Source organism: Streptomyces sp. NPDC029014 (assembly GCF_055564695.1).
This window is the reverse complement of the sequence record NZ_JBVHVT010000039.1, coordinates 1-56,291: the sequence shown is the minus strand read 5'-3', so window position 1 is coordinate 56,291 and position 56,291 is coordinate 1. Positions and strand designations below refer to the sequence as shown.

Here is a 56,291-nt window from a genome sequence, read left to right as displayed (position 1 = left end):
CTGGCCCTCGCTCCGCAGCGCCGACGCCCGTTGGACGGGCAGGCCCAGCTGCTCCGCCTCGCGCCGGGCCCGCCGCGCCCACTGCTCGGCGTCTGCCAGATCGCCGGTGACCACGGCCGCGGTGACCAGGACCTCCAGGAACAGCGGCCGCATCGACGGCTGCAGCCCCGCCAGGTCCGGGCCGCCCGCCCGCAGGATCGCCGACCGGGCGCGCGGCGCGTCCCCGGCGTGCAGGGCGGCGTAGCTCATCACGCACCACGCCAGGGACGCCCACCAGCTGGTCCGCGGTCCGAGCGCGGCGACCGCCTCCTCGGCGACGGCCAGTGCCACGCCGTCGCCGGGCGGCTGCGCGGCGATCAGCACCTGGGCCTTGTTCGCCAGGACCAGCGCCACCAACTCGTCGCTGCCGATGCCGCGGGCGATGCTCTCGGCCTCGTCCACCAGCTCCAGGGCCGGGCCCAACCGGCAGGAGTGCATGTGGACGATCGCCTTGCACAGCAGCAGGTGGGGCAGCAGGTGCAGCGGCCCGCCCCGCCGGGCGATGGCCACGCCCCGGTCGGCGTGCCGTTCGGCGTCCTCGTACCGCTCCAGGTAGAACTCGGCCCAGCCGAGCCGGGCCAGCGGCTCGCACGAGTCCGCGAGGTCGCGGTCGGTGAGGGCGTCCACGCAGGCCCCGGCGCGGTCGGTGTACTCCCGGGCCGCGGGCAGGTTCCCGTCGTACGCCTCCCCGAGCGCCGAGATCGCCAGCGCGCCCGCGGCGGCCGGCTCGTCGCCGAGGGTCCGGGCCAGCTCGTACGTGCGCAGCAGCTCCGCCCGGACGTCCCGGTACGCCGAGGCGTGCGGTGCGGAGGAGCCCAGTTCCAGGCCGAGGGCGACCGCCTCGGCGGGCCCGGGGGCGGGCCGCCTGGACAACTCCCGGCGCAGGAGGGCAACCGAGGCCCGGTACTGGCCGAGGTGTCGCTCCATCGACGCGCACAGGGTGACCGCGGCCGCCCGCATCACGGCGCCTTCCCCGCCTTCCCCGCCTTCCCCGCCTTCCCCGCCTTCCCCGTCGTCCCCGCCGGCGGATCCGGCCCCGGCGCCGCCGCCGTCCGCCGGTATCGCGGCGATCACCTCGTGCAGCAGGTCCCGGCTCTCGCGCAGGTTCCCGCACACGCTCAGCGCCCGCGCCCGCTTCAGCAGCAGTTCCCGCCGGCGCGCGGTGTACGGGGGCGTGTCGGGCATGGCCCGCAGCACCACCCCCAGCCAGTGCGCGCTGCTCGCGGGGGCGGTGGTCTCGGACTGCCCGGCCGCCTCCAGCAGGACGTCGGCCAGGTCCGGGTCCCAGCCGGTCAGCGCCCGCTCCACGTGGTGCGCCCGTACGGACGCGGCCGCGCCGGCGCCGGCCAGCGCGGCGGCGGCCCGCCGGTGCATCCCGGCGCGCCTGTGGTGTTCGGTGTTCTCGTGGACCACGGCCCGCAGCACCGGATGCCGCAGCGACCACATCCCGTCCGGCCCGGGGCGCAGCAGGTCCCGGCGGGCCAGCGCGCTCAGGTCCGCGTGGAGCCCGGCGAGGTCGGGGGCCGCCGTGGTCAGGGCCAGCAGCGGCGGCGTGCTGTGGTCGCCGAGGACGGCGACCGCCTCGGCGGTGCGGCGCTGCGCGGCGGTCAGCGGGGTCAGCTCGTCGAGGAGCAGGGTGGCGAGTCCGCCGGCCGGGACCGCGCTGGCGGACTGTCCCTGGAGCAGGGTCAGGAAGTACAGCGGGTTGCCCTCGCTGGCCGCGTACAGCCGGGCGGCCCGGTCGGGCGGCAGCCCGGCGGCGAGGTGCTCCAGGCAGGTGTCCTCGGCGAGGGGGCCGAGGTCCAGGCGCAGCACGGCCCCGGCGTCGATGCCCCGGGTGAGCGCGGCCGTGAGGGAGGGCGAGGTCTGCCGGTCCCGCCGGGCCACGATGATCACGACGGGCGCGCGCAGCGGATGCCGTACGAGGTGGTCGAGGAGCTCCAGCGAGGCCGGGTCGGCCCAGTGCAGGTCGTCGAGGGCGATGAGCAGGCCGGTCCCGCCGCGCCCGGCCAGCTCGGCGAGCAGCCGGGCGGTGGCGCGGTGCGCGGCGAACCGGTCCGCGGGCCCGGTCCCGACCGCTCCGGCCGCCCCGACAGCCCCACCCCCCGTCCCGCCCGTCCCGCCCGTCCCGCCCGTCCCGCCCGTCCCGACCCCGTACAGGACCGGAGCCGCCGGAGACTGCGGGTCCAGGCCGTGCAGCAGCTCCGGGTCCAGGTCGGCGAAGGCGTCGGTGAACAGCCGGAACGGAATGTGCCGTTCGTACTCGGTGGCCCGGCCGCGCAGCACCGCCGTCCCGCGGTCGGCGGCCCGTTCGCACAACTCGGTCAGCAGCCGGCTCTTGCCGATCCCCGCCGCACCCGTCAGGTCGACGACCCCCGGCCGGCCTCCGCGCCCGTCGAGCACCGCCTCCAGCCGCTCCAGTTCGGCCCCCCGGCCGACCAGTGGAAACCTGTCCGTCATGGTGACCCTCCCCCCAGGACTTCCGGTACCCGCAACGGACGGGCGGGATACGTAAGCGGTTCTACGGATGCCGCTGCGCAGGGCCGGGTGCCAGCATCGGAAGGACACCGGCTGCGCCTGACGAGGAGGCCGCATTGCGCCGAATCCGTGTGCTCGTCGTTCCCTTACTGGCCGTCCCTGCGCTCGCGCTCGCGGGGTGCGCGGGCTCGGGGGCCTCCAGGACCTCCCTGTCCGATCCGTTCGCTTCCAGGCCCCCGTCGTCGTCCCCGCCGGCCGCCCTGCCGACGCCGACGCCCACGTCCCCGCCGGCCCCGACCCCGTCGTGCGTGCCCACGGCGAGCATGGGCGAGACGGAACGGCGCGACTACCTCAAGCACCTGAAGAACCGCGAACCCGGGCTGCCCATGGCCGTGTTCGCCACCGACAGCGGCGTGCACCTCTTCGCGGAGGCGGCCCGGCGGCCCTGCGCGCCGGTCCCGGTGCGGCTGGGCCACTTCCGGGTGGACGTGAAGCGCGCCACCTCGGGCTCGGCCCAGTACTCGTTCAGGTACGCGCCGATCGCCACGCTCACCGTGAACGTGGGCCCGCAGGACGGCACGGCCCCCGACAGCCGGCCGCCCGGCGCACAGAACTGCTCCGGCACGCTGTCCGTCGTGTACGTCGGCACGGACATCACCGCCGACGAGCTGCCGGACGAGCTCAGCTTCCGCAGTGGCTCGACCTCGCTGAAGTGGACCTCGGTCGACTTCGCCGACGAGCGGGTCCTGGACACCGTGTTCGTCCCGCCGCCGGACGCCAAGTCCTGCTGACCGGCCCCCGGCCGGGGCGGGGGCTGCCAGCCGGGGGTCCGGGCGGGCGGTGCGCCGTGGGGGTGCGCACCGCCCGCCGTATCCGGCCCGGCGCCGCGCGGGACCGGCTTCCTACGCCGGGTCCTCGCGCGGCGGTTCGTCGTCATCGCCCCGGCGGAAGGTGTGCAGCCCGCGCTGCGGGGTCCAGGTGCGGATCACCAGCTCGTCGCCCTCGACGCCGATGTGGACGACCTCCGTCAGGTCGGTGTGGAACAGGTGGAACGGGTGCGGGGTCTGCGTCTCCTCGGCGTACCGGTGCAGCTCGGGCGGGTCCAGCTGCTCGATCGCGCGCCCGGAGATCCGCACGTCCCCGTCGGGCATGGCCTCGCCCTCGCCCGGGTTGCTGTGCAGGGCGAACCGCGGGTCGCGCTGGAGGTCGCGGGCCTTCATGGAGCCCTGCATCATGCCGAGCCACAGCTCCCCGCCGCGGATGTCGACGTTCAGACCGGTCAGCCGCGGGGAGCCGTCCTTGCGCAGGGTGCCGAGGACGTGGTGGGGGTACTGCGCGAAGCGGGCCCGGACGGTGGCCGCGAATTCCGGTTCCTGTTTTTCGAACGCTGCCCAGTTGTTCGTCGTCATACGTCCATCAAAGCGCGCGGCACGGGCCGTCGCAGGTCAGGCGCGCACGATACCCGCCGCCCGGGCCGCCGCCAGCCAGGCCGGGAACTCGCCGACGAGCCGGTCGTACAGCTCCCGGTCCGGGACCGCACGGGGGTCGGGGCCGGCGTGGAAGTAGCCCGCGTTGTCGACCACCCGACGGGCCGGCACGGGCAGTTCGTCGAGGCGGCGCAGGAAGTCGAACTGCTTGCTGTGGGTGTCGCCGAAGCCCACGAACTGCCAGAAGAGCGGCATCCCGGCCGCCTTGCAGAGGTACTTCTCGGCGGCGAGCCGGCTGACGGGGCCGCCGTCCGTCTGGAAGACGACCAGGGCGGGATGCGTCGATCCCGAGTCCAGGTAGTGGTCGATGACCGCGTCCATCGCCGCGTCGTACGAGGTCTTGCCCATGTGGCCGAGGCGGGAGGCGATCTCGGCGACGCGGCCGGCGTGTCCGGCGAGCGGGATCTCCTCGACGGCGTCGACGCCGGTGGAGAAGAACACCACGGGGACGCGGCCGTCGTCGTCCAGGTGCGCCGACAGGCCGAGCACCCGGTCGGCGAGCGCCTGCACGGTGCCGTCGCGGTAGTACGGGCGCATCGATCCCGAGTAGTCGAGGACCAGGTAGACGGAGGCGCGGCGGCCCTCCAGCCCGTGCTCGCGCAGTGCGGTCCCGGCGCTCTTGTAGAGGCTCACCAGGGCCGGGGCGGTCTCTTCGATCTTGCGGAGGTCGATCGCGCTGGCCGTCATGGGCCGAGGGTACGGCAGGGGGGTGGCGCCGCGGTGCCGGTACCGGCGACCCGCCGAGCCCCGTGCCCGTGCTCCCGGGCCCGTGCTCCCGGGCCCGTGCTCCCGTGCTCGTGAGGGCGGGACGCAGGCATGATGTGTGCATGTCGATGTGGTCGATGTTGCTGCGCACCCTGGTCCTCCTGGCGGTGGAGTACGGTGCCGTGCTGCTGCTGCGCGGGTCGGCGCCGTGGATCCCGGTGCTGCTGGCCGTCTTCGTCGTCGGCTCGGGCGTACTGCACGGCACCGACGCCGAGTTCACCCCGCGCTTCGCGGTCGCGCTCGCCGCCGTGGGCGTCGTCGAGCTCGCCTCCCGGGCCCCGGGGCTGCCGGACCCGCCGGCGATCGCGGCCGGGCTGGCGGCCGCGGCGCTGCTCCTCGTCCAGGTCGCCACCCTGCGCCGGTACGTGCGCAGGCCGCGCCCGCGGCGGCGGCGCGCCTGAGGCCACCGGCCCGCCGGCTCCGGCTGGCGGGCGGCCCGGGAGATCGAAAAGAATGCCCGCATGACGCCCACCCCCGAGCCCGCGCCCGGCTCCGAGGCCACCCCCGGATCCACCTCCGGATCCACCCCCGGGTCGGACCCCACCCCCACCCCCACCCCCGGCCCCGGCGGCGGGCCCGCCCCCGAGCTGCACCCGCGGGCGCGGGCCCGGTCCTTCGACCGTGCCGCCCCGCTGTACGCCGCGCACCGGCCCGGCTACCCCGCCGGGCTGTTCGACGCCGTCGAGGAACTCGCCGGGCGGCCGCTGCGCGGGGCCCGGGTGGCCGACATCGGCGCGGGGACCGGCATCTCCACCGCCCTGCTGCACGCCCGCGGCGCGCGCGTCCTCGCCGTCGAGCCGGGCGACGGCATGGCCGCCGAGTTCCGGCGGGCCCACCCGCACCTCCCCCTCGTCCGCGGCGACGGCAACCGCCTGCCCCTCGCCGGCTCCGCGTTCGACCTGCTCACCTACGCCCAGGCCTGGCACTGGACCGACCCCGTCCGGGCCGTCCCCGAGGCCCGGCGCGTGCTCCGCCCCGGCGGCGCGCTCGCGCTGTGGTGGAACGACCCGGACACCGCCGTCGACTGGATCGCCGAACAGGAGGCCCGGATCCGCGGCTTCTTCCGCGTGGACGTCACCCCGCCCCGGCTGCTGCCCGCCGAGCCGGCGTTCACCACCCGCGCCGTGCGGTGGTCGCGCCGGATCCCCCTCGACGCGCACCTCGCCAACCTGGCCAGCCATTCGGCGTTCCTCGTCCTCGGCCCCGACCGCACCCGCGGGTTCCTGGACGCCGAACGGGACCTGCTGGGCCCGCTCTTCCCGGACGGCACGGTCGAGGAGTGCTACGTCACCACCGTCGCCGTGGCCCGCGTATGAGACCGATACCGATGCCCGGCCCGACACCGCTGCTCACCCGCGTCACCCGCCTCACCCGTGTCGCGCGTGCCGCGCGTGCCGCCGCCCTGCCCGTGCTGTGCTGCGCCGCCCTGGCCGCGTGCGCGCCCTTCGGCGGCGCCTCCGCCGGGGCCGACGTCCGCTACGCCGAGGACTTCGACCGCCACGCCCCGCTGCGGGTGGAGGGCTATCCGTCCGCTGGATCGCTGCGCCTCGTCCAGCAGGTCGTCTGGCGGATCGCCGACGGCTCCCCGGACCGGCTGGAGGCCCTCGCCACCGGCGACGCTCCGCCGCAGCAACGGGCGGACACGGCGCGCCGCTGGATCGCCGAGTTCGGCGGGGAAGCCGCGGGGAAGGCCACGGCGGTCTTCTGCGACCCCGGCGACGCCCGCCAGACGGTGGTGCTCCGCTTCCCCGGCACGGGCCGGACCAAGGTGCTCCACGTCCGCCTCGACGGCGCCGGCGGCGAGGACGGCTGGCGCGTACGGATGAACGAACCCGCGGGCGCGCCGCCGGAGCCGCTGCCGCCCTGCGCCGAACTCTGACCCGGAGGGCGGGCAGGGCCCCGTGAGCCGCCGGGCCGGTGTCACGGGCGTGCCCTAACCTCGGCCCCGGAAGGCTCCCACCCCACCCGGGAAGGCAGACGCGACGATGGCCTCGGCACCCCAGAAGATCACCACGTTCCTGATGTTCGAGGGCAGGGCGGAGGAGGCCATGGCCTTCTACACCTCGCTCTTCGACGACGCCGAGGTCCTCGACATCACCCGCTACGGCGCCGGGGGCCCCGGCCCGGAGGGCAGCGTGCAGTACGCCACGTTCTCGCTCGCCGGGCAGCAGTTCATGTGCATCGACAGCTACGTCAAACACCAGTTCGGCTTCACGCCGGCGGTCTCGCTCTTCGTCCAGTGCGACTCCGAGGACGAACTCGACCGCCTCTACGAGGCCCTCGCCGAGCAGGGCGCCGAGCTGATGCCCGTGGGCGACTACGGGTTCAGCGCCCGCTTCGGCTGGGTCAACGACCGGTTCGGCGTCTCCTGGCAGCTGAACCTGGCCGCCTGACCGGGCGCCCGAGCCACGAGCGCCGCCCGGCAGTCCTGCGGGGTGCCCCACGCGTCCCGCAGGGGGCGGGCCTTGCGCAGCCACAGCGAGAGGTCCAGCTCCTCGGTGTAGCCGACGGCGCCGTGCAGCTGCAGCGCGGCCCGGGCCGCGGCGTACGCCGCCTCCCCGGCCATGAGCTTCGCCGCGGCGACGTCGTCGACCGCACTCCGGCCGGCCCCCGCCCCGCCGCCGCCCGCGCCCGTCCCGCGGGGCGTGTCGTCCGCCAGGGCCAGGGCGCCCGCCCAGAGCACCGGCTCGGCGAACTCCAGACGGATCAGTACGTCCGCCAGCCGGTGCTTCACCGCCTGGAAGCCACCGATCGGCGTGCCGAACTGGCTGCGCTGCTTCGCGTACTCCACCGTCCGCGCCAGCAGCGCCCCGCCCAGCCCGACGCACTGTGCGGCCGTCAGCAGCCGCGCCCAGCGCAGCGCGGTGGCCGCCGCCGCGAGCACCGCGGGCCCGGAAGCCAGCAGTTCGCCGCCCGGCGGCAGCGCGGCCAGCCGTCGCGCCGGGTCCGTGGAGACCCGTACCGCCCCGGCATCCGGTGCCGCGGCCAGCCGGAGCTCCCCGTCGGCCGAGACTGTGAAACGGAGGTCCGCGGTGTCCGCGTCCAGCGCGTACGGTCCGCCGCCCGGCAGCACGACCGTGGCCCGGGCGGCGCCCGCGGCCAGGGCCGGGAGGAAGCGCTTCGACACCTCGGCCGCCCCGGTCGCCTCCGCCGCATCAGCGGCCCCGCCCGTCCCCTGCGCGCCCAGCGCCGCGAGCAGCACCGACGCGGTCGCCGTCTCCACCAGCGGCCCCGGCACGCAGGCCCGGCCCAGTTCCACGAAGCCCGCGGCCAGTTCCACCGGGAGCGGGCCCAGCCCGTCGTACGCCTCGGGGACGGGCAGCGCGAACAGCCCCGTGCCGGCCAGCTTCCGCCACACCCCCAGGCCCGGCCCGGTGTCACCGGCCTGCCAGGCGCGGACCGCCGCCGGCAGGTCCGAGGCGCCGAGCAGCCGGCGCAGCGTACGGGCGAACTCCGACTGTTCCCCGGTCGGCAGGAAGCGCATCAGCGGCGGCCCTTCGGGAGGCCGAGCAGCCGCTCGGCGATGATGTCGCGCTGGATCTCGTTGGTGCCCGCGTAGAGGGGGCCGGCCAGGGAGAACACCCACGGCTCGGCCCACTCCCCGTCGGCCAGTTCGCCGTCCGGGCCGAGCAGGTCCAGCGCCGTCTCGTGCAGGGCGATGTCGTACTCGCTCCAGAACACCTTGTTGAGGCTGGACTCGGCGCCGATCGCCTCGCCCGCCGCGAACCGCGAGGCGTTCTTCCAGGTGAACAGCTCGTAGGCGCGGGCCCCGGCCAGGGCGTCCGCCACCCGGTCCGCCAGCGCGGCGCCCCCCGGCCCGCCACCGGCCGCCCGCCACAGCGCGGCCAGCCGGTCCGCCGCGGCCAGGAACCGTCCGGGGGAGCGCAGGGTCAGCCCCCGCTCGTTCCCGGTGGTGGACATCGCGATCCGCCAGCCCTGCCCGGGCTCCCCGATCACGTCCTCGTCCGGTACGAAGACCCCGTCGAGGAAGAGCTCGGCGAAGGCGGGCTTGCCGTCGAGGCGCCCGATCGGCCGGACCGTCACGCCCGGCGCCCGCAGGTCGAACATCAGGTACGTCAGGCCGTGGTGCGGTCGGGCCGCCTCCGGGTCGGAACGGAAGATCCCGAAGGCCCGGTCGGCGAACGCGGCCCGCGAGGACCAGGTCTTCTGGCCGGACAGCAGCCAGCCGCCGTCCGTCCGCACCGCCTTCGAGGTCAGCGCGGCCAGGTCGGAGCCGGCCTCCGGCTCGGACCACGCCTGCGCCCAGACCACCTCCCCACCCGCCATGGACGGCAGCACCCGGGCCCGCTGCTCCTCGGTCCCGTGGTCGAAGAGGGTGGGCGCGAGCAGGCTGATGCCGTTCTGCGAGACCCGGCCGGGCGCGCCCGCGGCCCAGTACTCCTCCTCGAAGACCAGCCACCGCTCGATGTCCGCGCCCCGGCCCCCGTACTCCTCGGGCCAGGACACCACCGACCAGCGGTCCGCGTGCAGCCGCGCCTCCCAGGCGCGGTGGGCGGCGAAGCCCTCCGCGGTCTCCAGGGAGGGCAGCGGGGAGGCGGGGACGTGGCGGGCGAGCCAGTCCCGGGCCTCGGCCCGGAAGGCCTCCACCTCCGGCGGATGGGTCAGGTCCATCAGGCGCTCGCCTCCCCGCTTCCCTAACAAGTGTTTGGTAGGTTAGCGTGGGGGTGTGACCGGAGTCGAGGGCGCCGCCACCGGAACCGCAGCCGGCCGTACGGACGCGGACCCCGGCGCGGGCGCAGGCGCAGGCGCCGAGGAGGCACCGACGTGAACACCCCCGCACCGCCAGGGCCAACGCCCCCCGCCGCGCCCGTCCCCGTGCCCGGGCACGGGCTGCTCGACGGCCGCAGCGCCGTCGTCACCGCCGCCGCCGGAGCCGGCATCGGCGGGGCCACCGCCCGCCGCTTCCTCCAGGAAGGCGCCCGCGTCGTCCTCGGCGACGCCCACGCCCGCCGCCTGAAGGAGACCGAGGAGGCGCTCGCCGCCGAGTTCGGACCGGACCGGGTCACCGCCCTGCCCTGCGACGTCACCGACGAGGCCCAGGTCCAGGCCCTCTTCGCACACGCCGAACGCACCCACGGCCACCTCGACGTCGTCGTCAACAACGCCGGCCTCGGCGGCACCGCCGCCCTCGTCGACATGACCGACGACCAGTGGGGCCGCGTCCTCGACGTCACCCTGAACGGCACCTTCCGCTGCACCCGCGCCGCCCTGCGCTCCTTCAGGGCCGCCGCCGAGGCCCGCACCGCCCCGCCCCCGCACGGCGGCGGCACCATCGTCAACAACGCCTCCGTCATCGGCTGGCGCGCCCAGGCCGGCCAGGCCCACTACGCCGCCGCCAAGGCCGGGGTGATGGCCCTGACCCGCTGCGCCGCCCTGGAGGCGGCCGCGTTCGGCGTACGGGTCAACGCCGTCGCCCCCAGCCTCGCCATGCACCCGCACCTGGCCAAGGTCACCAGCGAGGAACTGCTGCGCGAGCTGACGGCCCGCGAGGCCTTCGGCAGGTACGCCGAGCCCTGGGAGGTCGCCAACGTCATCGTGTTCCTGGCCAGCGGCTACTCCTCGTACATGACCGGCGAGACCGTGTCGGTCAGCAGCCAGCGGGCCTAGCCGCAGCAGCACTGGGCCGAGAATGGGCGCGTGCCAACGAACGAGACGACGAACAAGAAGAAGGCCCAGGTGGCCGCGACTCCCGAGCGCCGCCGCGAACTCCTCGACACCGCCGCCGAGGTGTTCGCCGCCCAGGGCTACAACGCCACCACCGTCCGCAAGATCGCCGATGCCGCCGGCATGCTCGCCGGCAGCCTCTACTACCACTTCGATTCCAAGGAATCGATGCTCGACGAGATCCTCTCCACCTTCCTGAACGAGCTGTGGGAGGGCTACGACGCCGTCCTCGCCGCCCGGCTCGGCCCCCGGGAGACCATCGAGGCCCTCGTCACCGAGTCCTTCCGCGAGATCGACCGGCACCGCGCCGCCGTCGCGATCTACCAGAAGGAGGCGCGCCACCTCACCGACCAGCCCCGCTTCCACTACCTCGCCGCATCGCAGGCCAAGTTCGAGAAGGCCTGGCTGGGGACGCTGGAACGCGGGGTCGCCGCCCGCGTCTTCCGGGCCGACCTCGACGTCCGCCTCACCTACCGCTTCGTCCGCGACACGGTGTGGGTGGCGGCGTCCTGGTACCGGCCGGGAGGACAGCACAGCCCCGAGGAGATCGCCCGCCAGTACCTGTCGATGGTCCTGGACGGCATCTCCCAGCGCAGCTGACCCGCGACCCGCGCGGGCCACGACCCGAGGAGCCGCCATGCCCGAGGCCTACGTCATCGACGCCGTACGCACCCCCGTGGGGCGGCGCGGGGGAGGGCTCAGCGCGATCCACCCGGCCGACCTGGGCGCCCACGTCCTCACCGCCCTCGTCGAGCGCACCGGGATCGACCCGGCCGCCGTGGACGACGTCGTCTTCGGCTGCCTGGACACCGTCGGGCCGCAGGCCGGCGACATCGCCCGGACGGCCTGGCTCGCGGCCGGACTGCCCCAGGAGGTGCCGGGCGTCACCGTGGACCGCCAGTGCGGGTCCTCGCAGCAGGCCGTCCACTTCGCGGCCCAGGGCGTGCTCTCCGGGACGCAGGACCTGGTGGTCGCCGGCGGCACCCAGAACATGTCGATGATCCCCATCGCCTTCGCCTCCCGGCAGGCGGCCGAACCGCTCGGCCTGACCGAGGGCCCGTACGCGGGCAGCGCCGGCTGGCGGGCCCGCTACGGCGACGCGCCCGTCAACCAGTTCCACGGCGCCGAGCTGATCGCCCGCAGGTGGGGGATCACCCGCCGGGACATGGAGGAGTACGCGCTCCGCTCCCACCGGCGGGCGGTCCGCGCGATCGACGAGGGCCGCTTCGACCGCGAGACCGTCCCCCACGGCGACGTCGTGCACGACGAGGGCCCCCGCCGCGACACCGGTCTGGAGCGGATGGCCGCCCTGAAGCCCGTCGTCGAGGGCGGCACGATCACCGCGGCCGTCTCCTCCCAGGTCTCCGACGGGGCCGCGGCCCTGCTCATCGCCTCCGAACGGGCCGTCGCCGAGCACGGCCTGCGGCCGCGGGCCCGCATCCACCACCTGTCGGTCCGCGGCGAGGACCCCATCCGCATGCTGTCCGCGCCCATCCCGGCCACCGCCCACGCCCTGAAGAAGACCGGCATGTCCCTCGACGACATCGACCTCGTGGAGATCAACGAGGCCTTCGCCCCCGTCGTCCTGGCCTGGCTGAAGGAGACCGGCGCCGACCCCGAGCGGGTCAACGTCAACGGCGGCGCGATCGCCCTGGGCCATCCGCTGGGCGCGACCGGAGCGAAGCTGATGACCACGCTCCTGCACGAACTGGAGCGCACCGGCGGCCGCTTCGGCCTCCAGACGATGTGCGAGGGCGGAGGTCAGGCCAACGTCACCATCATCGAGCGCCTGTGACGGGCGGGCCCGGCGGCCGCTCCGGATCCGGTTCCGGTCGAGACTCCGCTCCGGCGCCGGGGATGTGTGCTAGCTTAGGGGGCGTTGCAGTTGTGGTACCCATGAACTTTATGCGCGCCTGACGGGACATCTCTCCTCAGGCGCTTTTATTGTTTTCTCGCCGGAATCGCCGGATGGGGCCCTTGCCGCCTGATCAGGGAGATTCAACATGGCACTCGGCACCGTGAAGTGGTTCAACTCGGAAAAGGGCTTCGGCTTCATCGAGCAGGACGGCGGCGGCCCGGACGTCTTCGCCCACTACTCGAACATCGCCACCCAGGGCTACCGTGAGCTCACCGAGGGTCAGCGCGTGTCCTTCGACGTCACCCAGGGCCAGAAGGGCCCGCAGGCCGAGAACATCCTGCCTGCCTGACGCGTTCCACACGCCGGGGCCCGCACCGAGAGGTGCGGGCCCCGGCTTGCGTGCTCTCTCGACCTCTGTTGCACCTGCCGGTTTCAGGAAGGGCTTTCCCGCATGACCAGCTCCAGCTCCGCACGTCCCAGCCGCCGCCCCAGCCGGGGTCGAGATGCGGCCCAGGGACGTCCGAAGACTGGCGCGGGACGGCAGAAGTCTGCGCCCGTCGTCCCCAGGCCCCAGGAATTCACCATGCCCGAGCCGGTCGTGCCCGCCCTCCCGCCGGCCGCCGCCTTCGAGGACATGGACCTGCCCGAGGCGCTGCTGAAGACCCTCGCCGCCCAGGGCGTCACCGAGCCCTTCCCGATCCAGGCCGCCACCCTCCCGAACTCCCTCGCCGGCCGTGACCTGCTCGGCCGCGGCCGCACCGGCTCCGGCAAGACCCTCGCCTTCGGCCTGGCCCTGCTCGCCCGCACCGCCGGCCGCCGGGCGCAGCCCAAGGCGCCGCTCGCGCTGGTCCTCGTACCGACCCGCGAGCTCGCCCAGCAGGTCACCGACGCCCTCGCCCCGTACGCCACGTCCCTGAACCTGCGCCTCGCGACCGTCGTCGGCGGCATGTCCATCAACCGGCAGGCGGGCGCCCTGCGCCGCGGCGCCGAGGTGCTCGTCGCCACGCCCGGCCGCCTGAAGGACCTGATAGACCGCGGCGACGCCGTCCTCGACCAGGTCTCGATCACCGTCCTCGACGAGGCCGACCAGATGACCGACATGGGCTTCATGCCCCAGGTCACGGCCCTGCTGAAGCTCGTCGAGCCCGACGGCCAGCGGCTGCTGTTCTCGGCCACGCTCGACAAGAACATCGACAAGCTCGTCAAGATGTTCCTGAACGACCCGGTCGGCCACTCCGTCGACCCGTCGGCGGGCGCGGTCACCACCATGGAGCACCACGTCCTGTACGTCATGGACGAGACCGACAAGCGGGCCGTGGCGACCCGCATCGCCGCCCGCGACGGCCGCGTGATCATGTTCGTGGACACCAAGCGGGGCGTCGACCGGATGGTCAAGCGGCTCCTCGCCGAGGGCGTCCGCGCCTCCGGACTGCACGGCGGCCGCTCGCAGCCGCAGCGCAACCGGACCCTCGACTGGTTCAAGACCGGTGAGGTCACCGCGCTGATCGCGACCAACGTGGCCGCCCGAGGCATCCACATCGACGACCTCGACCTCGTCGTCAACGTGGACCCGCCCACCGACCACAAGGACTACCTGCACCGCGGCGGCCGCACCGCCCGCGCCGGCGAGTCCGGCAGCGTCGTGACGCTGGTGCTGCCCGACCAGAAGCGGGACATGTCCCGCCTGATGTCGGACGCCGGGATCTCCCCGCGCACCGCCCAGATCAAGTCCTCCGACGAGGAACTGACCCGGCTGACCGGCGCCCAGGTGCCCTCCGGCGTCCCCGTCGTCCTGGAAGTGCCGCAGCCCACCCCGCCGAAGCCGCGGAGCGGCAGCCGCTCCGGGTCGGGCTCCGGCTCCGGTTCGGGTTCCGGTACGGGCGGCGGCCGGCGCCGCTCCGGCCGCGGCCGCAGCGGCGGACAGGGCGGCGCCCAGGGCGCTCCCGCCACCGCAGCCGCCGCAGGCACGGGCGGCGAGGGCCGGCCGCGCCGCCCCCGCACCGGCGCGGGCCGCACCGGCGCGCCCCAGGGCGGCGGACGCTCCGGCGGTGCCCGCTCCGGCGGGGGTCGCGCGGGCGGGGCCGGCGGCGGCCGCCGCTCCGGCGCCGGGTCCTAAGGTCCAGCGGGTCTAGCGGACCAGTCGGGACTGGAGTTTCGCCAGCGTGCGCAGGTCCAGTCCCAGTCCGTCCGTCAGATAGCCGTAGAAGCCGCCGTAGTCCGCCTCCAGCTGGGTGTTCGCCGCGTCCAGGTAGCCGCCGCGGACCTCCTGGAGCGGGATCAGCAGATCCGGGTTCTGCATCCGACCCGACTGCTTGAGCGCCTCGCGCAGCCGGGCGTCGTACGCGGCCCGGAAGGTGTTCGACGCCAGGTAGTCCCGCTCCGCGGACTCCTCCGGCACCGCGAGGGCGCGCAGCAGCACGTAGCTCAGCCACCCCGTCCGGTCCTTGCCCGACGTGCAGTGGAACAGCAGCGGCCCGCTGCCCTCCGCCAGCTCCCGCAGGGTCGCCCCGAACTGCGCCCGGTTCTCCGGGGAGGTCACGAACGTGCGGTACACCTCCCGCATGTAGGCCTCGGCGCGGCCACCGCCCAGGACCTCCTCCTGCCGGGCCGGGTCGCCGCTGCCGATCACGCCGACGAGCGTGGCGAACAGGCCGAGGTCGCTGACCGGGCGGGAGACCGGCGTCGGACCGGCGGGCAACCGGTCGGCGCCGTCGTACTGCACCTCCAGCGGGATGCGGAAGTCCACGACCCTCGCCAGACCCAGCCCGGAGACGGTGCCGACGTCCGAGGGGGTCAACCGGTTCAGCGCGTCGGAGCGGTAGACCAGGCCCTGGCGGACCTGGCCACCCGTCCAGGTGCGGTAGCCGCCCAGGTCGCGGACGTTGACCGCGCCCTGCAGGGGGATCTGACGGATCGTCTCCGCAGCGGCCCCGGCGCCGGCCGCAGCCACCTGCGACTGCTGCTGCGCGACTGCGGGCACGGCCGCCGCAGTAAGGGCGGCGACGCAGGCGAGCGCCGCGGCAGCGGCCACGGTCGCGGTCGCGGGGCGGGTTCGGGCACGGCTCATCGGTGTCGACTCCTGTGGCACAGAAGGGGGATCACCCTGCCGGCGGCAGGGTGTCGGAGACGTGCAGCTGCTCCAGCCGGGCCAGCACGGACTCCGCCTCGGCCATGACCCGGCCGACGAGCTCCGCACACGACGGCAGGTCCTCGATCACGCCGGCGACCTGGCCCGACGCCATGACGCCGAGGTCCGTACGGCCCTCGACCATGGACGCCCTGAGGAGCATGGGGGTGTTCGCGGCGAGCAGCACCTGGCTCCAGGACAGGTCCTTGCCGTGCCTCATCGCCAGCCCGTCGCGCACCATCCGCGACCAGGACAGGCCCGACAGCCTCCGGAACCCGGCCGCGTGCCGCACGGCCCGCAGCAGCGCCCCGGCCCGGCCCGACCGCTCCAGGGCGGCGACCAGCTCGGTGCGCAGCATCCGGTGCGGCAGCCCGTCGACGGCCGTGGTGACGGTGATGTCCTTGACCCCGGCCGCCAGGTAGCGGGCCTTGACCGGGTCCGGCACCGTCGAGTCGGACGTCAGCAGGAAGCGGGTGCCCATCGCGATGCCCGCCGCCCCGTACGACAGCGCCGCGACCAGGCCGCGGCCGTCGCGGAAGCCGCCCGCCGCGACCACCGGGATGTCCACGGCGTCGACCACCTGCGGCAGCAGCACCGTCGTCGCCACCTCCCCGGTGTGCCCGCCGCCCTCGCCGCCCTGCACGATCACCGCGTCGGCCCCCCAGGACGCGACCTTCTCGGCGTGCCGGCGGGCCCCGACCGACGGGATCACCACCACGCCCGCGTCCTTCAGTCGGGAGACGAGCTCCTTCGACGGCGCGAGCGCGAACGACGCGACCCGCACGCCCTCCTCGACGATCAGCCGCACCCGTTCGGCCGCGTCCCCCGCGTCCGCCCGCAGATTGACCCCGAACGGGGCGTCCGTACGGGACCTGACCTCGCGCACCGCCGCCCGCAGCTGCTCCGGCGTCATCGTCGCCGACGCCAGGATGCCCAACGCTCCGGCCCGCGCCGCCGCCGACACCAGCCGGGGCCCCGCCACCCAGCCCATGCCCGTCTGCACGATCGGGTGGCGCACCCCGACCAGCCTGGTCAGCGCCGTCTCCACGGCCCTCAGCCCCGCACTTCCCGCTCGCGCAGGCCCTGTGGATCGAGGACGTCGCGGATCAGCCGCAGCTCCTCCCCGGTGGGGCGGCGCGTGTACGGGACCTCCTCGGGCACGGCCAGCGCGAAGCCGGTGGCGGCCCGGACCTCCTCGACGGTCACGCCCGGGTGCAGGGAGGCCAGCCGCATGGACCGGTCCGGCGTCTCGAAGTCGAACACCCCGAGGTCGCTGACCACCCGCGGGATCCGGTGGAAGCGGGCCACCCCGGCCGCCGCGGCCCGGTCGTAGCCGACGCCGCTGACCATGTCGACCCGCTCGACGAACACCCGCAGCGAATGCCGGGGCACCCAGTAGCTCACCGGATTGTTGACGGTGTTGACGGGCGCGCCCCGCACCCCGAGGAGCTGCCGGGCCGGCCGCTCCCAGTCGCCGATGCAGGAGATGTTCTGGTTGCCGTACCGGTCGAGCTGGCTCGCGCCCATCATCACGTGCCGCCGCCCGCCGGTGACCATCGTGAGGTGGCGGCGGTACGGGAGCCAGCCCTCGACGTCCCCGTCCGGCCCGACGAGCAGGGCTTCGCCGTCGGTCAGCAGCAGGTCGGGGGAGAAGGTCCGGCGGGCCAGGCGGGCCCCCAGCGAGGGGATCAGGCCCATCGGGCTGGCGAGCACCTCGCCGTCGCCCCGCCACGCCTCGGCGCAGGCGATCACGCAGGACTCGGCGCGACTCGGCGCGGGCCCGGACGCCGGCCCCGCGGCGGAGGCGGGGGAGGGGGAGGCCGGTGTGGTCATTGCTGCTCCTCGTGCCAGGCCCGGACCGCGCTCTGGTAGGCGTGCTCGTCCGGCCCGGACAGGAAGCGGGCGGCGAACTCGGGCCAGGGCGTGGTCGCGTACAGCTTCTGGAAGGCCTCGTCGCGCCCGTGGTCGGGAACGCAGGAGGTGAAGTGCGCGCCGTTCGGGGTCTCCACGACCCCGGTGACGCTGTGCCGGCTGACCAGCAGGGACTGCGGGGGCCCGGCCTTGGCGAGGTCGGCCGTCCCGACGAGCTGCTCGCAGGAGACGTACGCGGTGTCGGCCGCCTCGCAGAACAGGTCGTCGAAGTACGGGTCCGGGCCCAGGTACTGGCCGTTGCCGAACCGGTCGGCGCGGTTCAGGTGGACGAGCGCGGCGTCCATCCGCAGCGCGGGCACGGCGACGAGCTCCTCGCCGTCCGCATAGGGCGAGGTCACCGTCCGCAGGTGCGGGTTGACCCGCATGACGTCGGAGCCGAGGCCGGCGCGCACGGGCAGGAACGGCAGCCGGTTGGCGGCGGCGTGCAGGCCCCACATGAACATGGCCTCGTCGAGCTCGGTCAGGGTGAGGGCGCCGCCCTCGCGGGCGGCACGGAAGTGCGGCTCCAGCGGGATGGAGTCGAGCGTGGCGAACGGGGCCACGAGGTGGCGGATCCGGCCGGCGGCCGCGAGGAGGCCGACGTCGGGGCCGCCGTACGAGACCACGGTGAGATCGGTGATCCCGGAGCGGAGCAGCGCCCGCACCAGGGCCATGGGCTTGCGCCGCGACCCCCAGCCGCCGATCCCGAGCGTCATCCCGCTGCGCAGCCGCCCCACGACCTCCTCGGGGGACATCACCTTGCCGCCGTCGGCCGTCATGCGCTTCCCGCCTTCCCGAACGTGTCGCGGACCCGGTCGGCCACCCCGCTGAGGTTGGCCTCGAACGTGAACCCCTGCTCGAAGCGGTAGCTGCGGCGCACGTCCACCGGGTCGATGCCGTTGATCGCCGCCTTGGCCAGCCGGATCAGGTACCCGTCCTTCCGGGCGATCTCGGCCGCCAGCGCCAGCGCCGCCTCCCGCAGCCGCTCCCGCGGGACCACCTCCCACACCGACCCGTGCCCGTGCAGCTGTGCCGCGGTCGCGGTGCGCGAGGTGTAGTACAGGGCGCGCATCAGGTGCTGCGGGACCAGCCGGGCCAGGTGGGTCGCGGCACCGAGCGCACCCCGGTCGAGCTCGGGCAGGCCGAACGTGGCGTCGTCGGAGGCGACGATCGCGTCCGCGTTGCCGACGAGCCCGATGCCGCCGCCCAGGCAGAACCCGTGCACGGCCGCGACCACCGGCACCTCGCACTCGTACACCGCCGCGAACGCCTCGTAGCAGCCCCGGTTGGCGCCGATCAGACGGTCGTGCCCGGGGTCCCGCTGCATCTCCTTGATGTCGACCCCGGCGTTGAAGCCGCGTCCCTCGGCGGCCAGCACCACGCACCGGTGGTCCGGGTCGCGGCCCGCCGCGCGCACGGCGTCGGCGAGCTCGTACCAGCCGCGGACGGGCAGCGCGTTGACGGGCGGGTAGTCGACGGTGACCAGTGCGATGCCCTTGCCGGGGCGTGAGGTGGAGACACCCATGAGCGCATCAGCTACCTTTCCACCAAACGTTTGTTAGGCGAGGAAGGTAGCAGCCCATGGAGCTCGACGGGAGGGTCGCCGTCATCACCGGCGGCACCCGCGGCGTCGGCGCCGGCATCGCCCGGTCGTTCCTCGAAGCCGGGGCGGACGTCGTCGTCTGCGCCCGCCGCCCACCCGACCGACCGGTCACCGCAGCCGGCCGCACGGCCGCCCACGCCCCGCTCGACCTGCGCCGACCCGGCGCCGTACAGGACTTCTTCGACGCCCTCGCCCGCTCCCACGGACGCCTCGACTGCCTGGTCAACAACGCCGGCGGCACCCCGTACCGGCCGCTGGCCGACGGCGGCGCCGACCGGCACGCCCGCGTGCTCGAACTGAACCTGCTCGCCCCGATGACCGCCTCGCTCGCCGCCTACCCGCTGCTGCGCGCCGCGCGCGGCTCGGTGCTGATGGTCGGCAGCGTCAGCGGTTCGCGGCCCTCGCCGGGGACGGCGGCGTACGGGGCCGCCAAGGCGGGCCTGGAGCACCTGGCGCGCTCCATGGCGGTCGAGTGGGCGCCCGAAGTACGGGTGAACACGCTGGTCCTGGGCATGGTGCGGACCGAACTGGCGCACCTGCACTACGGGGACGCCGCCGGGGTCGCGGCGGTGGCGGCCACGGTCCCGCTGGGCCGGCTGGCCGAGCCGGCCGACGTGGGCGCGGCGGCGGTGTTCCTGGCCTCGGACCGGGCGGGGTACGTGAGCGGGGCGAGCCTGCTGGTGCACGGGGGCGGCGAGCGCCCCGCGTTCCTGGACGCGGCAACGGCCAACAAGGAGGACTGACATGGCGGACGGCACGGCATTCGACACGGCGGGCGGCAGGGCCGGCGGCGCGGGCGGCGCGGCCGGCGGCATGGCGCGGGGGCGGGTCGTCGCGGTGACCGGCGCGGGCCGGGGGCTGGGCCGGTCCCATGCGCTGGCGTTCGCGGCGGAGGGCGCGAGGGTCGTCGTCAACGACCTGGACGTGGGCCGGGAGGGAGAGCCCGGCGGCGCGGGCTGCGCGGGCGGCGCCGGGTTCGGCGCGGAGGGCTCCGGCGGCCCGGCGGCGCAGGTCGTCGCCGAGATCCGGGCGCGCGGCGGGGAGGCGGTGGCGCACGGCGGGGACATCGCCACGTCGCAGGGCGCGGCCTCGCTGGTGGACTGCGCGCTGGACGTGTTCGGCCGGCTGGACACCCTGGTCAACAACGCGGGCTTCCTGCGCGACCGGATGCTCGTCAACCTGGCGGAGGAGGACTGGGACGCGGTGGTGCGGGTGCACCTGAAGGGGCACTTCCTGCCGCTGAAGCACGCGGCGGCGTACTGGCGCGCGGAGGCCAAGGCGGGCCGCCGGGTCGCGGCGCGGGTGGTGAACACCTCGTCGGGCGCCGGACTGGCCGGCTCGGTCGGACAGGGCTGCTACAGCGCGGCCAAGGCGGGCGTCCTCGGCCTGACGCTGGTCGCCGCGGCGGAGCTGGACCGGTACGGGGTGCAGGTCAACGCCATCGCCCCGGCCGCGCGGACCCGGATGACGGAGGAGGTCTTCGCGCGCACCATGGCGGCGCCGGGGGAGGGGAAGTTCGACGCGATGGCCCCGGAGAACGTCTCCCCGCTGGTGGTGTGGCTCGGCAGCGACGCCTCGGCGGGGGTCACGGGCCGCGTCTTCGAGGCCGAGGGCGGCCGGATCACGGTGATGGAGGGCTGGCACCCCGGCCCCAGCGCCGACCGCGGCGCCCGCTGGACCCCGGCGGAGGCAGGCGAGGCCGCCACGGGCCTCCTGGCCTCGGCCCGGCCGCCGCACCCGGTGTACGGGGCGGAGCCGGCGCCCTGACACCGGGGCGGTTCGGCGGGCGAACCGGCTGGGCGGCCGGTGGGGCGGCCGCGCGGCGACCCGACCCGGACACGGATCGGCCCCGGCCCCCTGGCGAGGGGTCGGGACCGGACCGGCACTCGTGCGATGGGGTATCACTACCCACTGCACCCCCTCCCCCAACCGCGTCCGGGCCGACAAGTTGTGCGGTGCATCCGCCGGACGCGAGTGTTCCGCCCCACCGGGCCGGGCAGTCCGGCTGCATGGACTGGCCGCATGTCTTGCTGTGGATCTGTCTGGCGTACGTCGCCCTCCGGATCGCCGTCCTGGAGATCCGCTCCCACCACCGGCCGCGCGGCACCGGGGAGGACGACGACGACCGCGTCCCCGACGAGGTCTGAGCGCCCCCGGGGCGGGAGGGGCGGCCCCGGCCGGGCGCCGTGGTCCGCCGGCTACGTGTCGCAGTCCAGGACCGTTCGGCACAACCCGCAGCGGGCCCGCAGCCGCCCCGCCACCGGCAGCCGGAGCCGCTGCCCGCACACCGGACAGTCGAAGGTCACCCGCAGACCGCCGCCGACCCGTTCGAAGCGGTACCCGGGAGCGGCGGCGCGGCCCGCCCAGGACCTGCTCGCCGCCGGACCGCTGGCGCCCGGACCGCCCGCGCCCGGACCGCCCGCCTCCGCCCGGGCGCGGCGCTCGCGCGCGTACCGGCGGCGCTCCGCCGCGTCCGCCGCCGCTAGGGGAGCCCGGCGCAGGTCCCGGTCGGCGAGCGCGCGTCCGCGTACGTGGGCCTCGTACGCCTGCGGGCTGGTGAACCGGGTGGAGAGGTCCTCGCCCACCAGCAGCTCCCGCTTGGCGAGGACGTACCCGAACTCCTCCGGCGTCAGGTAGCCGAGCTTCTGGTGGCCGAGCGCGTCCTCCCGGTAGGCGTCGAGGAGCAGCCAGCCCACGCCCAGCAGGGCGGCCGCGGTGTCGGTGAGGACCTCGTCGTCCGCGGTGGTGGGGAAGCGCAGGCCGAGCCGGTGCAGCAGGACGTGGGTGGCCTCGTGGGCCAGGGCCGCGGCCAGGTCGCGGCGGTGGGTGCGGAAGCGGTCGTTGACCTCGACGAAGTACTCGGGGCCGGCGGCCAGTTCGACGGTGGCCGCCTCCTGCATCGGGCGGAACGCGACCACCATCCGGGCGTCCGGCAGCCCCAGCGCGGCGACGACCGCGGAGGCCACGCGGTGCGCCCCGAGGTGGAGCTCGTCGGCGTCGGTGAAGGCGGCGTCGGCGGGGGAGAGGCCCACGGCGTACGGCCGGATCCCGTCATCCGGCAGCCGCCGCAGCAGGGCGGTGATCGCCGCGCGCACGGTGGCGAGGTGGGGAAAGCCGTGCTCGACGGGGCTGCCGCGGCCGCGGTGGGCGCTCATGCCGCACCTCCCGAACGTCGGTGTCCGAAAACGGGTCCTTGAAGCCCGCACAGCCCCGGGTGTGACATGTACGTGTCATTCACCCGATGACGCGCACGGCCCAACCCCCCACGAAAGGCAGTGTGTTGACTGTGTCCACGACCCTCGGCACCCTCCTCAAGCGCACCCTCGCCGTCGGCGCCGTCGCCCTCGCCGCCGCCAGCCTCCAGCCCGGCACCGCCACCGCGTCCCCGAACCCCGTCGTCGGCGGCACCCGCGCCGCCCAGGGCGAGTTCCCCTTCATGGTGCGCCTCTCCATGGGCTGCGGCGGAGCCCTCTACACCCAGCAGATCGTGCTGACCGCCGCCCACTGCGTGAACGGCTCCGGCAACAACACCTCCATCACCGCCACCGCCGGGGTCGTCGACCTCAACAGCAGCAGCGCCATCAAGGTCAAGTCCACCAAGGTCCTCCAGGCCCCCGGCTACAACGGCCAGGGCAAGGACTGGGCCCTGATCAAGCTCGCCAAGCCGATCAACCTGCCCACCCTCAAGATCGCCGAGACCAAGCAGTACGACACCGGCACCTTCACCGTCGCCGGCTGGGGCGCCGCCCGCGAAGGCGGCGGCCAGCAGCGCTACCTGCTCAAGGCCGGCGTCCCCTTCGTCTCCGACGCCTCCTGCAAGAGCTCCTACGGCAGCTCCCTCGTCCCCGCCGAGGAGATCTGCGCCGGCTACGCCCAGGGCGGCGTCGACACCTGCCAGGGCGACTCCGGCGGCCCCATGTTCCGCCGCGACGACGCCAACAACTGGATCCAGGTCGGCATCGTCAGCTGGGGCCAGGGCTGCGCCCGACCCAACTACCCCGGCGTCTACACCGAGGTCTCGACCTTCGCCGCCGCGATCAAGGCGGCGGCCGCGAACCTCTGACCGGCCCCGGCCCGGCGGGCGCCCCGCACCGGGGCACCCGCCGGGCACCCACCCCGCGAACCGCCGGGACAGCCCGTGCACCGTGATCGCCACCACCCCTCGGCCTCGGCGAGTTCACCCCCGCGCACCTCCACGGTGGACCACCCGCCCACGCACCCACCGGAGAGACGCACATCCCGCCCCCGGGGTTGACAAGCCCCCAGCCCGACCGCGCACCACCCCGGCCCCGCCGCAGCGACCAGCCCCCCGCCCCCGCACCTCCTGCGCCCCCGGCCTCCAACCCCCGTACCGGCCCCGGTCGCGGCCCGGCCCCGGTCCCCGCGCCGGCCGCCGTACCAGCCACGGCCCGGCCCCAGTCGCCGTACCAGCCACGGCCCGGCCCCAGTCGCCGTGCCGTCCACGGCCCGGCCCCCGAACTCCCGCACCAGCTGTGGCCCCGGCCCCCCGGACGCGCGTCGGCTACCGCCCCAGCTCCCGATCGCCGTGGCGGCTGCGCCCCGGCCCCGGCCCCGTATCCGCTACGGCCCCAGCCCCCGACCGCCGCACCGGCCGGGCCCCCGGCCTACGGGCCCGTACGGCTACGGCCCCGGCTTCCCCCGACCGCCGTACCGGATACGCCTCCGCCCGGGCCCCCACAGCGGCAGCGAACCGGTAGCGGAACCGGCACCCCCGCCCCCCCGTGGCGGCAGCGGAACGGCAGCGAACCGGCAGCTCGGGGTCGTACCGTCTCACCGATCGGCCGGCCGACCCCCCGCCCCCCGGCCGCCACGTATTCTCGGTGACCATGAACAACAGCCACCCCGACGCGCCCGACGCCGACGTCACCGCAGAGCTGGCCCGTCTGCGCGACAGCATCGACAACATCGACGCCGCCGTGGTCCACATGCTCGCCGAACGCTTCAAATGCACCCAGCAGGTCGGCCACCTCAAGGCCCGCCACCAGCTGCCCCCCGCCGACCCGCAGCGCGAGGCCAACCAGATCGCCCGCCTGCGCCAGCTCGCCGAGAACGCCAAGCTCGACCCGGCCTTCGCCGAGAAGCTCCTGAACTTCATCATCGCCGAAGTGATCCGGCACCACGAGACGATCGCTGCGCGCGAAGACTAGGCGGCCCGGGCCCACCCTTCGGGCAGCATGGGCCCCATGTCCGCACTGACGCGCAGCGAAGCGCAAGCCCGAGCCCGGCTCCTCGACGTCCACCACTACGCCGTCGCCCTCGACCTCACCGGCGGCGAGGACACCTTCGACTCCACGACCGTCATCCGCTTCACCGCCCGCACCGCCGGCGACACCTTCGTGGAGCTCAAGCCGGACGAGCTGCGCTCCGCCGCACTCGACGGCCACCCCCTGGACCCGGCCACCCTCAGCGGCAACCGCCTGCCCCTCACCGGCCTCGCCGAGGGCCCCCACGAACTGCGCCTCGACGCCCGCATGCGCTACTCCCGCACCGGCGAGGGCCTGCACCGCTTCACCGACCCCGCGGACGGCGAGACCTACGTCTACACCCAGCTGTTCCTCGACGACGTCCAGCGCGTCTACCCGGCCTTCGACCAGCCCGACCTCAAGGCCGTCTTCGAGTTCACCGTCACCGCCCCCGCCCACTGGACCGTCCTCGCCAACGGCATCACCACCCGCACCGGCGACCGCGACACCGACGGCGCCGGCATCTGGACCTCGGCCCCCACCCCCGTCATCTCCACCTACCTCGCCGCCGTCGCCGCAGGCCCCTGGCACAGCATCCGCACCGAACACGCCGGCCTGCCCTTCGGCATCCACTGCCGCCGCTCCCTCGCCCCCCACCTCGACGCCGACGCCGACGAGATCCTCGCCGTCACCACCGCCTGCTACGACCGCTACCACGAGAAGTTCACCGAGCCCTACCCCTTCGACTCCTACGACCAGGCCTTCGTCCCCGAGTTCAACGCCGGCGCCATGGAGAACCCCGGCCTCGTCACCTTCCGCGACCAGTACGTCTTCCGCTCCGCCGTCACCGACGCCGAACGCCAGCGCCGCGCCATGGTCATCGCCCACGAGATGGCCCACATGTGGTTCGGCGACCTCGTCACCCTCCGCTGGTGGGACGACATCTGGCTCAACGAGTCCTTCGCCGAGTACATGGGCTACCAGACCCTCACCGAAGCCACCCGCTTCACCGGCACCTGGACCGAATTCGGCATGGAACGCAAGCCCTGGGGCTACGACGCCGACCAGCGGCCCTCCACCCACGCCGTCGCCCCCGACGCCGCCGCCGTCCCCGACACCGACTCCGCCCTCCTCAACTTCGACGGCATCTCCTACGCCAAGGGCGCCTCCGCCCTGCGCCAACTCGTCGCCTGGATGGGCGAGAAGGACTTCCTCGCCGGCATCAACACCCACTTCGCCCGCCACAAGTTCGCCAACGCCTCACTCGCCGACTTCGTCGACTCCCTCGCCGCCCACACCGACCGCGACGTCCACGCCTGGGCCGACACCTGGCTGCGCACCACCGGCATCGACACCCTCACCCCCCGCATCGAAGAGGGCCACGGCGGCTGGACCCTCACCGTCGACCACCACGGCACCCGCCCCCACCACATCGCCGTCGGCCTCTACGACCGCGAACCCGACAACACCCTCGAAGCCCGCGAACCCCTCACCCTCGACGTCCCCACCGACGAGGTCGTCTCCGCCGACGGGCCCCGCCCCGCACTCCTCCTCCTCAACGACACCGACCTCAGCTACGCCAAGGTCCGCCTCGACGGAACCTCCCTCGGCACCGCCCTGCGCAGCCTGTCCGCCCTCCCCGACCCGCTCACCCGCACCGTGGTGTGGAACGCCCTGCGCGACATGGTCCGCGACGGCGAACTCGCCCCCGCCTCCTACCTCACCACCGCCGAGACCCACCTCCCCCACGAAGCCGACCTCGCCATCGTCCAGGGCGTCCTCACCTTCACCCGCACCGAGATCGCCGACCACTACCTCACCCCCGAACACCGCCCCGCAGCCCTCGCCGCGATCACCTCCATCGCCCGCGCCCTGCTGCGCCGCACCGAGGACGGCACCGACCCCGGCCTGCGCCTGGCCGCCGTACGCGTCCTCATCGACAGCGCCGCCCAGCCCGACACCCTCACCGCCTGGCTCGACGACGACACCGTCCCCGGCGGCCCCGCCCTCGACCCCGAACTGCGCTGGCGCATCCTCGCCCGGCTCAGCGTCCTCGGCGCCGTCGACGACGCCGCCATCGACGCCGCCCTCGCCGCAGACCCCAGCGCCACCGGCGAGGAGGGAGCCGCCCGCTGCCGCGCATCCCTGCCCACCGCCGAGGCCAAGGCCACCGCCTGGAACCGCCTCTTCCACGACGACAGCCTGTCCAACTACCTCTTCACCGCCACCGCCCGCGGCTTCTGGCAGCCCGAACAGGCCGACCTCGTCCACGCCTACGTCCCCCGCTACTACCCCGACGCCATCGCCCTGGCCACCCGCCGCGGCCCCGCCATCGCCGCGGCCGCCGCCCACCACGCCTTCCCCGCCCACGCCGTCGACGCCGAGCACCTCACGACCGGCCAGGCCGCCCTCACCGACCCCGACGTCGTCCCCCGCCTGCACCGCGGCCTCACCGACCAGCTCGACGACCTCGCCCGCGCCCTGCGCATCCGCCAGGCCTGACCCGCACCACCACCGCCCCCGGCAACACCATGCGGCCGCCGCCCGATCTCACCGGGGCGGCGGCCGCACCGCGTCCCCACCCCCGGGCGGTTACCCCATTCGGGTCTGGTCGTTGTACCCGGCGGGTGCCCGGGCCGCCACCGCCGCAGCACCTGCGCCAAGCCCCCGCACCACAGGGCCGGCCGCCCCCCACCCGACCCGCTCCCGAGGACACCACCGATGACCGCACCCCTCGATACACCCCTCGACCTCGTCGGAATCGGCATCGGCCCCAACAACCTCTCCCTCGCCGCCCTCGCCCACGGCCTCCCCGCCCAAGGAACCGGCGAACTCGCCACCGCCTTCTACGAACGACACCGCGACTTCCACTGGCACCCCGGGCTCCTCCTCGACGGCACCACCCTCCAAGTCCCCTTCCTCGCCGACCTCGTCACCCTCGCCGACCCCACCAGCCCCTGGACCTACCTCAACTACCTCAAGCACAAGGACCGGCTCCACCCCTTCTACTTCGCCCAGCAGCTCCACATCCCCCGCGCCGACTACGACGCCTACTGCCGCTGGGTCGCCGGCCGCCTCCCCGGACTCCACTTCGGCCACCAGGTCGACGCCGTCCGCTGGAACCCCGAACGCAGCCTCTTCGAAGTCGACCACACCCGCATCGGCGCCGACGGCGAAGCCGAAGCCGAAGCCCTCGGCCGCACCCACACCCGCCACCTCGCCCTCGGCATCGGCACCGCCCCCCACGTCCCCGACCCCCTGCGCCCCCTCGCCGACGCCCCCACCGTCCCCGTCATCCACGCCGCCGACTACCTGGACCACCGCACCCGCATCCTCGCCGCCGACCACGTCACCGTCATCGGATCAGGCCAGTCCGGCGCCGAGATCTTCCTCGACCTCCTGCGCGCCCGCCCCGCCGGCCGCGAACGCCTCACCTGGCTCACCCGCACCCCCTCCTTCGCCCCCAGGGAACACACCAAGCTCGGCCTCGAACACTTCACCCCCGACTACACCCGCTACTTCCACGCCCTCCCCGAACCCGTCCGCGACCGGCTCCTGCCCACCCAATGGCAGCTCCACAAGGGCGTCGACCCCGCCACCCTCGCCGCCATCCACCACGAGCTCTACACCCGCACCCTCCACGGCGGCTGGCCCGACACCGTCCTCACCCCCGGAGTCACCGTCCGCACCGCCGGCCGCGTCGCCACCACCAAGGTCGAACTCCACCTCGAACACACCCAGCAGGGCACCCGCTCCCGCCTCACCACCGACGCCGTCGTCCTCGCCACCGGCTACCAGGAACGACCCCTCTCCCCACTCCTCGCAGGACTCGACCCCTACCTGCGCCGGGACTCCTCCGGACGCCCCCGCATCGACGAACACCACCGCATGGTCCTCGCCCCCACCATCACCGGCAGCATCTTCGTCCAGAACGGCGAACGCCACACCCACGGCATCGCAGCCCCCGACCTCGGCCTCACCGCCCGACGCAGCGCCACCATCCTCAACACCCTCACCGGCAAAAACCCCTACCCCGAACCCACCCGCACCACCTTCACCACCTTCGGCCTCGAACAGCGGGAGCAGCCCCGCCCCACACCCACGATCGAACTGCTCCCACTGGCCGAATGCCCCTGACACCCCGCAGGGATCAGGACCCGATCAGGACCGGGATCAGAAGACGGGAACGCCGGCCCGCGTCAGACGCCAGTCCACCGACGCGAACTGCGACGGATCGATCGTCCCCTTCGCCTTCACCCACGAAATGATCGTGTTGCGGATCTCGTCGGAATTCGCCCACACCTGCTTCGCCTGCGGCACGTGGGGGAACGCCCCACCACCCGACGCCCGGTAGTTGTTCACCGCCAACACGAACCGCGCCTGCGGATCCACCGGCTTGCCCTGGAACGACAGCCCCGAAATCCGCGAACCCTTCGGCTGCGCGATGTCGATGTCGTACACCAGCCCGTACACCGCGTCGTAGTTGTAGTCCGGGACGCCCTCCGCGTTCGTCAGCTTCGCCGGATCCACCACCGCATCCGGAGCCGTCTGCACGAAGTACCGGGCCGAATACTCCAGATAGTCCTTCACCTGCGCACCCGTCAGCACCCGCGCCTCGAGCGTGTTCTCGAACGGGTACAACCCCGCCGCATCCCGCAACGTCACCTTCCCCTCCGGGATCACTGCCGTCCGCGAGAAGCACGACGCCTGCGACAGCACCGGCAGCGACGCCCACTCCGTACCGGCCAGGGCCCCCTTCACCGTCTCCGCCTGCACGTGGTTGATCAGATCGATGATCGGCACGTCCCTGACCGGACCGTCCGCCGACGACATCCCCTGCGTCGACGTACCGATCACCTGGTTGACGTACTGCACCACCTTCCGGTGCTCGTCCGACAACATCCGGACGATCTTCGGGTCCTCCTCGACCTCGTTCGAGTTCAGCACCCGCGCCGACACCTTCGCCACCGACCACGAGCCCTTCGCCCACGTCAGCTCGAAGTCGAACAACGTCAGCCGCTGCCCCCACTTCAACGGCTCCGACAGCACCACGTCCTTGCCGGTCGCCTTGTTCTTCACCCGGTACTCCGGGATCTCCGTGTGCGCGTGCCCCACCAGGATCGCGTCGATCCCCGGCACCTGCTCCGCCACCAGACCCGCCGCGTTCTCGATGTACGGCAGCTGGTCACCGTACGAAGACGTACCGCTCGACCCCGAATGCGCCGACACGATCACCACGTCCGCACCCATCGACCGCAGCTTCGGCACGTACTTCGCCGCCTGCTCCTCCAGCCCCGGGAACGTCATCTTCCCCTGCACATTGGCCTTGTCCCAGATCGCGATACCCGGATTCGTCAGACCCAGCACCGCCACCTTCACGTCCCGCCCCTGCGGAGTCCGCAACCGGTGCATGCTGTACGGGGGGAACGCCGGCCGCAGCGACTTCGCATCCAGCGCGTTCGCCCCCAGCAGCGGAAAATCACACTGCTCCTGGAACTTCCGCAGCACCGGAATGCCGTAGTTGAACTCGTGGTTGCCCAGCGCCGCCGCGTCATAGCCGATCGTGTTCATCGCCTGCGCCATCGGGTGCACCGGACCACGGCGCGCCGTGATCGGATCCACCTTCGCGTAGTAGTACGACAGCTGCGTGCCCTGGATGGTGTCGCCCGCGTCGATGAGCAGCGTGTTGCAACGCCCCTTCTCCGCCCGCACCCGGTTCACCAGCGTCGAGATCTTCGCCAGACCCACGTCGTTGTGCGCCTTGTCGTCGAACTCCTTGTCCGTGAAGTAGTCCCAGTTGAAGACGTTCCCGTGCAGATCGGTCGTCCCCATCACCGTGAACGCATACGTCCGCGGCTGCCGCGAACCCGGATCCGCCGAGGTCGCCGCGGCAGCCGGGCTGCCCGCGGCCCCCGTCAGCGCCACGGCCGCACCCGTAGCGGCCGACGTCCCCAGAAACGTCCTGCGGTCCAACGCCATGTCATCTCCCCTGTTCAGGCGTCGTCTTGAAGTGGCTGACAACGCGCGTAGATTCTGACCCATCGGTAACAACCGAACCACCCCCCTCCGCATCTCGATCCGGTGACCTCCGACCGCCGGCAGTGCCACAGTGAAACCATGACCACCACCCACGACGCACCCCACCCGCCCTACGGCACCCCGGACACCCCCCGCGTCGCCGTCCGCGGCGAAGCCCTCCTCGAAGTCGACCCCGAAATCGCCCGCATCGGCATCACCGTCAGCGCCCGCGGCACCGACCGACGCACCGCCCTCGAAGACCTCACCCGCCGCAACAACGCAGCCCTCGAACTCATCAAGACCTACGGCGAAGCCGTCGAAAAAACCGAAACCGGCGCCTTCTCCATCACCCCCGAACTCACCCGCCACGGCCGCGGCGAACGCATCCGCGCCTACCACGGCCGCGTCCACATCACCGCCGAACTCACCGACTTCACCGCCCTCGGCGAACTCACCACCCGCCTCGCCGACCTCGACCTCACCCAGGTCGACGGCCCCTGGTGGTCCCTGCGCCCCACCTCACCCGCCCACGGCGAAGCCCGCCGCCAAGCCGTCCTCGAAGCCGTCCAACGCGCCCGCGAATACGCCGCCGCCCTCGGCGCCGACCTCACCGCCCTCGTCGAACTCGCCGACGAAGGCGCCGAGAACGCCATGCCCTTCGCCGCCGCCCCCGCCGGCGCCGTCCGCTCCATGGCCTTCACCGACGCCGAAACCGCCGCCCCGCCGCTCGACCTCGAACCCCAGCGCCAAACCGTCCGCGCCCAGGTCAACGCACGCTTCACCATGACCCCGCCACGGCTCTGAGAACCGCCCGTGGGGGTGCTCATCAGAGCACCCCCACGCACATTCAACAATTGTCAACAACCCTTCAACCAAAGGTTGTTGAGCGGACACCCGGACCCCATTACCTACCCCCCGGTAGGGCATACGCTCCCCCCATGCGCCGAGCAAAAATCGTATGCACCCTGGGCCCCGCCACCGGCTCCTACGAGCGGATCAAAACCCTGGTCGAAGCCGGAATGGACATCGCCCGCCTCAACCTCAGCCACGGCACCTACGCCGAACACGAGGAGCGCTACCTCCGCGTACGCAAGGCCTCCGACGAAACCGGCCGCAGCGTCGGCATCCTCGTCGACCTTCAAGGCCCGAAGATCCGACTCGGACGCTTCGCCGAAGGACCCGTACTCCTTGAACGCGGCGACACCTTCACCATCACCACCGAACACACCCCCGGCGACCGCCACACCTGCAGCACCACCTACCAAGGCCTCGCCACCGACGTCACCCCCGGCGAACGCATCCTCGTCGACGACGGCCGCGTCACCCTCGAAGTCACCGCCATCGACGGCCCCCGCATCCACACCCACGTCATCGAAGGCGGCATGGTCTCCGACCACAAGGGACTCAACCTCCCCGGAGTCGCCGTCTCCGTCCCCGCCCTCTCCGACAAGGACACCGAAGACCTCCGCTGGGCCCTGCGCACCGGCGCCGACGTCATCGCCCTCTCCTTCGTCCGCAACGGCCGCGACATCGAAGACGTCCACCGCATCATGGACGAGGAAGGCCGACGCCTCCCCGTCATCGCCAAAATCGAAAAACCCCAAGCTGTCGACAACATCGACGACATCGTCGCCGCCTTCGACGGCATCATGGTCGCCCGCGGCGACCTCGGCGTCGAAATGCCACTCGAACAAGTCCCCCTCGTCCAGAAGCGCGCCATCAAACTCGCCAAGCGCAACGCCAAACCGGTCATCGTCGCCACCCAGATGCTCGAATCGATGATCGAGAACTCACGGCCCACCCGCGCCGAAGCCTCCGACGTCGCCAACGCCGTCATCGACGGCACCGACGCCGTCATGCTCTCCGGCGAAACCAGCGTCGGCAAACACCCCGTCGAAACCGTCACCACCATGGCCCGCATCGTCGAAGCCGCCGAACAGGACATCCTCGCCAAGGGCCTCCCCCCACTCACCGAACGCAACAAACCCCGCACCCAGGCCGGAGCCGTCGCCCGCGCAGCCGCCGAGATCGGCGACTTCCTCGGCGCCAAATTCCTCGTCGCCTTCACCCAGAGCGGCGACACCGTCCGCCGACTCTCCCGCTACCGCTCACCCATCCCCCTCCTCGCCTTCACCCCCGACCCCGCCACCCGCTCCCAGCTCAACCTCACCTGGGGCACCGAAACCTTCCTCGGCCCCCACGTCGACTCCACCGACGCCATGGTCGCCCAGGTCGAAGAAGAACTCCTGCGCATCGGCCGCTGCGTACCCGGCGACACCGTCGTCATCACCGCCGGCTCACCCCCCGGCGTCACCGGCACCACCAACCTGGTCCGCGTCCACCACATCGGCGACGCCGTCCGCTGACCCGAGACCCGCCGACCCGCGCACGCGCCCTGCACGCCCCCGCCCCACGAAGGCGGGGGCGTTCCTGCGTACCGAACCGACCACACTCCACCGGAATGCCTGCGTCACCACCCCCGCACCCGGCACAATCCCGGACGTCCCCCCACCCTTGGAGCAGCCGGTGTCGCAACAGGAAATCCCCATCACCCTCACACCCCAGCAGGCCGCCGCCGGCGTCGTCATCACCCTCCCCCTCCAGAACGGCACCACCGCCGACCTCCGCGTCCCACCCGCCCGCGACGGCGAACTCGTCCGCGGCCAACTCGGCACCACCGAGGTCCTCCTCCGCGTCCGCGTGGCCGGCGCCCCCGCACCGAAGAAGTCCAACCCCCTCGGCTGCCTCCTGGGCCTCCTCATCGCCGCAGGCCTGATCGCAGGCATAGCCGCCCTGGCCAACGACGAGGACACCGGCAGCCGCCCCACCTCCAGCGCCCCGACCCCGTCCTGGTCACCGCCCGCCCTCCCCACCCTCAACCTCCCGGGCGCGCCGTCCCCCATCCCCTCGACCCCCGACCCCAGCCCCTACGACGAGGGCACCTGCCTCAACGGAACCCTCCCCGACTCCACCACCGCCACCCGCGTCAACAACGTCGACGAGGTGTCCTGCTCGGCGTCGGACGCCCACTACCGCGTCATCCAGCGCTTCTCCTTCACCTCCGACATGAGCCGCTGCGACGCCAACCCCAAGACCCAGTACGCGTTCTCCCACCGCTACACCCGCAACGGCGTCCCCATCAACGAATACGTCTACTGCCTGGTCGGCATCGGCTCCTACGCCCGCCAGTAGCTAGTGCTTCGGCCCGACGTGCAGATCCATGAGCGCCACGGACTCCTTACGGGCGACGGAGACGTTGAACGGCTCGCCGCCGCGCGCAAGGACGGTCCACTGCACGCCGAGCCGGGTGAGCGTGTCCGTGAGGAGCTTCCGAATGTCGTCCGACTTGTTGGCGAAGAGGTACCGGGGGTACTCGTAGCGCTTGCGCTCGCCACCGACCGTGCGGGTGGTCCAGTTGGTTATCCGGCAGCCGTCCGAATGTATGAGACCCCGGACGAAATCCCATGGGTGGGCGTCGACGATCGCCTGCTGCCAGTCTTCGAGGACGATCGACCGCTCGTGCTTCCTGCCCGGCCCGTGCTGCGGGAACAGGCACGGCAGGTGATTCGAGTACACCTTGACGTTGCGGCAGCCGATCTTGCGTACGCGGCAGACCGAGTTCTGTGGGAACAGGCGGCGCAGGGCTTCTTCCGCCAGGTCCATCAGACCGGGCCAGTGCTCATCGCACGTGATCATCAGGTTGGGGACCCGGTGCCCGGAGTATCGGCTGATGTGCCCGTCGCCCAAATAGAGGCCGAGGGTGTAGGCATAGGCCTCTTCGTCGAGGGGCGTGCCGTCGCACCGCGGGCAGGCCGGGTCGTGCCGCCCCGGGCATTCGCCGCGCTTCGCCCGGTCGAGATGCTTCCAGTAGCCGATGGTGCCCGGCGGAACGCGGAGACGCCGGGCCGCTTCGGCGTTCGGCGTGCCGCTGCGTAACAGGGCCAGTGCTGTCTCTCGCACAGGGAGGTCGTATGCGCTCATGTTGCTACCCTGCGTCACGACTCCTGTCTTTGGGTAGCAAAAAGCCGAACGTTCATCCGAAGGGGAGCGTCCGCTTTGAGTGCCCAGGGTGAGGGCTTCGGTGGAGGTGTTCCTGGTCGCTCGGCGTGGCGTGCGTGCGACGGTGGCTCAGAAGGGCGCCACGGATGGCGCAATATGGCGGCTTTTCCTGGAAAGCGCGATGGTCGCGCGTTATCGCGTGACCATGGAAATTAAGGAAAAAGTGCCCCAGGTGGGATTCGAACCCACACTGTCGGTGGTTTGAGCACCGTCTCTCTAACCGTTGGAGTACTGGGGCCTAAGAAACGAAGGCTGCGGCGAGCCCTGCGCGTCTCCACCTTACAGGAGCTCGGTAGGCTCAGGGGAGCTTGATATGCCCGCAAGGAGGAGCCCCGTGACCGCCGAGCACGAGTCGACGCCCACGCCCGACGCCGACCAGTCGCACGTTCCGCCGCTGACGACCCGCGTCGTCATCGCCGAGGACGAGGCGCTCATCCGTCTCGACCTCAAAGAGATGCTGGAGGAAGAGGGCTACTCGGTGGTCGGCGAGGCCGGCGACGGCCAGAGCGCCGTCGAGCTGGCCCGTGAGCACCGGCCCGACCTCGTCATCCTCGACGTGAAGATGCCCGTCCTGGACGGGATCTCCGCCGCGGAGAAGATCGCGCAGGAGTCCATCGCACCGGTCCTGATGTTGACGGCGTTCTCGCAGCGCGACCTCGTCGAGCGGGCCCGGGACGCCGGGGCCATGGCGTATCTGGTGAAGCCGTTCAGCAAGAGCGACGTGGTGCCGGCCATCGAGATGGCCGTCTCCCGCTTCGCGGAGCTGCGCGCGCTGGAGCAGGAGGTCGCGGACCTCTCCCAGCGGCTGGAGACCCGGAAGCTGGTGGACCGGGCCAAGAGCATCCTGCAGACGCAGTACGGGCTGACGGAGCCGGCGGCGTTCCGGTGGATCCAGAAGACGTCGATGGACCGGCGCATGTCGATGCAGCAGGTCGCGGAGGCGGTCATCGAGGACGCCGAGGAGAAGAAGAACGCCTCCAAGGGGTAGTTCCCGTACGCCGAACGCCGCGTGCGCGCGGCAACGCGTGAGGCCCGCCACCGGGTTGCGGTGGCGGGCCTCACGCGTCGTGCGGGGTGTGGCGGGGTCAGTCCTCGCCGAGGTAGGCCTTGCGGACGTCCTCGTTGTGGAGCAGCTCCTGGCCGGTGCCCGAGAGCACGATCTTGCCGATCTCCATCACGTGGGCCTGGTCGGCCAGCGAGAGCGCGGCCTGGGCGTTCTGCTCGACGAGCAGGATGGTGGTGCCCGTGGACTTGAGCTCGGCGATGGTGGCCATGATCTTGTGCATCATCAGCGGGGAGAGGCCCATGGAGGGCTCGTCCAGCATGAGGAGCTTGGGGCGGGACATGAGGGCCCGTCCCATGGCGAGCATCTGCTGCTCACCGCCCGAGAGGGTGCCGGCGGCCTGCTTGCGGCGTTCGCCCAGGATGGGGAACATCTCGTAGGCGCGCTGGATGTCCTTCTCGATGCCGTCCTTGTCGCTGCGGAGGAAGGCTCCGAGCTGGAGGTTCTCGGCGATCGTCAGCCGGGGGAAGATGTGGCGTCCCTCGGGGGAGTGGGCGAGGCCCAGGGAGACGATCTTGTGGGCGGGGACGGTGCCCAGGGGCTGGCCGTCGAAGGTGATGCTGCCGGAGCGGGGCTTGATGAGTCCCGACAGGGTGCGCAGGGTGGTGGTCTTGCCGGCGCCGTTGGTGCCGACGAGGCAGACGATCTGGCCCTGCTCGACAGTGAAGGAGATGCCCTTGACGGCTTCGATCTTGCCGTAGGCCACCTTGAGGTCGTTGACCTCGAGGAGTGCGGTCACTTGGCTTCTCCGTCCTTGCTGGTGGTGCTGTCCGCGGCTGCCGCCTCGGTGGTGGGGGCGGGGGCGTCCGTGGTGTCGGCCTCCGTCTCCGTCGCCTCGGTCGTGTCGGCGTCCGTGGTGTCGGCGGCTTCCGTCGCCTCGGGGGTTTCGGTCGCCTCCGCGTCGGTCGCCTCGGCTTCCGTCGCCTCGGCGTCGGCCGCGGGGGCTTCGGTCTCCTCGGACTCGGCCTCGGTGGACTCGGCCTCAGCCTCAGCGGCCTCGGTCTCCGTGGCCTCGGTCTCCGTAGCCTCAGCGGCCTCGGACTCCTCGGCCGCGGCCTCGGCGGCCGGGGGCTCGAAGGGTTCGCCGAGGTAGGCGGCGATGACGCGCTCGTCGCCCTGGACCTCGGAGGCGGTGCCCTCGATGAGCTTCTCGCCCTGGACGAGGCAGGCGACGCGGTCGCAGAGGTTGAAGATGAACCGCATGTCGTGCTCGATGACGAGGACGGCGATGCCCATGTCGCGGATGGCGAAGATGAGCTCTTCCGCGGCGCGGGTCTCCTGCGGGTTCATGCCGGCCGTGGGCTCGTCGAGGAGCAGGAGGCCGGGGTCGCTGGCGAGGGCGCGGGCGATTTCGAGCTTGCGCTGCTCGCCGTAGGGGAGGTTCTTCGCCAGGTGCTGGGCCTTGTGCTCCAGGCCGATGAACTCGAGGAGTTCCATGGCGCGGGCCTCGGAGGCGGCTTCGGCCTTCTTGAAGCCGGGGCCGCGCAGGAGGGCCGACCAGAGGCCTTCCTTGGTCCGGGTGTGGCGTCCGACGAGGACGTTCTCCAGGACCGTCATGTTGTGGAAGAGCCGGATGTTCTGGAAGGTGCGGGCGATGCCGGCCTTGGTGACCAGGTGCGGCTTGGGCGGCAGGACGGTGCCCTTGTAGCTGACGGTGCCCTCGGTGGGGACGTACAGGCCGGTGAGGCAGTTGAAGAAGGTGGTCTTGCCGGCGCCGTTGGGGCCGATGAGACCGACGATCTCGCCGGCGTTGACGTGGAGGTCGACGCCCTTGACGGCGGTGAGGCCGCCGAAGCGCATGGTGACGCCGCTGGCCTGGAGGACCGTCTCGCCGGCCGGGGCGGCGGCGGGCTTGGTGGTGGTGTCGGTGGTGGTCGTCATGGTGTTCACGCACCCGCCTTGGCCGTGGCCAGGTCGGTGGGAGCCTGGTCGGCGGTGTCGTCGTGGAACTCGAGCTGTGCGCGCTTGTTGGCGATGAGGCCTTCGGGGCGCAGGCGCATGAGCAGGATGAGGGCGATGCCGAATCCGAGGAGCTGGTAGTCCTGGAGGAACTGGAGCTTCGCGGGGATCAGGAAGAGGAGTGCGGAGCCGAGGATGGGGCCGCGGATGGTTCCCATGCCGCCGAGGATGACGGCGGCGAGGAGGAACGCGGAGTTGGGGGGTACGGGTCCGGCGAAGACGTAGTTCTCGGGGACGACCGTGGTGTTGACGTGGGCCTGGACGGTGCCGGCGAGGCCGGCGAGGGTGGCGCCGAGGGCGAAGGCGATGAGCTTGACGCGGAAGCCGTTGATGCCCATGGCTTCGGCGGCGGTCTCGTCCTCGCGGATGGCGACCCAGGCGCGTCCGATGCGGCTGTTGCCGGCGCGGGCGAAGACCAGGATGACCAGGGCCATGACCAGCAGCATCAGGAGGTAGTAGTTGGCGTAGGCGCCGAGGGTGATGCCAAGGACGTTGTGGGATTCGCCGAAGTTCCACCCGAAGAGTTCGAGGTGGGGGATGTTCGGGATGCCGTTGGGGCCGTTGGTGACCTGGGGGCCGGAGGTGCCGTCGAGGTTGCCCATGGCGATGCGGAAGATTTCTCCGAAGCCGAGGGTGACGATGGCGAGGTAGTCGCCGCGCAGGCGGAGGGTCGGGGCGCCGATGACGACGCCGAAGACCAGGGAGGCGAGCGCGCCGACGATGACCGCGGCCCAGAAGGGGAGGTGGAGGCCGAAGGCGGAGGCGGTGCTTCCGGAGACCAGGGCGGCGGTGTAGGCGCCGACGCCGAGGAAGGCGACGTAGCCGAGGTCGAGGAGGCCGGCGAGGCCGACGACGACGTTGAGGCCGAGCGCGACGGTCGCGAAGATCAGGATGTTGACCGCGATGAGGGTGTAGGTGTCGCCGCTCTGCTGGATGAGGGGGAAGGCGATGAAGGCGGCCGCGGTCGCGATGACGGCGACCTGGCGGTGGTTCGCGGTGATCTCGGCGAAGCGGTCGGTGACGCCGGACTTGAGGAGGCCGGTGGCGGCGAGGCTGACCGTGATCAGGTACGCGACGAAGAGCTGCGGTTCCTTGTCATCGGTGTCGATGCCGAAGGTGATCACGAAGAGGGCGAGGGCGTAGACGCCGACGATGATCAGGATCTCGGCCCAGGAGGGCAGCTTCGTGGTGGTGGCGGCGGCCTTGCGGGTGTCGTCGGTGAGCTTGAACGCGGCGATGGCCGGGATCAGGGAGGCGACGAGGGCGAGGTAGGCGCCGGGTTCGAGGTTGACGACGCCGCCGAGTTCGACCGAGATGGCGATCGCGGTGAACCAGGTGGTGGCGGCGGCGCCGAGGGCGAGGAACCGCAGGGGCTGGGTGGTGCCCTTGGGGGCGAGCCAGCCGAGGCCCTTGGTGCCCAGGGCGGAGAGGGCGTAGAGGGCGGTCAGCAGGGCGCCGATGAGCGTGAGGAGCTGCAGGGGCGCCGGGTTGCCGTAGATGGTGAGGTCGCCGGGGAAGGCGGCGGTCCAGGTCCAGGCGGTGAAGGCGCTGATGACGGTGAGGAGGGAGCCGCCGGCGATGGCGTACAGCAGGGTGGTGCTGTTGTCGGTCTCCTCGACCACGGCGGGGCTGAGGGTGGCTTCGTTGGTGGTCATGGTTCTCACGCCCGATCCGTGACGCGCTGGCCGAGCAGGCCTTGGGGCCGCACGAGGAGGACGACGATGAGGAGCACGAAGGCCCAGACGTTGGACCAGGCGCCGCCGCCGAGCTGCTGCATGCCCGGGATGTCCTCGATGTAGGCGATCGAGAGCGATTCGGCGAGGCCGAGGACGACGCCGCCGACCATGGCGCCGTAGATGTTGCCGATGCCGCCGAGGACGGCTGCGGTGAAGGCCTTGAGTCCGAGGATGAAGCCCATCTCGAAGTTGATCTGGCCCTTGTCGACGCCGTAGGCGACGGCGGCGACGGCGGCGAACGCGGCACCGATGGCGAAGGCCATGACGATGATGCGGTCGGTGTTGATGCCCATGAGCTTGGCGGTGTCGGGGTCCTGGGCGGTGGCCTGCATGGCGCGGCCGCTGCGGCTCTTGGAGACGAAGACGCCGAGGGCGAGCATGCAGAGCGGGGCCAGGGCCAGGACGAAGGCGTCGGAGCGCTGGATCGCCAGGTTGTCGGTGATCTGGAACGCCTTGCCGGTGAACTCGGGGAAGGTCACTGCCTTCTTGGCGTCCGGGTAGAACTGCCAGACGAGCTGCTGGAGCGCGATCGAGAGGCCGATGGCGGTGATGAGGGGTGCCAGGCGGGGGGCGCTGCGCAGTGGCCGGTAGGCGAAGCGTTCCGCCGCGGTCGCCACGGCGACGGAGGCGAGGGCGCCTCCGAGGATCATGAGGGGTATCGCCACCAGGAGCGAGGTTCCGCTCGGGAGTGCGGTGTAGGTGGTGAGGGCGCCGAAGCCCCCGATCATGAAGATCTCGCCGTGGGCGAAGTTGATGAGCTGGACGATGCCGTAAACCATGGTGTACCCGATGGCGATGAGGCCGTAGAGGGCACCGAGGGAAAGGCCGTTGGCCAGCTGTTGCGGCAGTTCGTGCACCGCAGGGCCTCCGATGTGCGTGTCGGATAAGAGTCCGCGCGAGGGCGCTGTTTGCGCCCTCGCGCGGCTTGGTTCTTGGGGGGTGGTTCAGGTGTGGTTGCCGTCAGGCGTGGCGACTACTGGTTGAAGGTGTCGCTCTTGACGTCGATCCACTTGCCGCCCTCGACCTTGTAGACCGTGAGCTGCTTGTTGGTGGTGTCGCCGTACTCGTCGAAGGAGACCTTGCCGGTGACGCCGTCGAAGGAGACCTTGCCGAGGGCCTCGACGACCTTGGCGCGGGCGTCGGTCGGGACCTTGCCGCCGTTGGCGGCGACGACGGCCTTGACGGCCTGGATGACGGCCCAGCCGGCGTCGTAGGAGTAGCCGCCGTAGGCCGCGTACGGGTCCTTGTAGCCGCCCGCCTTGTAGTCCTCGATGAACTTCTTGGCGGTGTCGAGCTTCTCGACGGGGGCGCCGATGGAGGTGGCGAGGTCGCCGTCGTTGGCCTCGGCGGAGGCGGAGATGAAGGCCGGGTCGTAGATGCCGTCACCACCGAAGAGCGGGACGTTGGCGCCGGTCTTCTTGATCTGGTCGGAGAGCAGGCCGCCCTCGGGGTACTGGCCGCCGAAGTAGACGGAGTCGGCGCCGGAGGACTTGACCTTGTCGGCGGTGGAGGAGAAGTCGGTCTCCTTCACGGTGACGTGGTCGGTGCCGACGACCTCGCCGCCGAGCTTCTTGAACTCCTCGGCGAAGATGCCGGCGAGGCCGGCGCCGTAGGTCTGCTTGTCGTCGACGACGAAGACCTTCTTCTTGCCGGCGTCCTTGAAGAGGTACTGGGCGGCGAACTTGCCCTGGACGACGTCGGTGGCGGCGGTGCGGAAGTAGGTCTTGAAGGGGCGCTTGAACTCGCCCTTGCCCCAGTTGTCGCCCTGGCTGAGGGCCGGGTTGGTGTTGGCCGGGGAGACCTGGGCGAGGTTGGCGGAGGCGAAGACGCCCTGCATCTGCTGGGCGACGCCCGAGTTCAGGGGGCCGACGACGCCGAGAACGTCCTTGTTGCCTACGAGCTTGGTGGCGTTTGCCTGGCCGGAGGCAGGAACTGCCTGGTCGTCGAGGCCTTCGACCTTGAATTCCACGCCGGGGACTTCGTTGTTCTTGTTCGCGGTCTTGGCCGCGAGGTCAACGGAGTTCTTGATGCCCTGGCCGAGAGCGGAAAGGGAGCCGGTGAGGGGGGCGTCAACGCCGATGACGACGACGGTCTTGGAACCGTCGGCCTTGTCCCCGGTCTTCCCCGCATCGCGGGAGCCGCAGGCGGTGAGGGTGAGGGCTCCCGTGGTGATCACGGTCGTGAGGACAAGCAGAGAACGGTGTCGCACGATTCTTCCTTTCCCTGGCGCGGCCGCCCTCGAGTTGAGGGTGCCGAACGGGAGCCGGGCCGCACTGGGAGTTCCACGGCCGTGCTGGTTTGCGCTCTGTGGCGCGGTGACTGGCCGTGACTCTAGGCCGAGGTGGTGAGCGCGGGGGAGCGGGGAAAGGAGGATGTGACTGTCTTGTTATGCCAAGGCCAAGAATGTGAGGCGGGAGTTCGGACAGATCGGGCGTTTGGCGACGCTGCCGGGCGTCCGCATCGTGAGAATTCCCCGGTTCTCTAAGGGGCTTGAGGGCCTCATGGTCCTGTCATAGATCAAATCGGGCCGAATGTCGCAGCGCGTGTCCGAAAGAATCCCCAGGGCGGCTTTCTGCGAGGGAAAAGGGCGATTCTGTCGGGCGTGGGCATTACTGATGGTAATGACGCTCCTTGATCCACTTCGTACGATTGGATCGCGACCGAAACGGGCGGAACGCCCCCTAACCCCGGCCCGGTCGTCCCCCGCCGGGTGCCCGGAAGCCGGACAGCGTGCTCGGGATTCCGGTCACCCGGCCGGGCTGGGCGGCCGCCAGTTCTCGGAGCTCCAGGTGGCCCCGTCCTGCTCCGTGCAGCGCTGCGCGACGAGCCGGTCGATCAGCTCAAGTGCCTTGTCCCGACCGGCAGTTCGCTCTTCGGTGCGACCTGCGGCGACGGCTTCCTCATGGATCGCGTACTGCGCATTGGACATCCCCTTCTGCTCCCAGTCCAGCCCGGCCCAGTAACTGCCCTTGAGGGCCTCTTTCGCCCAGTAGGACACCAGAGTTGTGCAGATCCGGGCAGGTGGAGAAGGGCTCGGGGCAGCCCCCCGGGGGGACTTCGGGCCGTCGGGCGTGCACCCGGAGCCCGCCCCGAGAGCCAGGGTCACGAGGAGCGCGGCGGCGCCGTACCGGGCCGCGCGGGGTGGCTGGGTACCCATGCAGGCGACGGTAGGCCGTCACCTTCGGTGACACAACGGCCGTGCGCGGGGCGGGTCAGGACTGGCGGATTCCGGGCGGTCGGCGTGGCTGACGGGGCCGTGGGAGGAGCGCGGAGGCGGGGGAGCGGTGAGGCGGGGCCGTGGAGGGGCGGGGGCGGGCACGGCGCGGGGGGGGGGGGGGGAGAGGGGTGGGGGGGGGGGGGGGGGGGGGGGGGGGGGGGGGGGGGGGGGGGGGGGGGGGGGTGGGGCGGGGGGGGGGGGGGGGCCCCCACGCCCCGCCCCCCCCCCCCCACCCCGGGCGGGGGTGGGGTCCGGGCCCGTGGGGACCGGGGGTGCGGGCCGGGTCAGGCCTCCGCGGTCGGAGCGGCGGCGGCGTCGCGCAGCAGGCAGGTCAGGCGGGCGCTGCACACCCGCCGCTCCTGCTCGTCGCTGATCACGATCTCGTAGGTGGCGGTGGAGCGGCCGCGGTGCACGGGCGTGGCGACGCCGGTGACGAGGCCGGAGCGGACCCCGCGGTGGTGGGTGCAGTTCAGGTCCACGCCGACGGCGATCTTGGTGATGCCGCCGTGGAGCATCGCGCCGATCGAGCCGAGGGTCTCGGCGAGCACGGCGGAGGCGCCGCCGTGCAGGAGCCCGTAGGGCTGGGTGTTGCCCTCGACCGGCATCGTGCCCACGACCCGGTCGGGGGCCGCCTCCAGGATGCGGATGTCCATCCGCTCGCCGAGGTGGCCCGCCGAGAACAGCGCGGGCAGGTCGATGCCCAGGGCCGCGTACTCGTCCAGGACCTCCTTCGGGAACTTCACAGCGTGCTGCTCGCCCATGGGCCGGCTCCGTTCGTCAACGATCGTTAACCATCTTGTCCTGACGTCGTTCTATCAGGCCGGTTCGAAGCGCACGACGACGGACTTGCTGGCGGGGGTGTTGCTGGTGTCGGCGGTGGAGTCCAGCGGGACGAGCACGTTCGTCTCGGGGTAGTAGGCCGCCGCGCAGCCGCGGGCGGTGGGGTAGTGGACGACGCGGAAGCCGGGGGCGCGCCGCTCCACGCCGTCCTTCCACTCGCCGACCAGGTCCGTGTAGGAGCCGTCGGCGAGGCCGAGCTCGGCGGCGTCCTCGGGGTGGACCATGACGATGCGGCGGCCGCCGGTGATCCCGCGGTAGCGGTCGTCGAGGCCGTAGATCGTGGTGTTGTACTGGTCGTGGCTGCGCAGGGTCTGCAGCAGCAGCCGGCCCTCGGGGAGCCGCGGGTACTCCACGGGTGCGGCGGTGAAGTTGGCCTTGCCGGTGGCCGTCGGGAAGCGGCGCTCGTCGCGGGGGGCGTGCGGGAGCCGGAAGCCCTCGGGGCGGGCGGCGCGGGCGTTGAAGTCCTCGAAGCCCGGGACGACGCGGGAGATCCGGTCGCGGATGGCGGCGTAGTCCCGCTCGAACTCCTCCCAGGGGGTGGTGGAGGCGTCGCCGAGGACGGCGCGCGCCATGCGGGCCACGATCGCCGGCTCGGACAGCAGGTGCGGGGAGGCCGGGGCGAGGTTGCCGCGGGAGGCGTGGACCATGCCCATGGAGTCCTCGACGGTGACGAACTGCCGGCCCGAGGCCTGGACGTCCTTGTCGGTGCGGCCCAGCGTCGGCAGGATCAGGGCCCGGCGGCCGGTGACCGCGTGGGAGCGGTTGAGCTTGGTGGAGACGTGCACCGTGAGCGAGGCGCGGCGGATCGCGGCCTCGGTGACCTCGGTGTCGGGGGTCGCGCCGACGAAGTTGCCGCCCATCGCGAAGAGGACCTTGGCCTTGCCGTCGCGCAGGGCCTCGATGGAGCGGACCACGTCGTAGCCGTGGTGCCGGGGCGACGTGATGCCGAATTCCCGGTCGAGGGCGTCGAGGAAGGCGGGGGCGGGGCGTTCGAAGATCCCCATGGTGCGGTCGCCCTGGACGTTGGAGTGGCCGCGGACGGGGCAGACGCCGGCGCCGGGGCGGCCGATGTTGCCGCGGAGCAGGAGCAGGTTGACGACCTCGCGGATGGTGGCGACGGCGTGCTTGTGCTGGGTCAGGCCCATGGCCCAGCAGACGATGGTGCGCTCGGAGGCCAGGACCATGGCGAGGGCGCGTTCGATCTCGGGCCGGGTCAGGCCGGTGGCGGTGAGGGTCTCGGCCCAGTCGGCCTCCTGCGCGGCGGCGGCGAGGTCCTCGTAGCCGTGGGTGTGCTCGCGGACGAAGTCCTCGTCGACGGCGCCCTCCGTCTCGATCACGAGCTTGTTCAGGAGGCGGAAGAGGGCCTGGTCGCCGCCGATGCGGATCTGCAGGAACAGGTCGCTCAGCGGGGTGCCGCGGAGCATGCCGAGGGGGTTCTGGGGGTTCTTGAACCGCTCGGTGCCGGCCTCGGGCAGCGGGTTCACCGAGATGATCTTCGCGCCGGAGGTCTTGGCCTTCTCCAGGGCGGAGAGCATGCGGGGGTGGTTGGTGCCCGGGTTCTGCCCGGCGACGATGATCAGGTCGGCCTGGTGGAGGTCCTCCAGGGAGACGCTGCCCTTGCCGATCCCTATGGTCTCGGTGAGCGCGGAGCCCGAGGACTCGTGGCACATGTTGGAGCAGTCCGGCAGGTTGTTCGTGCCGAACTCGCGGGCGAAGAGCTGGAAGAGGAACGCGGCCTCGTTGCTGGTGCGGCCGGAGGTGTAGAAGAGGGCCTCGTCGGGGGAGGCGAGGGCGTTCAGCTCCTCGGCGATGATCTCGAAGGCGCGCTCCCAGCTGACGGCCTCGTACCGGTCGGCGCCGTCGGGCTGCGCCCCCCGCTCCAGGAGCATCGGCCGGGTGATCCGGCCCTGCTGGCCCAGCCAGTAACCGGAGCGGTCCGCGAGGTCGGCGAGCGGGTGGGCGGCGAAGAACTCCGGTGTGACCCGGCGCAGCGTGGCCTCCTCGGCGACCGCCTTGGCGCCGTTCTCGCAGAACTCGGCGGTGTGCCGCTTGTCGCCCTCGGGCCAGGCGCAGCCCGGGCAGTCGAAGCCGTCCTTCTGGTTGACCTTGAGCAGGGTGCGGGCGGTGCGCGCCACCCCCATCTGGGCCTGCGCGATCCGCAGCGTGTGCCCGATCGCGGGCAGGCCCGCCGCGGCGCGCTTGGGGGGCGCGACCTGCGGCGCGTCCTGTACGGGATCACCTGCGGGCGGCTTCGTGGCCATGTCGCTCCCCTTTGAGCACGTCGGGCAGTGCGCCGGCATGGCCGCGCGCTTCGCATTCGCGCCCGATCCTGTCATGACCGGGGCGGTGATCGCCGACGCCGGAATTGTCGGCGGGGGCGCCTAGGATCGGGGGCGTGGCAGAGAACGCATCGAAGAAGACCGACCAGACGACCGCAGCGGACCGCCCCCGCCTGATGCTCATGGACGGGCACTCCCTGGCGTACCGGGCGTTCTTCGCGCTGCCCGCGGAGAACTTCACCACGGTGACCGGCCAGCCGACGAACGCGATCTACGGCTTCGCGTCGATGCTGGCGAACACGCTGCGCGACGAGGCGCCCACGCACTTCGCGGTGGCGTTCGACGTCTCGCGCAAGACGTGGCGCTCGACGGAGTTCCCCGAGTACAAGGCGAACCGCTCCTCGACCCCGGACGAGTTCAAGGGGCAGGTGGAGCTGATCGGCGAGCTGCTGGACGCGATGAACGTGCCGCGGTTCGCGGTCGACGGCTTCGAGGCCGACGACGTGATCGCGACGCTGGCGACGCAGGCGGAGGCGCTCGGATTCGAGGTGCTGATCGTCACCGGCGACCGGGACTCCTTCCAGCTGGTCTCCGAGCACACCACGGTGCTGTACCCGACGAAGGGCGTCTCCGAGCTGACCCGCTTCACGCCGGAGAAGGTCGTGGAGAAGTACGGGCTGACCCCGCAGCAGTACCCGGACTTCGCTGCGCTGCGCGGCGACCCGTCGGACAACCTGCCGGGCATCCCGGGCGTCGGCGAGAAGACCGCCGCCAAGTGGATCAACCAGTTCGGATCGTTCGCGGAGCTGGTGGAGCGCGCCGAGGAGGTCAAGGGCAAGGTCGGGCAGAGCTTCCGCGACCACCTGGAGGCCGTGAAGCTCAACCGGGTCCTGACCGAGATGGTCCGGGACGTGGCGCTGGAGAAGACCCCGGCCGAGCTGGAGCGCGCCGCGTACGACCGGTCCGCCGTGACCGGCGTGCTGGACGTGCTGGAGATCCGCAACCCCTCGCTGCGCGAGCGGCTGCTGGCGGTGGACCCGGGCGCCGGCCACGAGGAGGCCCCGGCTCCGGCCCCCGGCGTGGAACTGGACGCGTCGGTGCTGGGCACGGGCGAGCTCGCGCCGTGGCTCGCGGCCCACGGCGGCGGCCCCCTCGGCGTGTCCACCGTGGACAGCTGGGCGCTGGGCCAGGGCAGCATCGCCGAGATCGCGCTGGCCGCGGCCGGCGGGGCGGCCGCCTGGTTCGACCCGTCCGCGCTGGACGAGGCCGACGAGCAGGCGTTCGCGGCCTGGGCCGGCGACCCGGACCGGCCCAAGGTCGTGCACAACGCCAAGGTCCTGATGCGGGTCTTCCCCGAGCACGGCTGGCGCCTGGACGGCGTCACCATGGACACCGCGCTCGCCGCGTACCTGGTCAAGCCGGGCCGGCGGTCCTTCGCGCTGGACGCACTGTCGGTGGAGTACCTGGGCCGCGAGCTCCAGCCCGCCGCGGTCGACGGCCAGCTGGCCTTCGGTGCCGACGAGACCGCCGAGGCCGAGGCGCTGATGGCGCAGGCCCGCGCCGTCCTCGACCTCGGCGAGGCCTTCACCGGCAAGCTGGTGGAGGTCGGCGCCGCCGACCTGCTCCACGACATGGAGCTGCCCACCTCCGAGCTGCTGGCCCGGATGGAGCGGTCCGGCATCGCCGCCGACCGCGACCACCTGACGGCCATGGAGCAGCAGTTCGCCGGAGCGGTGCAGCAGGCGGTGAAGGAGGCGCACGCGTCGGTGGGCCACGAGTTCAACCTCGGCTCGCCCAAGCAGCTCCAGGAGGTCTTCTTCGGCGAGCTGGACCTGCCGAAGACCAAGAAGACCAAGACCGGCTACACCACGGACGCGGACGCCCTGGCCTGGCTGGCCACGCAGACCGACCACGACCTGCCCGTGATCATGCTGCGGCACCGGGAGCAGGCCAAGCTGCGGGTCACCGTGGAGGGCCTGGTCAAGACGATCGCCGCCGACGGCCGGGTGCACACCAGCTTCAGCCAGACCACCGCCGCCACCGGGCGCCTGTCCTCCACCGACCCCAACCTGCAGAACGTGCCGGTGCGCACCGACGAGGGCCGCGCCATCCGCCGCGGGTTCGTCGTCGGCGAGGGCTACGAGTCCCTCATGACCGCCGACTACAGCCAGATCGAGCTGCGCGTCATGGCCCACCTGTCCGAGGACGAGGGCCTGATCCAGGCCTTCCTCTCCGGTGAGGACCTGCACACCACCGTCGCCTCCCAGGTGTTCGGCGTGGAGCGCTCCGCCGTCGACCCCGAGATGCGCCGCAAGATCAAGGCGATGTCGTACGGGCTCGCGTACGGGCTCTCCGCCTTCGGCCTCTCCCAGCAGCTCGGGATCGAGCCGGCCGAGGCGCGCGGGCTCATGGAGACGTTCTTCGAGCGGTTCGGCGGGGTCCGGGACTACCTGCAGCGCGTCGTCGACGAGGCCCGCGCCACCGGCTACACGGCGACGATCTTCGGGCGCCGCCGCTACCTGCCGGACCTGGCCAGCGACAACCGCCAGCGCCGCGAGGCCGCCGAGCGGATGGCGCTGAACGCCCCGATCCAGGGCACCGCCGCCGACATCGTCAAGGTCGCCATGCTCCGCGTGGACCGGGCGATCGCCGAGGCGGGCCTGACGTCACGGATGCTGCTCCAGGTCCACGACGAAATCGTGCTGGAGATCGCCCCGGGCGAGCGCGAGCGGGTCGAGGAGCTGGTGCGCCGCGAGATGGCCGCCGCCGTCGACCTGCGGGCCCCGCTGGACGTGTCGGTGGGCGTCGGCCCCGACTGGGAGTCCGCCGCGCACTGACCCGGAGCCCGGAGCCCGGAGCCCGGAGCCCGGTTCGCCATGTGCCTGCGCCCGCCCCCGCCGTCCGGCGGGGGCGGGCGCACGTGCACGGTGTGCGGGCGGGCTCACCCGGTGCGCAGGGGCTCCTGCGACTCCGTGTCCGCGGAGCGCACGCCGCCGCTCCGGTCCTGCCGGGCGTCCCGGGCGTCCCGGTCGTCGTGGGCGTGGGCGTGGGCGTGGGCGTGGTCGTGGGCCGGGCGGCGGTGCCGCAACCGCACCAGGGCCGCGTACAGCAGCAGGCCCACTGCGAGGCCGGCGCCCGCACCGAAGCAGACGGTCGGGACGATGTCGAGGGGCGAGCGGACCCGGTCGTAGAACGTGAAGAAGCGCAGCACCCGCGTCGTCACCCCGACGGCCGTGCACCCGGCCACCAGCGCGGCCGAGCCCAGTACCTCGGCCCTGCTCAGCGCCGGCACCGCCCCCGGCGCGGGCCGGTCGGACGTCCGGCGCACGGCCGTCACCGCGAACCAGAGCAGCCCGCCGGCCGCGACCGCCGACGAGCCGTACTGGAGGTAGGTGTAGAGCGGGTATCCGAACGCCAGCGGCTCGCCGAGCCGGGGCAGGGCGTTGGTCCCCCACCGGTCCAGGTGCGTGAAGCTGTCCCAGACGACGTGCGTGAGCGAGCCCAGCACCGCCGAGAGGTAGAACCACAGGGCGAGCGTCGCCGGCCGCCGCGCGCCCGGTCCGCCGGGTCCGCCCGGTCCGCCCCGCCAGTCCTCGCCCCGGACCAGGGCGTGGACGCGGCCTTGGCGGGCCCTCGGCAGCAGCGCCACGAGCGGTTCGCGCAGCAGCAGCCAGCAGGCGGCGAGCACGGCGGTCAGGACGGCGTCGGCGGTCAGCACGCCGGGCAGCGAGTGCGTGAACGCCCCGTACCGCATGACGCCGCCGACGACGGCGTCCGCGAAGTAGAACGTGTCGGGCGCGAACGAGCCTAGGACGAGCGCGGAGGCGACGAGCGGGCCGCGCGCCCGGCCGGTGCGGCGTACGGCGGGCAGGACGGCGGCGGCATGGCTGAGGGTGAACGGCACGGCACCTCTTGGCGGTTCGGCGGACAACGGGTCGAGCGGCGGGGCGGCGCCCCGGGTCACGGCGGGTGACCGTTTCTTTACTTCGGGCCAATGCGTCCCGAACGGGTCCGGCCAGTATGCGTGACCTGCACATGGCGTGGGGAAGTGGTGAAGGCCCGGTCTCCGATCGGTGCGGTGTGAAGGGAGTTGACGTAGGGTCACGCCGACGTCGAGGGGGAGGGGACCGGCTCATGTCGGCTCGGTGGACGGCTCGTGGCAGGCTGCGCAGGGGAGCGACCGCCGCCGTGGCGTGCGCACTGGTGGCGGCCGCGGTGACCGCCTCGCAGGCCCCGCCCGGCCACCGCACGGCCGTCGTCGGGGAGGGCGTGGCACCGGCCGAGGCGCCGACGCCGGACGGCGGCGCGGACGGCGGCGACGGCGCGTACCTCACCGAACTCCCGCCCCTCGCCAGCCCGGAGCCACCGGCGGTCCTCCTGCCGGACGGCGGAACCCAGCCGCCGCCGACAGGCCCCGGCGAGGCGGCCGGAGCGCACGATCAGCCCGTCGCCACGGGCGGTGCGGTGGGCGCGCAGGGGATACCGGCGACCGTACTGGCCGCCTACCAGCGGGCCGAGGAGCGGATGGGCCGCACCGATCCGGACTGCGGGCTGCGCTGGCAGCTGCTCGCGGCCATCGGCAAGGTCGAGTCCGGGCACGCGGGCGGCGGACGCGTCGACGCCGCCGGCACCACCCTGAGCCCGGTCCTCGGACCGGTCCTGAACGGCAACGGCTTCGCGACGATCCGGGACACGGACGGCGGCCGCTACGACGGGGACGCCGCCTACGACCGCGCCGTCGGGCCCATGCAGTTCATCCCGTCCACCTGGGCCGCCTGGGGCCAGGACGCCGACGGCGACGGCCGGCGCGATCCCGGCAACGTGTACGACGCCGCCCTCGCCGCCGGCCGCTACCTGTGCGCGGGCAGCCGCGACCTGCGGGTGGACGCGGACGTGGACCGGGCCGTCCTCTCCTACAACCACTCCTCGGAGTACCTGCGGACGGTGCGGTCCTGGTTCGCGTACTACCTCAACGGCGCGCACGCGGTCCCGAACGCGGGAGGCGGCGCGGCCGCACCGGCGAAGCCGCAGCCCCGGCCGGAGCCTTCACCCACGCCCACGCCCACACCCACGCCGCCCCCGTCCCCGAGCCCCGAGCCGACTCCGACGCCGAGTCCGAAGCCCACCCCGTCCCCGACGCCCACGCCCACGCCGACGCCGAGTCCGACTCCGACGCCGAGTCCGAAGCCCACACCTACCCCCACACCGACCCCCACGCCGAGCCCGACGCCCAAGTCGACGGCCACGTCCCGGCCGACGCCCAGCCCCACGGCGAGCGTCCGGCCGTCGCCCTCCGCGGCCGAGCCGTCGGGGTCCCCGTCCGGGTCCCCCTCCCCGGGCGCGGCGCGGGGCGGCACGCGAACCCCGTAGCCGAACGGTTCTCATCTCGCACGCGCGTTGCTACGGTGCCCCCGCCCTGACGCCCCATCAGATCCGGAGCCCGGTATGCGCGCACTCGCCGCCGCCGCCATCGGTCTTGCCGCCGCGCTGGCCCTCGCGTTCGCCGTCACGGCGCTCGGGGCGCAGGAAGGCGAGACCTCGCCCAGACCGCTGCTCACCACCGCGCCCGCCGCCCCCGGGCAGCAGTGAGGAGGCCGGACGTGCGACGCCGAGCGAGCCTCGTCCTCCTCGCCCTCGCGGTGTTCTGCACCGCCCTGGCGCCGCTGCTGCGCTGGTACGCGTACCCCCGGCTCGCCAGGATCCCGCCGAACCAGTACCAGGAGATGGTCCTGGAGGCGAAGGACGCGACCCTCCTCGACTACACCGGCGGGATGCAGCCCAAGAAGGTGGACAAGGTCACGATCGTCCAGACCCTCAAGGGCAACGTGGAGGCGTCGCGGGAGATCGAGGCGAGCACGGGCCGGGACGTCGTCGTCTGGGACACCCTCTCCCACATCGCGGGCCCCGACGGGAAGACGGTCTCCCAGATCCCCGAGCGCTACGTCTTCGACGCCCACACGCAGGCGCCCGTCCACGCCCCCGGCGAGGCCGTGGACGGCGACCCCGTCGAACGGGAGGGCATCGAGTTCAAGTGGCCGTTCTTCACCGAGCCGCGCGACTACCTCTACTTCGACGCCCAGACCCGCACCTCGTCCCCGATCCACTACGTCGGCCCGCGCACCTTCCGCGGCATGGACGTCTACTACTACGAACAGGACGTGCCCTGGTCCAAGGTCCCCCTGCCCAAGAAGATGCCGATCGAGGGCATCGACCCGGCGACCTTCGAGCAGAGCACCGGCACCAGCCTCTGGTACAAGGCCAGGGCGATGTTCTGGGTCGAGCCAGTCACCGGCGCGCCCGTCAACGCCGAACAGGTCGTCGAACAGGAGATGCGCGGCGGCATCGCCGCCGGGGCGCCGGAAGGCCGGCTCACCGTCTTCGCCGGGCACGTGAAGATGCGCGAGGACTACAGCCGGTACACCGTCGACCTGGTCCGGTCGAACCGCACGAAGGTCCTCGCCCTCCACACGTACGCCCCGGCCGGGCTCGCCGCCGCCGGGCTCGCGCTGCTCGGGGCGGCCCTGTGGCTGGAGGCCCGCGGCCGCAGGACCGCTGCGGCCGCAGCCGGGGACGGGGTCAGCGCCTGAGGCGGGCGTTGGTGTGCCGGGTCGGCTCGGCCGTCGCCGGGTCCTCCGGCCACGGGTGCTTCGGGTAGCGGCCGCGGAGCTCGGCGCGGACGGCCCGGTAGCCACCCTGCCAGAAGGAGGCCAGGTCGGCGGTGACCGCCGCGGGCCGCCCCGCCGGCGACAGCAGGTGCACGAGGACGGGCACCCCCGCGACCCGCGGAGTCTCGGCGAGCCCGAACAACTCCTGCAGCTTCACCGCGAGGACGGGCTGCTCGGCCGAGTAGTCCACCCGGATCCGGGAGCCGCTCGGCACCTCGATCCGCTCCGGGGCCAACTCGTCCAGGCGGGCCGCCTCACCGGTGGCCCAGGGCAGCAGCCGGGTCAGGGCCCGGCCGGCGTCGATCCGCGCGAGGTCGGCGCGGCGCCGGGCCGAGGACAGCTCCGGCTCCAACCAGTCCTCCGCCGGGCGGCCCAGCAGGGCCGTGTCGGACACGTCCGGCCAGGGGGCTCCCAGGGTGCGGTGCAGGAACGCGAGGCGCTCGCGCAGCGCCAGGGCGTCCGGCGACCAGCGCAGCAGCGCGCCCGGGCCCTCGGCCGCGAGGCCGTCGAGCAGGGCCCGGCGCACCAGGGCGGGGTCCGGGTCGCGCAGGGGGCGGGCGGCGAGCTCGATCGCGCCGAGGCGCTGCACGGCCCGCGCGACCACGTCTCCGGTCCCGGACCCGGCCCCCGCGTCCCAGTGGACCTCCTCGGAGGAGGAGAACAGGTGCTCGGCGGCGGCCCGGGCCGTGGCCTCGTCGAGGACGGCGGCCAGCCGGATGCGGGCGTCGGCGGAGCCGCTGCTGCGGTCGGCCACCGCGATGGCGAGCCAGTCGCCGGCGGTGGCGAGCCGGGAGCCGTCCGGGAGCGCGGCTCCCGTACCGGAGGCCATGAGGTACTGGCCCCGGCCGCGGGTGCGGGCCACGCGCTCGGGGAAGGCGAGCGCGACGACGAGCCCGGCGACGTGGTCGTCGGCCACCGCCGGCGTTCCCCGGGCTCCGCCCGGACCGATCGCGGGGGCTCCGCCCCCACACCCCCGCGCCTCAATCGCCGGAGGGGCTGAGTTTTCCAGCCCCTCCGGCGATTGAGGAGCGGGGTCCGGGGCGGAGCCCCGGGGGCTCGGGCGCGCAGCGTCCGACGGGCGGCGTCCGGGGTCGCAAGCCCCGGTTCCGGGAAGGGGCGGGGTGGGGGAGAGGGCCTCCGCGGCGGCCGACGCCGCGACCAGCCGCCCGACCTCGGCGCGCCAACGCCCCGCATAGCCGCCGCCCCCGTCCCCGCCCCGCTGGGACCGTACGGCGCGCCAGGCCGCGACCAGGTCGTCGCCGTACTCCCGCGGCGGCTCCTCGCTCAGGAGCGCCACCACCTCCGCCACCCGCCGCCGGGCCGCGTCCGGCGCCGCCGCCCCGTCCAGCAGGGCCCGGGCCAGCCGCGGGTGCAGGCCGAGCCGGGACATGGCCGCGCCCCGCGGGGTGACCCGCCCGGCCGCGTCCAGCGCGCCCACCGCGGACAGCACGGACCGCGCCGCCGCCATGGCCCCCGCCGGCGGCGGGTCCAGCAGTGCCAGCCCCGACGCGTCGGGATCACCCCAGCAGGCCGCCTGCAGCGCGAACGCGGTCAGGTCCGCCAGCCGTATCTCCGGCGCGGGGAACGCCGGCAGCCGCCCGTGTTCCGCCTCCGCCCAGCACCGGTACACCGTCCCCGGCGCCTCGCGCCCCGCGCGCCCGGCCCGCTGCCGGGCCGCCGCGCGGGAGGCCCGTACGGTCGTCAGCGCGCCCAGGCCCCGCGCATGGTCCGTCCGCGGCTCGCGGGCCAGCCCCGCGTCCACCACCACCCGCACCCCGGGCACGGTGAGGCTCGACTCGGCCACCGCCGTGGAGAGGATCACCCGCCGGTGGTCCGCCGGGGTGAGCGCCGCGTCCTGGACCGCCGCCGGGGCCCGACCGTGGACCTGGAGCACCTCCGCGTCGATCCCGGCCAGCAGCCCGGCCACCCGGCCGATCTCGCCGGTGCCGGGCAGGAAGCACAGCACGTCCCCGGTGCGCTCGGACAGCGCCCGCCGCACCACCGCGGCCACGTGCGCCAGCTGCGCCGGGTCCACCCGCATCCCGTGCGGCGGCCGCACCGGCCGGGCCGGCGGGGCCCACACCGTCTCCACCGGGTACGAGACGCCCTCCGCCCGCACCACCGGGGCGCCGCCGAGCAGCCGCGCCCAGCCCTCCGCGTCGGTCGTCGCCGACGCCGCGACCAGCTGCAGCTCCGGGCGCAGGGTCTCCCGTACGTCCAGCAGGAACGCGGCGACGGTGTCGGCGTCCAGGTGCCGCTCGTGGCATTCGTCCAGGACGACCACGTCCACGCCGGCCAGCTCCTGGTCCCGCTGGAGCCGCTGCAGCAGGACACCGGTGGTGACCACCTCCACCACCGTGTCGGGGCCCACCGCCCGCTCGCCGCGCACCGTGAAGCCGACCGCGCCGCCCACTCTCCCGCCCAGCAGCCAGGCCATCCGCCGCGCCGCGGCGCGGGCGGCGATCCGCCGGGGCTCGGCCACGACGACCCGGCGCCGAGGGCCGCCGCCGACCAGCCCGGCCAGGGCCAGCGGCACCAGTGTGGTCTTGCCGGTGCCGGGCGGGGCGCACAGCACCGCCGTGCCGTGGCCGTCCAGGGCCGAGGCGAGCGCGGGCAGGGCTTCCCTTACGGGGAGGGTGTCGAGGGCGGAGGCGCGTACGGGCACGGCTCAGGCCCCGTCCGCCCGCTCGCACACGAAGATCGCGGTGCCGGGGATCAGATTGCCGCGCAGCGGGGACCAGCCGCCCCACTCCTGGCCGTTCCAGGCGGGCCACTCCGGCTCCACCAGGTCGATCAGGCGGAACCCGCCCGCCACCACGTCCCGGACCCGGTCGCCGAGGGTGCGGTGGTGCTCGACGTACACGGCGCGCCCCTGCTCGTCCTGCTCGACGTACGGGGTCCGGTCGAAGTACGAGGCCGCCACCGACAGCCCCTCCGGGCCGGGCTCGTCCGGGAAGGCCCAGCGGATGGGGTGGGTGACGGAGAAGACCCAGCGGCCGCCGGGCCGCAGGACGCGGTGCACCTCCCGCATGACGTTCACCGGGTCGGCGACGAAGGGAACGGCCCCGTACGCGGAACAGGCCAGGTCGAAGACGCCGTCGCGGAAGGGCAGCCGCCCGGCGTCCGCCTCCACCAGGGGGACCGAGCCGCTGTCGATGCGCAGGGCGTGCTGGAGCTGGCGGTGGGAGAGGTCGAGGGCGACCGGGCGGGCGCCCCGGGCGGCCAGCCAGCGGGAGCACTGGGCGGCGCCGGCGCCGATCTCCAGGACGACCTTGCCCTTCAGGGAGTCCGTCGGGCCGAGCAGGGCGGCGTCGGCCTCGTCCAGGCCCTCGGGGCCCCAGACGAAGCGGTCGTCGCCGAGGAAGGCGCCGTGCTCGCGCTGGTAGTCGTCCGCGTTGCGGTCCCACCAGGAGCGGCTCGCCCGGCTGCTCTCCGCTTCGTCGGTGTCACGGCGCGTGGCGAAAGCGTCGTCCGCGGTGTCGCCATGGGTGCCGGGCGCCTGTTCGGGGGCGTAGTCCTCTTGGTTCATGGGGCCCGTCGTCGTAGTCTGCGAAAGAGGTCGGGGAGGCCATTCGTGCCTGCCCGCCCATGAATTGTGCCGGTTGTGCGGTGATCCGCCCTGGGTGTGCGCCTTCGCGCATTGACCCCGTCCGGCCATCCCCGTATGCTACAAGTTGCGCTGCGAGCCTGTGCTCCTCAGACCTAGCAGGCTGCGCTTGCATCTGTTGATGTCCCCTCGGTTCTCGAGGCCCTGCCACCCCTGGTGGCTTGGGCTTCCTAGGCTGTCCGGCTTCTTCGGCAGGTGCCGATAAGGGCTCCCGGCGTAGCAGTACCTACGACTTCATGTCCGTACCGGAGCCCTTTCCCACATGACGAGCAGCACCGAGACCACCGCCACCACTCCGCAGGTTGCGGTCAACGACATCGGTAACGAGGAAGCCTTCCTCGCCGCGATCGACGAGACGATCAAGTACTTCAACGACGGCGACATCGTCGACGGCGTCATCGTGAAGGTCGACCGGGACGAGGTCCTGCTCGACATCGGCTACAAGACCGAAGGCGTCATCCCGAGCCGCGAGCTCTCGATCAAGCACGACGTCGACCCGAACGAGGTCGTCAAGGTCGGCGACGAGATCGAGGCCCTGGTTCTCCAGAAGGAGGACAAGGAAGGCCGCCTGATCCTCTCGAAGAAGCGCGCCCAGTACGAGCGTGCCTGGGGCACCATCGAGAAGATCAAGGAAGAGGACGGCATCGTCACCGGTACCGTCATCGAGGTCGTCAAGGGTGGTCTCATCCTC

General features: G+C 73.1%; 50 protein-coding genes and 1 tRNA gene (1 of these 51 running past the window's edge). 26 read left to right on the top strand and 25 right to left on the bottom strand.

Translation table 11 applies throughout. The annotated features are described in order from the left end of the window. A protein-coding gene (locus ACZ4VL_RS22145; protein WP_468202492.1) for a helix-turn-helix transcriptional regulator crosses the window boundary here: on the bottom strand, positions 1–2,499 show its 5' portion. It extends 504 nt beyond the left edge of the window; only the first 2,499 of its 3,003 coding nucleotides appear in the window; it begins with the start codon at positions 2,497–2,499; its stop codon lies off the left edge, out of view. Positions 2,500–2,825: 326 nt separating this feature from the next. Between ACZ4VL_RS22145 and ACZ4VL_RS22140 the strand changes: the two genes are divergently transcribed. Beyond that, complete coding sequence (locus ACZ4VL_RS22140) at positions 2,826–3,308, top strand: hypothetical protein (RefSeq protein WP_468202490.1); 483 nt, start codon at positions 2,826–2,828, stop codon at positions 3,306–3,308. A 111-nt stretch (positions 3,309–3,419) separates the two neighbouring features. Here ACZ4VL_RS22140 and ACZ4VL_RS22135 read toward each other — a convergent pair whose 3' ends face one another. Both ACZ4VL_RS22135 and ACZ4VL_RS22130 read right to left on the bottom strand, forming a co-directional pair. After that, positions 3,420–3,926: a pyridoxamine 5'-phosphate oxidase family protein gene (locus ACZ4VL_RS22135; protein ID WP_468202486.1), complete on the bottom strand. Its 507-nt coding sequence runs from the start codon at positions 3,924–3,926 to the stop codon at positions 3,420–3,422. 36 nt (positions 3,927–3,962) lie between these two features. Next, positions 3,963–4,691: a VWA domain-containing protein gene (locus ACZ4VL_RS22130; protein WP_468202483.1), complete on the bottom strand. Its 729-nt coding sequence runs from the start codon at positions 4,689–4,691 to the stop codon at positions 3,963–3,965. Positions 4,692–4,831: 140 nt separating this feature from the next. Between ACZ4VL_RS22130 and ACZ4VL_RS22125 the strand changes: the two genes are divergently transcribed. The 4 genes from ACZ4VL_RS22125 to ACZ4VL_RS22110 all read left to right on the top strand — a co-directional run bounded on the left by ACZ4VL_RS22125 (position 4,832) and on the right by ACZ4VL_RS22110 (position 7,162). Continuing rightward, positions 4,832–5,170, top strand: coding sequence for a hypothetical protein (locus ACZ4VL_RS22125; RefSeq protein ID WP_468202481.1), 339 nt, complete (start codon positions 4,832–4,834; stop codon positions 5,168–5,170). 60 nt (positions 5,171–5,230) lie between these two features. Then, positions 5,231–6,085, top strand: coding sequence for a class I SAM-dependent methyltransferase (locus tag ACZ4VL_RS22120; RefSeq protein ID WP_468202478.1), 855 nt, complete (start codon positions 5,231–5,233; stop codon positions 6,083–6,085). An 11-nt stretch (positions 6,086–6,096) separates the two neighbouring features. After that, positions 6,097–6,648, top strand: a complete 552-nt coding sequence (locus tag ACZ4VL_RS22115; protein ID WP_468202475.1) for a hypothetical protein — start codon at positions 6,097–6,099, stop codon at positions 6,646–6,648. 106 nt (positions 6,649–6,754) lie between these two features. Next, positions 6,755–7,162, top strand: a complete 408-nt coding sequence (locus ACZ4VL_RS22110) for a VOC family protein (protein ID WP_468202472.1) — start codon at positions 6,755–6,757, stop codon at positions 7,160–7,162. Here the strand turns inward: ACZ4VL_RS22110 and ACZ4VL_RS22105 are convergent. Together ACZ4VL_RS22105 and ACZ4VL_RS22100 are read right to left on the bottom strand one after the other, a co-directional pair. After that, positions 7,087–8,253, bottom strand: a complete 1,167-nt coding sequence (locus ACZ4VL_RS22105) for an acyl-CoA dehydrogenase family protein (RefSeq protein ID WP_468202469.1) — start codon at positions 8,251–8,253, stop codon at positions 7,087–7,089. The two genes, ACZ4VL_RS22110 and ACZ4VL_RS22105, sit on opposite strands and share 76 nt — an antisense overlap. Beyond that, positions 8,253–9,401 (bottom strand): acyl-CoA dehydrogenase family protein, encoded by a 1,149-nt coding sequence (locus ACZ4VL_RS22100; protein WP_468202467.1) that lies wholly within the window; start codon positions 9,399–9,401, stop codon positions 8,253–8,255. Before ACZ4VL_RS22100 ends, ACZ4VL_RS22105 begins: the two co-directional genes overlap by 1 nt. A 153-nt stretch (positions 9,402–9,554) precedes the next feature. On the opposite strand from ACZ4VL_RS22100, the gene ACZ4VL_RS22095 reads away from it, so the two are divergent. From ACZ4VL_RS22095 to ACZ4VL_RS22075, 5 genes are all read left to right on the top strand, one after another. Next, positions 9,555–10,397, top strand: a complete 843-nt coding sequence (locus ACZ4VL_RS22095) for an SDR family oxidoreductase (protein ID WP_468202464.1) — start codon at positions 9,555–9,557, stop codon at positions 10,395–10,397. A 30-nt stretch (positions 10,398–10,427) separates the two neighbouring features. Continuing rightward, on the top strand, positions 10,428–11,054 hold the full coding sequence (locus tag ACZ4VL_RS22090) for a TetR/AcrR family transcriptional regulator (protein WP_468202461.1): 627 nt from the start codon (positions 10,428–10,430) through the stop codon (positions 11,052–11,054). 37 nt (positions 11,055–11,091) lie between these two features. Beyond that, positions 11,092–12,249 carry an acetyl-CoA C-acetyltransferase gene (locus ACZ4VL_RS22085; RefSeq protein WP_468202458.1) on the top strand — a complete coding sequence of 386 codons (1,158 nt, stop codon included), beginning with the start codon at positions 11,092–11,094 and terminating at the stop codon, positions 12,247–12,249. 208 nt (positions 12,250–12,457) lie between these two features. Next, positions 12,458–12,661 (top strand): cold-shock protein, encoded by a 204-nt coding sequence (locus ACZ4VL_RS22080; RefSeq protein WP_179176509.1) that lies wholly within the window; start codon positions 12,458–12,460, stop codon positions 12,659–12,661. 102 nt (positions 12,662–12,763) lie between these two features. Next, positions 12,764–14,428, top strand: coding sequence for a DEAD/DEAH box helicase (locus ACZ4VL_RS22075; RefSeq protein WP_468202456.1), 1,665 nt, complete (start codon positions 12,764–12,766; stop codon positions 14,426–14,428). A 12-nt stretch (positions 14,429–14,440) separates the two neighbouring features. On the opposite strand, the gene ACZ4VL_RS22070 is transcribed toward ACZ4VL_RS22075, so the two are convergent. The 5 genes from ACZ4VL_RS22070 to ACZ4VL_RS22050 are packed head-to-tail and all read right to left on the bottom strand — an operon-like array spanning position 14,441 to position 18,875. Next, a complete protein-coding gene (locus tag ACZ4VL_RS22070) occupies positions 14,441–15,379 on the bottom strand; it encodes a tyrosine-protein phosphatase (protein ID WP_468202453.1) in 939 nt (312 codons plus the stop codon). A 31-nt stretch (positions 15,380–15,410) separates the two neighbouring features. Beyond that, the gene (locus ACZ4VL_RS22065; protein WP_468202451.1) at positions 15,411–16,487 is read right to left on the bottom strand and encodes an NAD(P)H-dependent flavin oxidoreductase; all 1,077 of its coding nucleotides are present in this window, start codon (positions 16,485–16,487) and stop codon (positions 15,411–15,413) included. A 5-nt stretch (positions 16,488–16,492) separates the two neighbouring features. Next, positions 16,493–17,272: a CoA-transferase subunit beta gene (locus tag ACZ4VL_RS22060; protein WP_468202449.1), complete on the bottom strand. Its 780-nt coding sequence runs from the start codon at positions 17,270–17,272 to the stop codon at positions 16,493–16,495. Beyond that, positions 17,269–18,129 carry a CoA transferase subunit A gene (locus ACZ4VL_RS22055; protein ID WP_468202445.1) on the bottom strand — a complete coding sequence of 287 codons (861 nt, stop codon included), beginning with the start codon at positions 18,127–18,129 and terminating at the stop codon, positions 17,269–17,271. Before ACZ4VL_RS22055 ends, ACZ4VL_RS22060 begins: the two co-directional genes overlap by 4 nt. Next, positions 18,126–18,875, bottom strand: a complete 750-nt coding sequence (locus ACZ4VL_RS22050; protein ID WP_468202442.1) for an enoyl-CoA hydratase family protein — start codon at positions 18,873–18,875, stop codon at positions 18,126–18,128. The genes ACZ4VL_RS22055 and ACZ4VL_RS22050 overlap by 4 nt, the downstream gene beginning before the upstream one ends. Before the next feature lie 56 nt (positions 18,876–18,931). On the opposite strand from ACZ4VL_RS22050, the gene ACZ4VL_RS22045 reads away from it, so the two are divergent. From ACZ4VL_RS22045 to ACZ4VL_RS22035, 3 genes are all read left to right on the top strand, one after another. Continuing rightward, the gene (locus ACZ4VL_RS22045; RefSeq protein WP_404242108.1) at positions 18,932–19,696 is read left to right on the top strand and encodes an SDR family oxidoreductase; all 765 of its coding nucleotides are present in this window, start codon (positions 18,932–18,934) and stop codon (positions 19,694–19,696) included. A gap of 70 nt (positions 19,697–19,766) precedes the next feature. Next, positions 19,767–20,720 carry an SDR family oxidoreductase gene (locus tag ACZ4VL_RS22040; protein WP_468202526.1) on the top strand — a complete coding sequence of 318 codons (954 nt, stop codon included), beginning with the start codon at positions 19,767–19,769 and terminating at the stop codon, positions 20,718–20,720. A gap of 242 nt (positions 20,721–20,962) precedes the next feature. Then, a complete protein-coding gene (locus ACZ4VL_RS22035) occupies positions 20,963–21,100 on the top strand; it encodes a hypothetical protein (protein ID WP_468202440.1) in 138 nt (45 codons plus the stop codon). 51 nt (positions 21,101–21,151) lie between these two features. Here ACZ4VL_RS22035 and ACZ4VL_RS22030 read toward each other — a convergent pair whose 3' ends face one another. Next, a complete protein-coding gene (locus tag ACZ4VL_RS22030) occupies positions 21,152–22,108 on the bottom strand; it encodes a hypothetical protein (RefSeq protein ID WP_468202437.1) in 957 nt (318 codons plus the stop codon). A gap of 122 nt (positions 22,109–22,230) precedes the next feature. On the opposite strand from ACZ4VL_RS22030, the gene ACZ4VL_RS22025 reads away from it, so the two are divergent. From ACZ4VL_RS22025 to ACZ4VL_RS22010, 4 genes are all read left to right on the top strand, one after another. Continuing rightward, positions 22,231–23,016 carry a S1 family peptidase gene (locus tag ACZ4VL_RS22025; protein WP_468202435.1) on the top strand — a complete coding sequence of 262 codons (786 nt, stop codon included), beginning with the start codon at positions 22,231–22,233 and terminating at the stop codon, positions 23,014–23,016. Positions 23,017–23,800: 784 nt separating this feature from the next. Further along, positions 23,801–24,121: a chorismate mutase gene (locus ACZ4VL_RS22020; protein WP_468202432.1), complete on the top strand. Its 321-nt coding sequence runs from the start codon at positions 23,801–23,803 to the stop codon at positions 24,119–24,121. A gap of 36 nt (positions 24,122–24,157) precedes the next feature. Further along, positions 24,158–26,659: an aminopeptidase N gene (gene pepN / locus ACZ4VL_RS22015; RefSeq protein ID WP_468202430.1), complete on the top strand. Its 2,502-nt coding sequence runs from the start codon at positions 24,158–24,160 to the stop codon at positions 26,657–26,659. 219 nt (positions 26,660–26,878) lie between these two features. Then, positions 26,879–28,294: a lysine N(6)-hydroxylase/L-ornithine N(5)-oxygenase family protein gene (locus ACZ4VL_RS22010; RefSeq protein WP_468202427.1), complete on the top strand. Its 1,416-nt coding sequence runs from the start codon at positions 26,879–26,881 to the stop codon at positions 28,292–28,294. A gap of 36 nt (positions 28,295–28,330) precedes the next feature. On the opposite strand, the gene ACZ4VL_RS22005 is transcribed toward ACZ4VL_RS22010, so the two are convergent. Continuing rightward, positions 28,331–30,136 (bottom strand): 5'-nucleotidase C-terminal domain-containing protein, encoded by a 1,806-nt coding sequence (locus tag ACZ4VL_RS22005; protein WP_468202424.1) that lies wholly within the window; start codon positions 30,134–30,136, stop codon positions 28,331–28,333. Positions 30,137–30,274: 138 nt separating this feature from the next. Between ACZ4VL_RS22005 and ACZ4VL_RS22000 the strand changes: the two genes are divergently transcribed. The 3 genes from ACZ4VL_RS22000 to ACZ4VL_RS21990 all read left to right on the top strand — a co-directional run bounded on the left by ACZ4VL_RS22000 (position 30,275) and on the right by ACZ4VL_RS21990 (position 33,367). Next, positions 30,275–30,979 carry an SIMPL domain-containing protein gene (locus tag ACZ4VL_RS22000; RefSeq protein ID WP_468202422.1) on the top strand — a complete coding sequence of 235 codons (705 nt, stop codon included), beginning with the start codon at positions 30,275–30,277 and terminating at the stop codon, positions 30,977–30,979. Between the two features lie 134 nt (positions 30,980–31,113). Next, positions 31,114–32,541: a pyruvate kinase gene (pyk, locus tag ACZ4VL_RS21995; RefSeq protein ID WP_468202420.1), complete on the top strand. Its 1,428-nt coding sequence runs from the start codon at positions 31,114–31,116 to the stop codon at positions 32,539–32,541. A 160-nt stretch (positions 32,542–32,701) separates the two neighbouring features. Continuing rightward, positions 32,702–33,367, top strand: a complete 666-nt coding sequence (locus ACZ4VL_RS21990) for an LppU/SCO3897 family protein (protein WP_468202417.1) — start codon at positions 32,702–32,704, stop codon at positions 33,365–33,367. Here ACZ4VL_RS21990 and ACZ4VL_RS21985 read toward each other — a convergent pair whose 3' ends face one another. Both ACZ4VL_RS21985 and ACZ4VL_RS21980 read right to left on the bottom strand, forming a co-directional pair. Next, positions 33,368–34,156 carry a helix-turn-helix domain-containing protein gene (locus tag ACZ4VL_RS21985; RefSeq protein ID WP_468202414.1) on the bottom strand — a complete coding sequence of 263 codons (789 nt, stop codon included), beginning with the start codon at positions 34,154–34,156 and terminating at the stop codon, positions 33,368–33,370. Between the two features lie 242 nt (positions 34,157–34,398). Then, a tRNA-Leu gene (locus ACZ4VL_RS21980) sits at positions 34,399–34,472 on the bottom strand. Between the two features lie 96 nt (positions 34,473–34,568). Here ACZ4VL_RS21980 and ACZ4VL_RS21975 point away from each other — a divergent pair. Next, a complete protein-coding gene (locus ACZ4VL_RS21975) occupies positions 34,569–35,222 on the top strand; it encodes an ANTAR domain-containing response regulator (RefSeq protein ID WP_468202411.1) in 654 nt (217 codons plus the stop codon). 97 nt (positions 35,223–35,319) lie between these two features. Here ACZ4VL_RS21975 and ACZ4VL_RS21970 read toward each other — a convergent pair whose 3' ends face one another. The 8 genes from ACZ4VL_RS21970 to ACZ4VL_RS21935 form a co-directional block, all read right to left on the bottom strand. After that, positions 35,320–36,036, bottom strand: a complete 717-nt coding sequence (locus ACZ4VL_RS21970) for an ABC transporter ATP-binding protein (protein ID WP_361087976.1) — start codon at positions 36,034–36,036, stop codon at positions 35,320–35,322. Continuing rightward, entirely contained in the window at positions 36,033–37,178 is a 1,146-nt protein-coding gene (locus tag ACZ4VL_RS21965) for an ABC transporter ATP-binding protein (protein WP_468202523.1), read from the bottom strand. Before ACZ4VL_RS21965 ends, ACZ4VL_RS21970 begins: the two co-directional genes overlap by 4 nt. A 5-nt stretch (positions 37,179–37,183) precedes the next feature. Continuing rightward, complete coding sequence (locus ACZ4VL_RS21960) at positions 37,184–38,911, bottom strand: branched-chain amino acid ABC transporter permease (RefSeq protein ID WP_468202407.1); 1,728 nt, start codon at positions 38,909–38,911, stop codon at positions 37,184–37,186. 5 nt (positions 38,912–38,916) lie between these two features. Further along, positions 38,917–39,849 carry a branched-chain amino acid ABC transporter permease gene (locus ACZ4VL_RS21955; protein WP_361087970.1) on the bottom strand — a complete coding sequence of 311 codons (933 nt, stop codon included), beginning with the start codon at positions 39,847–39,849 and terminating at the stop codon, positions 38,917–38,919. 116 nt (positions 39,850–39,965) lie between these two features. Then, positions 39,966–41,201 (bottom strand): branched-chain amino acid ABC transporter substrate-binding protein, encoded by a 1,236-nt coding sequence (locus tag ACZ4VL_RS21950; protein ID WP_361087967.1) that lies wholly within the window; start codon positions 41,199–41,201, stop codon positions 39,966–39,968. Positions 41,202–41,738: 537 nt separating this feature from the next. Then, complete coding sequence (locus ACZ4VL_RS21945; RefSeq protein ID WP_468202404.1) at positions 41,739–42,149, bottom strand: hypothetical protein; 411 nt, start codon at positions 42,147–42,149, stop codon at positions 41,739–41,741. Between the two features lie 344 nt (positions 42,150–42,493). Next, the gene (locus ACZ4VL_RS21940; RefSeq protein ID WP_468202401.1) at positions 42,494–42,970 is read right to left on the bottom strand and encodes a PaaI family thioesterase; all 477 of its coding nucleotides are present in this window, start codon (positions 42,968–42,970) and stop codon (positions 42,494–42,496) included. Between the two features lie 54 nt (positions 42,971–43,024). Next, positions 43,025–45,310, bottom strand: a complete 2,286-nt coding sequence (locus ACZ4VL_RS21935) for an FdhF/YdeP family oxidoreductase (protein ID WP_468202399.1) — start codon at positions 45,308–45,310, stop codon at positions 43,025–43,027. Between the two features lie 134 nt (positions 45,311–45,444). Between ACZ4VL_RS21935 and polA the strand changes: the two genes are divergently transcribed. Next, positions 45,445–48,165, top strand: a complete 2,721-nt coding sequence (gene polA, locus ACZ4VL_RS21930) for a DNA polymerase I (RefSeq protein ID WP_468202396.1) — start codon at positions 45,445–45,447, stop codon at positions 48,163–48,165. A 104-nt stretch (positions 48,166–48,269) separates the two neighbouring features. On the opposite strand, the gene ACZ4VL_RS21925 is transcribed toward polA, so the two are convergent. Further along, positions 48,270–49,232: a DUF4184 family protein gene (locus ACZ4VL_RS21925; RefSeq protein ID WP_468202395.1), complete on the bottom strand. Its 963-nt coding sequence runs from the start codon at positions 49,230–49,232 to the stop codon at positions 48,270–48,272. 230 nt (positions 49,233–49,462) lie between these two features. On the opposite strand from ACZ4VL_RS21925, the gene ACZ4VL_RS21920 reads away from it, so the two are divergent. From ACZ4VL_RS21920 to pgfA, 3 genes are all read left to right on the top strand, one after another. After that, positions 49,463–50,698: a lytic transglycosylase domain-containing protein gene (locus ACZ4VL_RS21920; protein WP_468202392.1), complete on the top strand. Its 1,236-nt coding sequence runs from the start codon at positions 49,463–49,465 to the stop codon at positions 50,696–50,698. A gap of 75 nt (positions 50,699–50,773) precedes the next feature. Then, complete coding sequence (locus ACZ4VL_RS21915) at positions 50,774–50,917, top strand: SPW_0924 family protein (RefSeq protein WP_468202390.1); 144 nt, start codon at positions 50,774–50,776, stop codon at positions 50,915–50,917. An 11-nt stretch (positions 50,918–50,928) separates the two neighbouring features. Next, the gene (gene pgfA / locus ACZ4VL_RS21910; RefSeq protein ID WP_468202388.1) at positions 50,929–51,915 is read left to right on the top strand and encodes a cell envelope lipid trafficking protein PgfA; all 987 of its coding nucleotides are present in this window, start codon (positions 50,929–50,931) and stop codon (positions 51,913–51,915) included. On the opposite strand, the gene ACZ4VL_RS21905 is transcribed toward pgfA, so the two are convergent. Together ACZ4VL_RS21905 and ACZ4VL_RS21900 are read right to left on the bottom strand one after the other, a co-directional pair. Beyond that, the gene (locus tag ACZ4VL_RS21905; protein ID WP_468202385.1) at positions 51,905–54,658 is read right to left on the bottom strand and encodes an ATP-dependent RNA helicase; all 2,754 of its coding nucleotides are present in this window, start codon (positions 54,656–54,658) and stop codon (positions 51,905–51,907) included. The two genes, pgfA and ACZ4VL_RS21905, sit on opposite strands and share 11 nt — an antisense overlap. Positions 54,659–54,661: 3 nt before the next feature. After that, positions 54,662–55,522 carry a class I SAM-dependent methyltransferase gene (locus tag ACZ4VL_RS21900; protein WP_468202382.1) on the bottom strand — a complete coding sequence of 287 codons (861 nt, stop codon included), beginning with the start codon at positions 55,520–55,522 and terminating at the stop codon, positions 54,662–54,664. Between the two features lie 340 nt (positions 55,523–55,862). On the opposite strand from ACZ4VL_RS21900, the gene ACZ4VL_RS21895 reads away from it, so the two are divergent. Then, positions 55,863–56,291, top strand: a 429-nt coding sequence (locus tag ACZ4VL_RS21895; RefSeq protein ID WP_468202380.1) for a S1 RNA-binding domain-containing protein, incomplete at its 3' end; no start/stop codon positions are given.

Coding starts and splice junctions, on each gene's coding strand:
- ACZ4VL_RS22030 (WP_468202437.1), bottom strand. CDS start 22,108: ATGAGCGCCCACCGCGGCCGCGGCAGCCCCGTCGAGCACGGCTTTCCC.
- ACZ4VL_RS21900 (WP_468202382.1), bottom strand. CDS start 55,522: ATGAACCAAGAGGACTACGCCCCCGAACAGGCGCCCGGCACCCATGGC.
- pyk (WP_468202420.1), top strand. CDS start 31,114: ATGCGCCGAGCAAAAATCGTATGCACCCTGGGCCCCGCCACCGGCTCC.
- ACZ4VL_RS21945 (WP_468202404.1), bottom strand. CDS start 42,149: ATGGGTACCCAGCCACCCCGCGCGGCCCGGTACGGCGCCGCCGCGCTC.
- ACZ4VL_RS22000 (WP_468202422.1), top strand. CDS start 30,275: ATGACCACCACCCACGACGCACCCCACCCGCCCTACGGCACCCCGGAC.
- ACZ4VL_RS22070 (WP_468202453.1), bottom strand. CDS start 15,379: ATGAGCCGTGCCCGAACCCGCCCCGCGACCGCGACCGTGGCCGCTGCC.
- ACZ4VL_RS22120 (WP_468202478.1), top strand. CDS start 5,231: ATGACGCCCACCCCCGAGCCCGCGCCCGGCTCCGAGGCCACCCCCGGA.
- ACZ4VL_RS21920 (WP_468202392.1), top strand. CDS start 49,463: ATGTCGGCTCGGTGGACGGCTCGTGGCAGGCTGCGCAGGGGAGCGACC.
- ACZ4VL_RS22080 (WP_179176509.1), top strand. CDS start 12,458: ATGGCACTCGGCACCGTGAAGTGGTTCAACTCGGAAAAGGGCTTCGGC.
- ACZ4VL_RS21965 (WP_468202523.1), bottom strand. CDS start 37,178: ATGACGACCACCACCGACACCACCACCAAGCCCGCCGCCGCCCCGGCC.
- ACZ4VL_RS22110 (WP_468202472.1), top strand. CDS start 6,755: ATGGCCTCGGCACCCCAGAAGATCACCACGTTCCTGATGTTCGAGGGC.
- ACZ4VL_RS22045 (WP_404242108.1), top strand. CDS start 18,932: ATGGAGCTCGACGGGAGGGTCGCCGTCATCACCGGCGGCACCCGCGGC.
- ACZ4VL_RS22005 (WP_468202424.1), bottom strand. CDS start 30,136: ATGGCGTTGGACCGCAGGACGTTTCTGGGGACGTCGGCCGCTACGGGT.
- pepN (WP_468202430.1), top strand. CDS start 24,158: ATGTCCGCACTGACGCGCAGCGAAGCGCAAGCCCGAGCCCGGCTCCTC.
- ACZ4VL_RS22060 (WP_468202449.1), bottom strand. CDS start 17,272: ATGACCACACCGGCCTCCCCCTCCCCCGCCTCCGCCGCGGGGCCGGCG.
- ACZ4VL_RS22135 (WP_468202486.1), bottom strand. CDS start 3,926: ATGACGACGAACAACTGGGCAGCGTTCGAAAAACAGGAACCGGAATTC.
- ACZ4VL_RS22010 (WP_468202427.1), top strand. CDS start 26,879: ATGACCGCACCCCTCGATACACCCCTCGACCTCGTCGGAATCGGCATC.
- ACZ4VL_RS22050 (WP_468202442.1), bottom strand. CDS start 18,875: ATGGGTGTCTCCACCTCACGCCCCGGCAAGGGCATCGCACTGGTCACC.
- ACZ4VL_RS22040 (WP_468202526.1), top strand. CDS start 19,767: ATGGCGCGGGGGCGGGTCGTCGCGGTGACCGGCGCGGGCCGGGGGCTG.
- ACZ4VL_RS22125 (WP_468202481.1), top strand. CDS start 4,832: ATGTCGATGTGGTCGATGTTGCTGCGCACCCTGGTCCTCCTGGCGGTG.
- ACZ4VL_RS22075 (WP_468202456.1), top strand. CDS start 12,764: ATGACCAGCTCCAGCTCCGCACGTCCCAGCCGCCGCCCCAGCCGGGGT.
- ACZ4VL_RS22115 (WP_468202475.1), top strand. CDS start 6,097: ATGCCCGGCCCGACACCGCTGCTCACCCGCGTCACCCGCCTCACCCGT.
- ACZ4VL_RS21985 (WP_468202414.1), bottom strand. CDS start 34,156: ATGAGCGCATACGACCTCCCTGTGCGAGAGACAGCACTGGCCCTGTTA.
- ACZ4VL_RS21935 (WP_468202399.1), bottom strand. CDS start 45,310: ATGGCCACGAAGCCGCCCGCAGGTGATCCCGTACAGGACGCGCCGCAG.
- ACZ4VL_RS22035 (WP_468202440.1), top strand. CDS start 20,963: ATGGACTGGCCGCATGTCTTGCTGTGGATCTGTCTGGCGTACGTCGCC.
- ACZ4VL_RS22055 (WP_468202445.1), bottom strand. CDS start 18,129: ATGACGGCCGACGGCGGCAAGGTGATGTCCCCCGAGGAGGTCGTGGGG.
- ACZ4VL_RS22105 (WP_468202469.1), bottom strand. CDS start 8,253: ATGCGCTTCCTGCCGACCGGGGAACAGTCGGAGTTCGCCCGTACGCTG.
- ACZ4VL_RS21960 (WP_468202407.1), bottom strand. CDS start 38,911: ATGACCACCAACGAAGCCACCCTCAGCCCCGCCGTGGTCGAGGAGACC.
- ACZ4VL_RS21915 (WP_468202390.1), top strand. CDS start 50,774: ATGCGCGCACTCGCCGCCGCCGCCATCGGTCTTGCCGCCGCGCTGGCC.
- ACZ4VL_RS22100 (WP_468202467.1), bottom strand. CDS start 9,401: ATGGACCTGACCCATCCGCCGGAGGTGGAGGCCTTCCGGGCCGAGGCC.
- ACZ4VL_RS21940 (WP_468202401.1), bottom strand. CDS start 42,970: ATGGGCGAGCAGCACGCTGTGAAGTTCCCGAAGGAGGTCCTGGACGAG.
- ACZ4VL_RS22085 (WP_468202458.1), top strand. CDS start 11,092: ATGCCCGAGGCCTACGTCATCGACGCCGTACGCACCCCCGTGGGGCGG.
- ACZ4VL_RS22130 (WP_468202483.1), bottom strand. CDS start 4,691: ATGACGGCCAGCGCGATCGACCTCCGCAAGATCGAAGAGACCGCCCCG.
- ACZ4VL_RS22020 (WP_468202432.1), top strand. CDS start 23,801: ATGAACAACAGCCACCCCGACGCGCCCGACGCCGACGTCACCGCAGAG.